Below are 42,828 nucleotides of genomic sequence, written 5' to 3' on the forward strand. Positions count from 1 at the left end.
CCGCCGCGCCGGCCACCCCGCGCGCGAAAGCGGCCGTCGCGCCCGCGTCTGCCCGCCCAAACGCCGGCCCCGGTCGCCCGCGCCGCGTACAATGGTGGACTTTTGCACGTCCTCACCCGCCTTATGTCCTCGCCCACCCTGTACGAATTCTTCGCCCCCTGCCCGCGCGGCCTCGAAGCGGCGCTTGCCGCCGAGCTGGCCGAAATCGCCGGCCGCCACCTGAACGGCGCGCCGTTCACCGCGGGCGCGCAGGTGCCGGGCGGCGTCCATTTCAGCGGCGGCTGGGCCGCCGGCATGGCCGCGAACCTCCATTCGCGGATCGCGAGCCGGATCCTGCTGAAGATCGCGCACCGCGCGTACCGCAACGAGCAGGATGTCTATGCGCTCGCGCTCGAGCAGCCGTGGGAGCGCTGGTTCGCGGCGACCCAGACGCTGCGCGTCGACATCACCGCGATCAAGTCGCCGCTGAAAAGCCTCGAATTCGCGACGTTGCGCGTGAAGGACGCGATCTGCGACCGGATGCGCGACAAGACCGGCGCCCGCCCGAGCATCGACACGGGTGCGCCGGACGTGCGCGTATTCGCGTTCCTGACGGCCAACGAGTGCACGCTGTACCTCGACACGTCGGGCGAACCGCTGTTCAAGCGCGGCTGGCGTCTCGACAAGGGCGCGGCGCCGCTGCGCGAGAACCTCGCGGCCGGCATCCTGCGCCTGACGGGCTGGACGCCCGGCACGGCGCTGTACGACCCGATGTGCGGCAGCGGCACGTTCCTCGCGGAAGCCGCGCAGATTGCGCTCGGCGTGGCGCCCGGCGTCGAACGCCGGTTCGGCTTCGAAAAGCTCAAGCAGTACGACATCACCGCGTGGCAGGGCCTGAAGGTCCCGGCGCTGGATGCGAAGCGCGCGGCGCGCGGCAAGCGCGGCGACGCACTCGGCGTGTACGGCAGCGACATTTCCGGCGACATGCTCGAGAAGGCGCGCGCGAACCTCGAGCGCGCTGGCGTGCCGTCGGTGTGGCTCAAGCAGGTCGACGCCCGCGGGATGACGCCGCCGTGCGACGGGCCGGGCATCATTCTCGCGAACCCGCCGTACGGCGAGCGGATCGAAGTGCGCGGCCGCAGCGCGCGCGGCGAGGTGCGCGAGACGGGCCGCAACCGCGGCAACGACGATGCGTTCCGCCGCACGCACACCGACGCGCCGGACAGCGAGTTCTTCAACGCGCTCGGCGATGCGCTGAAGCAGCGCTTCACGGGCTGGCAGGCGTTCCTGCTGACGTCCGACCGTTCGCTGCCGGGCCAGTTGCGGCTGCGCGAATCGGCGAAGACGCCGCTGTTCAACGGCGCGCTCGAATGCCGGCTGTTCCGCTTCGACCTGATCGCCGGCAGCATCAAGGCGCGCCCGGCCGCACCGGAAGGCGACGCGTAAGCGACACCGTCGCGCGGGGCCGACATCGCGGCGCCCGCGCGCTCCTCCCGCCGGCGCGAGTCAGTGCTTCGACTTCGACCAGCGCCCCATCGTGAACGGCAGTGCGTGCCCCGTCTCGAGCAGCGTCTTCAGGCTCGACAGCACGACCGGCCACCCGCCGCGGATCCCGCGATCCATCTCCGAACCGGCCACGAGCCCGTCGTGCGTGACGGTCAGCTTCACGACGCCCTCGTGCGGCTCGACGAGATAGGTCACGCGCGACTCCTCGCCGTCTCCCGACGGCGTACGCCACGTGACGACCAGCCGGTGCGGCGGATCGTTCTCGACCACTTCGCCGACGATGTCGACACGCGATGGATCGTCGTAGTCCTGATGTTCCCATCTCGAGCCCGGCCGCCAGTCGGGCGACGCGTTGCGATGCCGTACCCAGTAGTCCTTCGTCAGCTCGGCGTTGGTCAGTGCGTCGAACACGCGCTCGGGCGTCGCCGCGATGAAGGTCACGTACACAAAGGCGGGATTACCCATCGTCGTCTCCTGTGCCGCGGGCCGCTTCCAGCCCGCGCTTGAGATCCGCCAGCGCCTGCAGGCGCTGACGCTCGAACTTGCCGATCCAGCGTTCCGCGATGTCGTGGATCGGCACCGGATTCAGGTAATGCAGCTTCTCCCTGCCGCGCCATGCGGTCGCGACGAGGTTCGCGGCCTCGAGCAGCGCGAGATGCTTGCTCACGGCCTGCCGGCTCATCGCCAGTCCGTCGCACAGCCCGGACAGGGTCTGGCCGCTTTTCGCATGCAGCAGGTCGAGCAACTGACGGCGCGTGGCATCGGCCAGCGCCTTGAAAACGAGGTCCATGCCGCTCCCGGGTCGATGGTCTTATTATGCAACCAAATAGTTGCATGTCAAGGATGACAACTCTACTGACAATACGGTGTCAGCAGGCCGCGATCACACTGCAATCCCGGCGCAATGCAACGCTGGTTTCCACACAGAACCCGAATAACAACGCAACAAGGAGTTCGTCATGACGTCCGCAACTGCCACCGCAACCCTGGAACGCGCAATCGCATGGTTCGACATTCCATCCCTCGATTTCGACCGCGCGATCCGCTTTTACGAAACCGTGCTGCAAACCACGCTGCAGCGCGAAGTCATCGGCGGCGTGCCGATGGCGATGTTCGATCACGAGGCGTCGAGCACGGGCGGCAGCATCGTGTTCGATCCGCAGCAGATGAAGCCCAGCGCGAACGGCGTGCTCGTCTACCTGAACGCCGGCGACTCGGTCGTCGCGGCGCTCGAGCGCGCGAAGCGCGCGGGCGGCGTCGTGCAGGGCTCGGTCGTCGAGCTGCCGAACAACTACGGCTACATCGGCTACCTGATCGATACCGAAGGCAACCGCGTCGGCCTGCACGCGCCGAAATGCCATTGAGCGCATCGGCCATCGGGGCGGTGCGGCGCTATCATCGCGAAGTCCCCTTAGCCGTTGGAATCGAGGTGCTGCCATGACACGCCGTGCCGACCGCCTGTTCCAGATCGCCGAGCTGTTGCGCGGGCGCCGTCTCACGACCGCGCAGCAGTTGGCCGACTGGCTGTCGGTGTCGCCGCGCACGGTCTATCGCGACGTGCGCGACCTGCAACTGTCAGGGGTGCCGATCGAAGGCGAAGCCGGCATCGGCTACCGGCTGAACCGCAACGCAAGCCTGCCGCCGCTCACGTTCACGGCCGAGGAGCTCGCGGCGCTTGCCACCGGCGCGCGCATGCTCGAGACCTGGGGCGGTGCGCGCTTCGCGAGCGGCGCCCGCTCGGCGCTTGCGAAGATCGCGTCGGCGATGCCGGCCGACAAGCGCACGGCGCTCGACCGCCTGCCCGTGTTCGCGCCGTCGTTCCACATCGACGAGACGTTTTGCGCGAAGGTCGACGCGATCCACCAGGCCATCGACACGCGCCACATCGTCAGCTTCGGCTACCGCGACCGGCTCGGCGCGCATTCGCAACGCCGCGTGTGGCCGCTCGGGCTCGTCTACTGGGGCGGGCGCTGGACGATCGGCGCGTGGTGCGAGCTGCGCGACGATTTCCGCACCTTCGACATCGCGCGGATGGGCGACATCACCGTGCACGAGCAGTTTCCGGACATGGAAGGGCGGCGGATCGCCGACTACATGCGGATCGCGGAAGCGCCGATGCGCTGATGCGATCCGGCGATCGTGCGCGACGCGATCGCCGCGCGCATCGCGAACCTCGTCGCGCCATGAAAAAGGCCCGGCCGGCTTGCGCCGGTCGGGCCCGTCCGGGCGGGCCGCCCGCGCATTGAAGCAGGCGCCCGCATTGCCGGTGCGTGCGTTACTCGACGGCCTTCACCATGTCCTCGATGACCTTCTTCGCATCGCCGAAGACCATCATCGTCTTGTCCATGTAGAAGAGATCGTTGTCGAGGCCCGCGTAGCCGGCCGCCATCGAACGCTTGTTGACGATCACCGTGCGCGCCTTGTACGCCTCGATGATCGGCATCCCCGCGATCGGCGATTTCGGATCGTTCTTCGCGGCCGGGTTCACCACGTCGTTCGCGCCGAGCACCAGCACCACGTCGGCCTGGCCCAACTCGCCGTTGATGTCCTCCATCTCGAACACGATGTCGTACGGCACTTCCGCTTCCGCGAGCAGCACGTTCATGTGCCCCGGCATCCGCCCGGCAACCGGATGGATCGCATAGCGCACGTCGACGCCGTTCTCGATCAGCTTGTCGGTCAGTTCCTTCAGCGCGTGCTGCGCACGGGCGACGGCCAGCCCGTAGCCCGGCACGATCACGACCGATTCCGCGTTGCCGAGCGTGAACGCCGCGTCGTCGGCCGACCCCGACTTCACCGGGCGCTGTTCCTGCGCGCCCGCCGCGCCGCCGGCCGCCGCCTCGCCGCCGAAGCCGCCGAGGATCACGTTGAAGAACGAGCGGTTCATCGCGTGGCACATGATGTACGACAGGATCGCACCCGACGAACCGACCAGCGAGCCGGCGATGATCAGCATCGCGTTGTTCAGCGAGAAGCCGATGCCGGCCGCAGCCCACCCTGAGTACGAGTTCAGCATCGACACGACCACCGGCATGTCCGCGCCGCCGATCGGGATGATGATCAGCACGCCGAGCACGAACGCGATCGCCGTCATGATGATGAACGGCAGCCACGCCTGCGTGATGACGAACAGGATGCCGAAGCCGAGCATCGCGATCGCAAGCATCAGGTTGATCAGGTGCTGGCCCGCATACACGACCGGCGCGCCCTGGAACAGCCGGAACTTGTACTTGCCCGACAGCTTGCCGAACGCGATCACCGACCCGGAGAACGTGATCGCGCCGACGAACGTGCCGATGAACAGCTCGACGCGGTTGCCGTACGGGATGAAGTTCGACGCGACGGCGTCCTGCGGCACGAGCCCGAACGCTTCCGGCTCCGACACCACCGCATATGCGATGCACACGGCCGCGAGACCGATCAGCGAGTGCATCGCCGCGACGAGCTCCGGCATCTTCGTCATCTCGACGCGCGCGGCGACGAACGCACCGACACCGCCGCCGACGACCAGCGCGCCGAGCACCAGCGCGATGCCGAGCGGCAGGTTCGCGCCGAGCCAGGCCGCCTGCTTGACGATCAGCGCGACCGTCGTGAGGATCGCGATGGCCATCCCGACCATCCCGAACAGGTTGCCGCGCCGCGCGCTTTTCGGGTTCGACAGGCCCTTCAGCGCCTGGATGAAGCACACCGATGCGACGAGGTACAGCAGGGTAACGACGTTCATGCTCATCGCGCGCCCTCCTTGCCGCCCTCGACACGCTTGGGCTCCTTCTTGCGGAACATCTCGAGCATTCGCCTCGTCACGAGAAAACCGCCGAATACGTTGACGGCCGCGAGCGCGACCGCGAGCGTGCCGAAGAACTTGCCGGTCACGCCGACGGTGAGCGCCGCCGCGAGCATCGCGCCGACGATCACGATCGCCGAGATCGCGTTGGTCACGGCCATCAGCGGCGTATGCAGCGCCGGCGTGACGTTCCAGACGACGTGGTAGCCGACGTACACCGCCAGCACGAAGATGATCACGTTGATCACCGTGTGATTGATGACTTCCATGGTCTCCCCCGTTATTTGCGCGTGACTTCACCGTCGCGGCACAACAGCGTCGCGGCGACGATGTCGTCGGTCAGGTCGATGTTCAGCGTGCCTTCCTTCGTGACGATCAGCTTCATGAAGTCGAGCAGGTTGCGTGCGTACAGCGCCGACGCGTCCGACGCGACCATCGATGCGAGGTTCGTGTAGCCGGCGATCGTCACGCCGTTGTGCACGATCACCTGGTCGGCGACCGTCAGCGGGCAGTTGCCGCTCTTCCTGCCGTCGAATTCCGGGCCGCGACCGGCCGCGAGATCGACGAGCACCGAGCCCGGCTTCATCGACTGCGCGGTTTCGACCGAGATCAGCGTCGGCGCCGGGCGCCCGGGAATCAGCGCGGTGGTGATCACGATGTCGGCCTGCTTCGCGCGCTCGTGCACGAGCGCGGCCTGGCGGCCGAGCCACGATGGCGGCATCGGGCGCGCATAACCGCCGACACCCTGCGCGGCCTCGCGCTCTTCGTCGGTTTCGAACGGGACGTCGAGGAATTTCGCGCCGAGCGACTCGATCTGCTCCTTCACGGCCGGCCGCACGTCGGAAGCCTCGATCACGGCGCCCAGCCGCTTCGCGGTCGCGATCGCCTGCAGGCCCGCGACGCCCGCGCCGAGAATCAGCACGCGCGCGGCCTTCACGGTGCCCGCGGCCGTCATCAGCATCGGGAAGAAGCGCGGATACAGCGCCGCGGCGACGAGCACGGCCTTGTAGCCCGCGATGTTCGCCTGCGACGACAGCACGTCGAGACTCTGCGCACGCGTCGTGCGCGGTGCGGCTTCGAGCGCGAAGCCCGTCACGCCGGCCGCGGCCAGTTTCGCCGCCTGCTCGCCGTTGAACGGCTCGAGCATGCCGACCAGCACGGAGCCGCGCTTCAGCGATGGCAGTTCCGCGTCGGTGGGCGCCTGGACCTTCAACACGATGTCGGCATCAAAAGCAGCCGACTGGTCGGTCAATTCGGCACCGGCGGCCGCATAGGCTTGGTCGGGATAACTGGCTGCGACGCCGGCCCCTTTCGCGATACTGACGCGATGGCCGGCAGCCGCGTATTTCTTCACGGTTTCCGGCGTCGCGGCCACACGCGCCTCGTTCGCCCGCGTTTCAGCAGGCACTCCAATATGCATCGTCAGTTCCTCCAGTCATTGTCAGTATTTCTTTTCTTGCGATTTTTACTGCACAACGAGCCGGACAGGCTGACTTACCGGCTCACGGGCAACGGCATTCACGCTGCACTTTAACCGAAAGCGACGGTCGCGCCAGCACATTCCGCACGATCGTGCTCGAATGCGACATTAACTCGGCTCGTAGCGCCACGCATCGGCAGGACGGCCGATTTGCGAGGGTCGGATTCGCCTATCCTCAGATCAGACGCCGGGCAGCGTTCGGGCGCAACCGGTAAAATGCCGAACCATGAAACCCGAAATCTGGACCCCGCATGTGACGGTCGCCGCGCTCGTCGAGCACGCCGGCCGCTTTCTCGTGATCGAGGAAGAAACCTCGACGGGCCTGCGCATCAACCAGCCGGCCGGCCATCTCGAAGCAGGCGAAACGCTGGCCGACGCCGTGATCCGCGAGACGCTCGAGGAAACCGCGCACCCGTTCACGCCCGACGCGCTCGTCGGCGTCTATCTCGCGCACTACGACCGCCCCGGCACCGCCGGCGCGACCTACCTGCGCTTCACGTTCTGCGGCACGGCCCGCGAGCCGGTCGCGGGCCACGTGCTCGACGACGGCATCGTCCGCACGCTGTGGATGACGGCCGACGAACTGCGCGCGTGCAGCGTGCGCCACCGCTCGCCCGCGGTGATGCGCTGCGTCGACGACTATCTCGCCGGGCGGCGCATTCCGCTCGATTTCGTGCACACGCATTCGGTCGCACCGCGCCCCGAAGCATTCGAACGTCAGGCGGTCAACAAATGAGCAAGCGCCGTGTAGTGGTGGGCATGTCGGGCGGCGTCGATTCGTCGGTGACCGCGTGGCTGCTGAAGGAACAGGGCTACGACGTGGTCGGCCTGTTCATGAAGAACTGGGAAGACGACGACGACGGCGAATACTGCTCGACGCGCCAGGACTGGATCGACGTCGTGTCGGTGGCCGACCTGATCGGCATCGACGTGGAAGCCGTCAACTTCGCGGCGGAATACAAGGACCGCGTGTTCGCCGAGTTCCTGCGCGAATACTCGGCCGGCCGCACGCCGAACCCCGACGTGCTGTGCAACGCCGAGATCAAGTTCAAGGCGTTCCTCGATCACGCGATGTCGCTCGACGCCGAAATGATCGCGACCGGCCACTATGCACGCGTGCGCGAGCGCGACGGGCGTTTCGAACTGCTGAAGGCGTTCGATCATACGAAAGACCAGTCGTACTTCCTGCACCGGCTGAACCAGGCGCAACTGTCGAAGACGATGTTCCCGCTCGGCGAGATCCCGAAGACCAAGGTGCGCGAGATCGCCGCGCAGATCGGGCTGCCGAACGCGAAGAAGAAGGATTCGACCGGCATCTGCTTCATCGGCGAACGGCCGTTCCGTGATTTCCTGAACCGCTACCTGCCGACGAAACCGGGCCCGATGAAGACGCCCGACGGCAAGGTCGTCGGCGAGCACATCGGCCTCGCGTTCTACACGTTCGGCCAGCGCAAGGGCATCGGCCTCGGCGGCAGCAAGAGCGGCAGCGGCGAGCCGTGGTTCGTCGCCGCGAAGGACATCGCGTCGAACACGCTGTATGTCGTGCAGGGCCACGATCATCCGTGGCTGCTGTCGCGGCAGCTCGTCGCCGGCAACGTGAGCTGGGTCGCCGGCGAGCCGCCGGCGGAAGGCTTCGCGTGCGGCGCGAAGACGCGCTACCGGCAGGCCGATGCCGCGTGCACGTTCGCGCATGCCGGCGGCGAGCGCTTCTCGCTCGCGTTCGACGACGCGCAATGGGCCGTCACGCCCGGCCAGTCGGCCGTGCTGTACGACGGCGAGATCTGTCTCGGCGGCGGCATCATCGAGTTCGCGGCAACCGGCCAGCCCGGCCAGGCAGCGCCCGCGGAAGGCCACGCACCGGCGCTCGCCGAAGCACGCTGACACCTATTCGGTTTAGACTTGCGGCACGCCGCGCCCGGCGGAACACGATTCCACCGCGGCCGGCGTGCCGCCGCGCAGCGTACGCATGGCGGCATTTCAAGATTCTTACGGAGTCCCCATGCTTTCACGACGCTATCTGGCGATGTGGTGTGCCGTCCTGCTGCTCGCCGCGACGGCCGCGCTCGCGTCGATCCACGCACTCTCCTGGCTGTGGATCCTGATCCCCGCCGCCCTCGTCGCGCTCGGCCTGTACGACCTGAAGCAGGACCGTCACGCGATCCTGCGCAACTACCCGCTCTGGGGCCACTTCCGCTTCCTGTTCGAGTTCATCCGCCCCGAGATCCGCCAGTACTTCGTCGAGGACGACACCGACGAGAAACCGTTCTCGCGCGCGCAGCGCAGCCTCGTCTACCAGCGCGCGAAGAACGTCGCCGACAATCGCCCGTACGGCACCGAGCTGAACGTGAAGGCCGTCGCGCACGAATGGATCAGCCACTCGCTCGCGCCGACCAAGCTGCCGAACCACGATTTCCGCATCCGCGTCGGCGCGAATCGCGCGCAACCGTACGACATCTCGATCTTCAACATCTCGGCAATGAGCTTCGGCTCGCTGTCCGCGAACGCGATCCGCTCGCTGAACCTCGGCGCGAAGAAAGGCGGGTTCGCACACGACACCGGCGAAGGCTCGCTGTCGAAGTACCACCGCGAGAACGGCGGCGACATCATCTGGGAAATCGCGTCGGGCTACTTCGGCTGCCGCAACGACGACGGCACGTTCAACCCCGACAAGTTCGCGAAGCAGGCCGCCGATCCGCAGGTCAAGATGATCGAGGTGAAGCTGTCGCAGGGCGCGAAGCCCGGCCACGGTGGCGTGCTGCCGGCCGCGAAGATCACGCCGGAGATCGCCGAGACGCGCGGCGTGCCGATGGGCAAGGACTGCATCTCGCCCGCGACGCACTCCGAATTCTCGACGCCGCGCGGGCTGCTCGAATTCGTCGAACGGCTGCGCACGCTGTCGGGCGGCAAGCCGACCGGCTTCAAGCTGTGCGTCGGCCATCCGTGGGAGTTCTTCGGGATCGCGAAGGCGATGGTCGAGACCGGCATCGTGCCAGACTTCATCGTCGTCGACGGCGCGGAAGGCGGCACGGGCGCGGCGCCGCTCGAATTCACCGACCACGTCGGCGTACCGCTGCAGGAAGGGCTGCTGCTCGTGCACAACACGCTCGTCGGGATCGGCGTGCGCGACCGCGTGAAGATCGGCGCGAGCGGCAAGATCATCACCGCGTTCGACGTCGCGCGCACGCTCGCGATCGGCGCGGACTGGGTGAACTCCGCGCGCGGCTTCATGTTCGCGGTCGGCTGCATCCAGGCGCAGACCTGCCACACGGGCCGCTGCCCGACCGGCGTCGCGACGCAGGACCCGGTGCGCCAGCGCGCGCTCGTCGTGCCCGACAAGGCCGACCGCGTGTACAACTTCCACCGCAATACGCTGCACGCGCTGCAGGAACTGGTGCAGGCGGCCGGCCTCGCGCATCCGTCCGAGCTGCGCGCGCATCACATCGTGCAGCGCATCGCGCCGCACGAGGTCCGGCTGATGTCGCAGTTGCTGAAGTACCTGAAGCCCGGCGCGCTGCTCGACGGCAACCATTGCGGCTTCTCGCTGTACGACAAGTGGTGGCCGATTGCGCGCAGCGATTCGTTCACGCTCGGCGAGGCCGTGTACGCGTCGATCGAATGAGGCTCGCGACCGCCCCGCTGCCGGGCGGCCCGGCAAAAAGAAAAGCGCCCTGCGGGGCGCTTTTCTTTCGTCTGCCGAATGTGTGGCTGCGTGGCGTGACTGCGTGACCGGCAGCAGCTCAGTTCTGCGGCAGCGTGTCGGCGAACGACTGCCGCTGCAGCAGCTTCACGAAGTGCTTGTCGAGGTTCGGGTGGCGATCGCGCCAGTTGACCTCGGGCATCCGGAAGTCGAGATAGCCGAGCGCGCAGCCGAGCGCGATGTCGGCCAGCGAGTAATGATTACCGACGCACCACGTCTTGCCGCCGAGACCCTGCGACATCGCGACGAGACCGTCGTCGATCTTGCGCTGCTGGCGCGCGATCCAGCTCGCGCTGCGCTGCACCTCGTCGCGCATCGTGTGTTCGAGACGAATCGCGACCGCCGCGTCGAGCACGCCGTCGCCCAGTGCTTCCCAGCAGCGCACTTCGACGCGCTCGCGGCCCGACTGCGGAATCAGCTTGCCGACCGGCGACAGCGTATCGACGTATTCGCAGATCACGCGGGAATCGAACACCGCGGCACCATCTTCCATCACGAGGCACGGGACCTTGCCGAGCGGATTCGATGCATGAATATCCGTCTCCGGCGCCCACACGTTCTCGAGCTCCAGCTTGTAGTCGATCTTCTTTTCAGCGAGCACGATCCGCGCCTTTCGGACGTACGGGCTGCTGAGCGAACCGATTAATTTCATCATCTGCCTTTTTAAGGGAACCGCCGAGAGTATACGTTGTCGCCGATCATAACCGGCCAGCGTCGCGCGGTAGAAAATCGCCCGGCCGGCCTGTGGATGGTTTGCAACAGCCGCCGCCGCGGCCCTTCCGGCGCGGCTTCCCGCCCCTCTCTCACGCGCCGCGTCCCGCGGCGCTACAATCGCACGATGAATGCGCCCCACGATACCGCCATCGCCGTCGACGTCTACCGCCAGCGCCGTGAACGCGTGCTTGCCGCACTGCGCGCCGCCGGCGGCGGCGTCGCCATCGTCCCCACCGCGCCGGAACTGCTGCGCAACCGCGATACGGCCTACCCGTACCGGTACGACAGCTACTTCCACTACCTGACGGGCTTCACCGAACCGGATGCCGTGCTCGTGCTGAACGCGGCCGCGCCGCACGGCGCGCCGGAGTCGATCCTGTTCTGCCGCGGCAAGAACGTCGATCGCGAGATCTGGGAAGGCTTCCACTACGGGCCCGAAGCCGCGCGCGATGCGTTCGGCTTCGACGCGGCGTTCGCGGTCGACGTGATCGACACCGAGATGCCGCGCCTGCTCGCCGATGCGGGCACCGTGCACTACCGGTTCGGCGCGTCGGCCGATTTCGACCGGCAGCTCGCGGGCTGGCTCGACGCGGTGCGCGCGCTCGCGCGCTCGGGCGTCGCCGCGCCGGACGCGATGCTCGACCTCACGCCGCTCGTCGACGACATGCGGCTCGTGAAGGACGAGCACGAACTCGCGATCATGATGCGCGCCGCGCACATCTCCGCGCTCGCGCACCGCCGCGCGATGCAGGCGTGCCGCCCCGGCATCCGCGAATACGAACTCGAGGCCGAGCTGCTGTATACGTTCCGCAAGCACGGCGCGCAGGCGCCCGCATATGGCTCGATCGTCGCGGCCGGCGCGAACGCGTGCGTGCTGCACTACCCGGCCGGCAACGCGGCCGCGCAGGACGGCGACCTGATCCTGATCGACGCCGCGTGCGAACTCGACGGCTACGCATCGGACATCACGCGCACGTTCCCGGCCAACGGGCGCTTCTCGCCCGCGCAGCGCGCGCTGTACGACATCGTGCTCGCCGCGCAGCAGGCCGCGATCGATGCGACGCGCGCGGGCGTGCCGTTCGAGGCGCCGCACGATGCGGCCGTGCGCGTGCTCGCGCAGGGGCTGCTCGATACCGGCATCATCCCGAAAGCGCGCTTCTCGAACGTCGACGACGTGATCGCCGAGCGCGCGTACACGCGCTTCTACATGCACCGCACGGGCCACTGGATCGGCATGGACGTGCATGACTGCGGCGACTACCGCGAGCGGCTCGCCGAGCGCGACGGCAACGGCGCGCTGCCGTGGCGCACGCTGAAGCCCGGCATGACGCTGACGGTCGAGCCCGGCCTGTATGTGCGCGCAGCCGACGACGTGCCGCCCGAGTACTGGAACATCGGCATCCGCATCGAGGACGACGCAATCGTGCGCGAGCACGGCTGCGAGCTGATCACGCGCGGCGTGCCTGTCGACGCCGCCGAGATCGAAGCGCTGATGCGCGCGGGCGCATGACCGGCCGCTGCCGACCGTTACCTCCGTTTCACGAATCAAGATGACGACCGCTTCCTCCCCGGCCACACCGGATTACGACCTCGCCATCGTCGGCGCGGGCCCCGTCGGGCTCGCGCTCGCCGGCTGGCTCGCGCGCCGCAGCGCAACGCAGCACGCGTCGATCGCGCTGATCGATGCGCGCGAACCGGCCGCGAGCGCGAACGACCCGCGCGCGATCGCTGTCTCGCACGGCAGCCGCGTGCTGCTCGACACGCTCGCGTGGCCTGCCGACGCAACGCCGATCGAACATATCCATGTATCGCAACGCGGCCATTTCGGCCGCACGCTGATCGATCGCGACGAGCACGACCTCGCCGCACTCGGTTATGTCGCGCGCTACGGCTCGCTCGTGCAGGCGCTCGCGGACGCCGTGCGCGGCACACGCGTCGACTGGCTCACGTCGACCACCGCGCGCGCGCCGCAGCAGGACGCCGACGGCGTCACGCTGACGCTCGACGGCCCGCAGGGCGAGCGCACGCTGCGCGCGCGCATCGTCATCAACGCCGAAGGCGGGCTGTTCCACGAACAGCACGCCGACGCCGGCAAGCATCGCCGCGACTACGGGCAGACCGCGCTCGTCGGCACGGTCACGGTATCGGCGCCGCGCCCGAACGTCGCATGGGAACGCTTCACGCACGAAGGCCCGCTCGCGCTGCTGCCGCTCGGCGGGCCGCGCCAGGCCGACTACGCGCTCGTCTGGTGCTGCACGCCCGACGAAGCGGCACGCCGCGCGGCGCTGCCCGATGACGCGTTCCTGCGCGAGCTCGGCAGCGCGTTCGGCGAACGCATGGGCCAGTTCGTCGCGATCGCGGGCCGCACATCGTTCCCGCTCGGGCTGAACGCCGCGCAGACACTCGTCAGCGGCCGCGTCGCGATCGTCGGCAATGCCGCGCAAACCCTGCACCCCGTCGCGGGCCAGGGGCTCAACCTCGGGCTGCGCGATGCGCATACGCTCGTCGACGCGCTGTCCGCACAAGGCTTCGATGCGACCGCACTTGCGACCTTCAACGCACGCCGCGCGCTCGACCGGCGCTTCACGATCGGCGCGACCGACACGTTGGCGCGCCTGTTTACAATCGACGCGGGCCCGCTCCCGCTGCTGCGCGGCGCCGCGCTCACCGCGCTCGAATTCGTGCCGCCGCTCAAGAAGGCGATCGCGCGCCAGATGATGTTCGGCCAGCGCAACTGACGGGCGGGCGTACCGTGCGGCGCGCCCGGCCGGTCCGCACAAACCGGGTCAAATCGGCGGGGCATGGGAATACGGTAAAATGCGCGTTTTCCCTCCGCCCTTTTCATGCCCGCGCCGGTCGCGGGCGGTGCCATTGCGATGCCCGTTATCGGCTCTCACGTATTGCGTAACAACCTGTTCGTCGCCCCGATGGCCGGGGTGACGGATCGTCCGTTCCGCCAGCTGTGCAAGCGGCTGGGGGCCGGTTACGCCGTGTCCGAGATGGTCGCGTCCAACGCGCAGCTGTGGAAAAGCGCGAAGACGATGCGGCGCGCGAACCACGAAGGCGAAGTGGAGCCGATCGCGGTTCAGATCGCCGGCGCCGATCCGGCGATGATGGCCGAAGCGGCCCGCTACAACGTCGACAACGGCGCGCAGATCATCGACATCAACATGGGCTGCCCGGCGAAGAAGGTCTGCAACGTCGCGGCCGGTTCCGCGCTGCTGCAGAACGAGCCGCTCGTGCAGCGGATCGTCGAGGCCGTCGTCGCGGCGGTCGGCACGGGGCCCGATGCGGTGCCCGTCACGCTGAAGATCCGCACCGGCTGGGATCGCGAGCACAAGAACGCGATCACGGTCGCGCGCCTGGCCGAAGCAGCCGGCATCTCGATGCTCACCGTGCATGGCCGCACGCGCGCCGACCTGTACCGCGGCGACGCGGAATACGACACCATCGCGGCCGTGAAGGCGGCCGTGCGGATTCCGGTCGTCGCGAACGGCGACATCACGTCGCCCGCAAAAGCGAAGGCCGTGCTCGATGCAACGGGCGCCGACGCATTGATGATCGGTCGTGCCGCGCAAGGACGGCCGTGGCTGTTCCGCGAAATCGATCATTTCCTGCAAACCGGCGAGCTGCTGCCCCCGCCGTTGATCGACGAGATCCAGCACGTGATGAACGAACACCTGGAAGACCACTACGCTTTCTATGGTGAATTCACGGGAGTCCGTACTGCGCGCAAGCACATCGGCTGGTACACTCGCGGCCTTTCCGGTGCCAACGGGTTCCGGCACAGGATGAACACGCTCGATTCCTCCCGCGAGCAGCTCGCCGCCGTCAATGCATTCTTCGAGGCGCAAAAAGCGCTGTCGGACCATCTCGTCTACGTCGATGACGAAGAGGAAAACGGCCAGGGCGAGTCGGACGACCATAACCAGTTAGCAGCATGAGCAAGCACAACATCGAACAATGTGTCCGCGAGAGCCTGGACGTGTATTTCCGGGATCTAGACGGCTCCAATCCGCACGACGTCTATGAAATGGTGATGTCCTGCGTCGAAAAGCCGATGCTCGAGGTCGTGCTCGTACAGGCAGGCGGCAACCAGTCGCTCGCCGCCGAGTACCTCGGCATCAATCGCAATACGCTGCGCAAGAAGCTGCAGCAGCACGGCCTACTGTAGTCGGCCGTCCCGTCCCCGTTTCCCTGGCTATTGGTGGTTCCATCATGATCAAGCAAGCGCTCATTTCCGTTTCCGACAAGACCGGCATCGTCGACTTCGCGAAGTCGCTGTCCGACCTCGGCGTCAAGCTGCTGTCGACGGGCGGCACCGCGAAACTGCTCGCCGACGCGGGCCTGCCCGTTACCGAAGTGGCCGACTACACGGGCTTTCCGGAAATGCTCGATGGGCGCGTGAAGACGCTGCACCCGAAGGTGCACGGCGGCATCCTCGCGCGCCGCGACCTGCCCGAGCACATGCAGGCGCTGGAACAGCACGGCATCCCGACGATCGACCTGCTCGTCGTGAACCTGTATCCGTTCGTCGCGACGATCGCGAAGGACGACTGCACGCTCGCCGACGCGATCGAGAACATCGACATCGGCGGCCCGACGATGCTGCGCTCCGCCGCGAAGAACCACCGCGACGTGACGGTCGTCGTCGATCCGGCCGATTACGCGGTCGTGCTCGATGAAATGAAGGCGAACGGCAACACGGTCGGCTACCCGACCAACTTCCGCCTCGCGACGAAGGTGTTCGCGCACACCGCGCAATACGACGGCGCGATCACGAACTACCTGACGAGCCTGACCGACGAGCTGAAGCACGCGTCGCGCAATGCGTACCCGGCGACGCTGAACATGGCGTTCGACAAGGTGCAGGACCTGCGCTACGGCGAAAACCCGCACCAGAGCGCGGCGTTCTACCGCGATATCTCGACGCCGGCCGGCGCGCTCGCGAACTACCGCCAGCTGCAGGGCAAGGAACTGTCGTACAACAACATCGCGGATTCGGACGCGGCGTGGGAATGCGTGAAGACGTTCGACGCGCCGGCCTGCGTGATCATCAAGCATGCGAACCCGTGCGGCGTCGCGGTCGGCAACGACTCGGCCGACGCGTACGCGAAGGCGTTCCAGACCGACCCGACCTCCGCGTTCGGCGGCATCATCGCGTTCAACCGCGAAGTCGACGAAGCGGCCGCGCAGGCTGTTGCGAAGCAGTTCGTCGAAGTGCTGATCGCGCCGTCGTTCTCCGACGCCGCGAAGCAGGTGTTCGCCGCGAAGCAGAACGTGCGCCTGCTCGAAATCGCACTCGGCGACGGTCATAACGCATTCGACCTGAAGCGCGTGGGCGGCGGCCTGCTCGTGCAGTCGCTCGATTCGAAGAACGTGCAGCCGCACGAGCTGCGCGTGGTCACGAAGCGCCACCCGACGCCGAAGGAAATGGACGACCTGCTGTTCGCGTGGCGCGTCGCGAAGTACGTGAAGTCGAACGCGATCGTGTTCTGCGGCAACGGCATGACGCTCGGCGTCGGCGCAGGCCAGATGAGCCGCGTCGATTCCGCGCGCATCGCGAGCATCAAGGCGCAGAACGCGGGCCTGACGCTGGCCGGTTCGGCCGTCGCGTCGGATGCGTTCTTCCCGTTCCGCGACGGCCTCGACGTCGTCGTGGCGGCCGGCGCGACCTGCGTGATCCAGCCGGGCGGCTCGGTGCGCGACGACGAAGTGATCGCGGCAGCCGACGAGCACAACATCGCGATGATCCTGACGGGCGTGCGCCACTTCCGTCACTGATCGCACGCGGCCCGCGCGGCCGTAGTACGGAAACCCGGCGGCGTCGCACCCGCCGGGTTTTTTATTGCGCGGCGCCGTCGCGCGACTGTGCGACCGGCTCGCCGCACCATTCGTTGTAGTATCGCTGCATCACGCCTCTCTCCTCACTCATGCGAATTCTCGGCATCGACCCCGGCCTGCGCGTCACCGGCTTCGGCGTCATCGACGTCAGCGGCCACCGGCTCGCCTATGTCACGAGCGGCGTGATCCGCACGCCGACGGCCGATCTGGCCACCCGGCTCGGCACGATCTTCCAGGGCGTGTCGACGATCGTGCGCGAACATGCGCCCGACCAGGCCGCAATCGAAAAGGTGTTCGTCAACGTGAACCCGCAGTCGACGCTGCTGCTCGGCCAGGCACGCGGCGCCGCGATCTGCGGCCTCGTCGCGGGCGGGCTGCCGGTCGCCGAATACACGGCGCTGCAGCTCAAGCAAGCCGTGGTGGGCTACGGCCGCGCGACCAAGACGCAGATGCAGGAAATGGTCACGCGGCTGCTCAACCTCTCCGGACAACCGGGCTCCGATGCGGCCGACGCGCTCGGCATGGCGATCTGCCATGCGCACGGCGGCAACACGCTCAGCACGCTCGGCGGCCTTGCGCCGGCGCTCGCGAAGAAAGGGCTGCGCGTGCGGCGCGGGCGGCTGGTCGGCTGATGCCGGCGCGCGCCATCGCCCGGCACACCGGACCGACTGTCTTGCCCGTGCGCGGCGCACACGCGACACGCACCGCATCGGCCTGACGGCCAAGCCCATCGGCATTGCGCCGCGCGTGCGATACACTCGCGCTTTCTTCCTCGCATCCCGCCATCCATGATCGGTCGCATCGCCGGCATCCTGCTCGAAAAGAACCCGCCTCACCTGCTCGTCGACTGCAACGGCGTCGGCTACGAAATCGACGTGCCGATGAGCACCTTCTACAACCTGCCGCAGACGGGCGAGCGCGTCGTGCTGCTCACGCAGCAGATCGTCCGCGAGGACGCGCACCTGCTGTACGGCTTCCTGACACCGCAGGAGCGCACGACCTTCCGCGAGCTGCTGAAGATCACCGGCATCGGCGCGCGCATGGCGCTCGCCGTGCTGTCCGGCATGAGCGTGCAGGAGCTCGCGCAGGCCGTGACGATGCAGGACGCCGCACGCCTCACGCGCCTGCCCGGCATCGGCAAGAAGACGGCCGAGCGCCTGCTGCTCGAGCTGAAGGGCAAGCTCGGCGCCGACCTCGGCGCGCTCGCCGGCGCCGCGTCGGCATCCGACCATGCGACCGACATCCTCAACGCGCTGCTCGCGCTCGGCTACTCCGAAAAGGAGGGCCTCGCCGCGATCAAGAACGTGCCGGCCGGCACCGGCGTGTCCGAAGGCATCAAGCTCGCGCTGAAGGCGCTGTCGAAGGCGTAACGCCCGCGAGAACCGACTGTCGGACGCAGTGTCGCGCCGCCGCGCGGCGCGCGCCAGTCGGCCGTCCGGCCAGTTCGGACCGCGAGCGGCGCGCGGTACAATGGCCGCATGATTGAAACCGACAAACTCGCCACCGAGCAGCGGATCATCGCCGCCACGCCCACCTCGTCGCACGAGGAGGTGTTCGAACGCGCGCTGCGGCCGCGCCAGCTCGACGACTACGTCGGCCAGGAAAAGGTGCGCGGCCAGCTCGAGATCTTCATCGAAGCCGCCAAGCGCCGCTCCGAGCCGCTCGACCACGTGCTGCTGTTCGGGCCGCCGGGTCTCGGCAAGACCACGCTCGCGCACATCATCGCGCGCGAGATGGGCGTGAACCTGCGGCAGACGTCGGGCCCCGTGCTCGAGCGCGCGGGCGATCTCGCCGCACTGCTGACGAACCTCGAAGCGAACGACGTGCTGTTCATCGACGAGATCCACCGGCTGTCGCCGGTCGTCGAGGAAATCCTGTATCCGGCACTCGAGGATTACCAGATCGACATCATGATCGGCGAAGGTCCGGCCGCGCGCAGCGTGAAGCTCGACCTGCAGCCGTTCACGCTGGTCGGTGCGACCACCCGCGCGGGGATGCTGACCAACCCGCTGCGCGACCGTTTCGGGATCGTCTCGCGCCTCGAGTTCTACGACGCCGATCAACTGTCGCGCATCGTGCGGCGCTCGGCGTCGCTGCTGAACGCGCAGATCGATCCGAACGGCGCACTGGAAATCGCGAAGCGCTCGCGCGGCACGCCGCGGATCGCGAACCGGCTGCTGCGCCGCGTGCGCGACTTCGCGGAAGTGAAGGCCGACGGCCAGATCACCGCGGCGGTGGCCGATGCCGCGCTCGCGATGCTCGACGTCGATCCGGTCGGCTTCGACCTGATGGACCGCAAGCTGCTCGAAGCGATCCTGTACAAGTTCGACGGCGGCCCGGTCGGCATCGACAACCTGGCAGCCGCGATCGGCGAGGAACGCGACACGATCGAGGACGTGCTCGAGCCGTACCTGATCCAGCAGGGCTTCCTGCAGCGCACGCCGCGCGGGCGTGTCGCGACGCTGCTCACATATCGCCACTTCGGGCTCTCCGCGCCCGACGCCGGCAGCACCGAACGCGGCATGTGGGATACGCCCGCCGGGAAGTAACCGGCCGCCCGAGCCACGCCAGCCATGACGACGCCGCCTAGCCGCCACCCCGCCGCACCCGCACCGGGCCCGCGCTGGGCCGAGCCGATCCGCAAGCGCCTCGTGGCCGGCATCACGCACCTGACCGCGGGCGGCGGCGGCCCGACGCTCGATCTCTCTTCGCCGCCCGGCGATCCCGGGCTGTTTGGCCCCGACGCCGTCTGCTGGCGCGTGCATGCCGACTTCACGTCGATGATGACGGGCGGCATCGCCGCGCTGCTGCTGCAGGCGCTCCATCCGCTCGCGCTCGCGGGCGTCTGGGATCACTCGTCGTTTCGCACCGACATCCTCGGCCGCTTGCGGCGCACCGCCACGTTCATCACCGGCACGACGTTCGGCAGTCGCGCGGACGCGCTCGCACTGATCGAGCGCGTGAAAACGATCCACTCGCGCGTATCGGGTACCGCGCCCGACGGTCGGCCGTACCGCGCCGACGATCCTGCGTTGCTGACCTGGGTGCATATCGCGGAAGTATCGAGCTTCCTCGCCGCGCATCTGTGCTACGTGAATCCGGCGCTGTCGGGAGAATTGCAGGACCGCTATTACGCCGAAACGGCGTTGGTCGCCGAACTGCTCGGCGCGCACGAGGTGCCCCGTTCGCGCGCCGAGGTCGCCGCGTATCTCGCGCGCATGCAGCCCGAACTCGAGGCCGGGCCGCATACCTTCGACGTGATGGCCATCCTGCTGAATGTCCCGGTCGCGAAGCCCGCGCTGCGGCCGGCCGCGTCGCTGATGATGCATGCCGGGATCGACCTGCTGCCGCCGTGGGCGCAGCGCATGCTCCGCGTGTCGACGTTCGCGCCGTTGCGGCGCGCGGTGGTCCGGCCCGGCGTACGGGCCGTCGCACCCGTGCTGCGCTGGGCGCTCGTCAACGGCGCGTCGAAGCGTGCGCGCCGTCGCGCGACCGCGCCCCCGCCCGACGGCGCACCTTCCGCCTGACGATTCGCCTCTTCAGATCATTTCAATTTACCGTCGAATATCTGTGCAAGCTGACGGGCTTGCACCGGCGCACGGTCGCACGTGCTGCCCGTTCCGCCCTTCAGGGGAATCCCGGCCGGCCATGCCGGGCGACCCCGCGTGCTCAGAGCACCTTGCGATAGCCGTCGTCGTCGCTGCCGGCGTCCAGGTGCGACACGTCGGCCCACTGCACGACCTGCGCGCGGCCATCCACGTAATCGACGACGTTGATGCTCGTATTGAGCAGTTGGTAATTGCGCGGCGCCGACAGCTCGAGACCGTTCGCAAAACGGTACACGCAATCGAGCACGCCGCCATGCGCGACGCATGCGATCCGGCCTCCCGGATGCGCGGCGACGATCGGCTCGAGCGCATGCAGCACGCGGTGATAGAACGCGCGCTGCGACTCGCCGCCCTCCGGCGCGAAGCCCGGATCGCGCGTCTGCCAGGCCGCATACGCGTCCGGAAACAGCGCCTCGATCTCGGTGCTGTCGTGCCCCTGGAATGCGCCGTACGAACGCTCGCGCAACCCGTCCCGCAACTGCAGCGGCAGCCCGAGCGAATCGGCAAAGGGTTGCGCGGTCTGCTGCGCGCGCATCAGGTCGCTCGAATAAACCGCGTCGAGCCGCGCACCCTCGCGCGCCTCTCGCTCGAGCCGCGCGGCCAGTCGCTGCGCCTGCGCGAGCCCCGAATCGGCCAGCGGGATGTCGATATGCCCCTGGATGCGCTTGATGCGGTTCCAGGCCGTCTCGCCATGGCGGATGAAAAGAATCTGCGTGGCGGCCATCGCGGCGCGTCTCCGGGGAAGAATCAGGGCCGCACTTGCAGCCAGAACGTCACGGGGCCGTCGTTGACGAGCGACACCTGCATGTCGGCGCCGAACTCGCCCGTCTCGACGACGGGATGGCGCGCCCGCGCGGCCGCGACGAAATAGTCGAACAGCCGCGCGCCTTCATCGGGCGGCGCGGCCGGCGTGAAGCTCGGGCGCAACCCGCTGTTGGTATCGGCCGCCAGCGTGAACTGCGACACGAGCAGCAGGCCGCCTGCACGACCCGCGCCGTCGATATTCGACACCGGGAGATTCATCTTGCCGGCCGCGTCGCTGAACACGCGGTAGCCGAGCATCTTCGCCAGCAGCTTGTCGGCCGCCGCGTCGGTGTCGCCTCGCTCCGCGCAGACCAGCGCGAGCAGGCCCGCGCCGATCTCGCCCGTCGTGCGGTCGCCGACGCGCACGTCGGCGCGCTTCACGCGCTGGATCAGCGCGATCATGCAGTCAACGTGACGCGTGCGAAGCGGCGCTTGCCGACCTGCACGACAAACTCGCCGGCCTCGACCTTCAGGCCCTTGTCCGACACGGTCGCGCCATCGATCTTCACGCCGCCCTGCTCGATGTTGCGCAGCGCTTCGCTCGTCGACGGCACGAGGCCGGCCTGCTTCAGCAACTGGCCGATCGCGAGCGGTGCACCGGCGAGCGTGACCGACGGAATGTCGTCCGGCACGCCGCCCTTCGCGCGGTGGTTGAAGTCTTCGAGCGCACGCTCGGCGTCGGCCTGCGAATGGAAGCGCGCGACGATTTCCTGCGCGAGCAGCACCTTGAAGTCGCGCGGGTTACGGCCGCCCTCGGCTTCGCGCTTGAAGCCGACGATCTCGTCCATGCTGCGGAACGACAGCAGTTCGAAGTAACGCCACATCAGCGTGTCCGAGATGCTCATCAGCTTGCCGAACATGTCGGTCGGCTTCTCGCTGATGCCGACGTAGTTGCCCTTCGACTTCGACATCTTCTCGACGCCGTCGAGGCCTTCGAGCAGCGGCATCGTCAGGATGCACTGCTGTTCCTGGCCGTACTGCTTCTGCAGTTCGCGGCCGACCAGCAGGTTGAACTTCTGGTCGGTGCCGCCGAGTTCGAGATCGGCGTTCAGCGCGACCGAATCGTAGCCCTGCATCAGCGGGTACAGGAATTCATGGATCGAGATCGGCACGCCGCTCTGGAAGCGCTTCGTGAAGTCCTCGCGCTCGAGGATCCGCGCGACCGTGTAGCGCGACGCGAGCTTGATCATCCCGTCCGCGCCGAGCGGCATCGACCATTCGCTGTTGTAGCGGATCTCGGTCTTTTCGCGATCGAGCACGAGTGCGGCCTGCTCGAAGTAGGTCTTCGCGTTCGACTCGATCTGCTCGCGCGTGAGCGGCGGGCGCGTCGCGTTGCGGCCCGACGGATCGCCGATCAGCGACGTGAAATCGCCGATCAGGAAGATCACCGTGTGGCCGAGGTCCTGCAGCTGACGCATCTTGTTCAGCACGACCGTGTGGCCGATGTGGATGTCGGGCGCGGTCGGGTCGAGGCCGAGCTTGATGCGAAGCGGCGTGCCGGTGGCCGCGCTGCGCGCGAGCTTCTGCGCGAACTCTTCCTCGATCAGCAGCTCGTCGACGCCGCGCTTCGTGACGGCGAGCGCATGCCGGACTTCGTCGGTGATCGGGAAAACGGGCTTGGAACTGGGTTCGGTGCTCATCGGTGCCAGGAAGAATGTCGCAAAAACAGGGATTTTCCCATAACTTGCGCGCGCATCGCTTAACGGCGCGTCACGTTGCGCGGATAATCGGGCGCAAGGTGCGCGGCACGGGCCCGCGCCGTACGATCCAGGAGAACCCAACGTGCCGCAACGACAGCCGCAAAACGTCCATCCGGCCGACGGCATCTACTTCGGGCTGATGTCGGGAACCAGCATGGACGGCGTCGACGGCGTCGCCGTGCGTTTCGAGGCCGGCAAGGCGCCGGCCGTGCTCGCGGAAGCGTTCGTCGGCTTCGCGCAATCGCTGCGCGACGCGCTGTTCGCGCTGCAGCAACCCGGCGACAACGAGATCGACCGCGAATCGCTCGCGGCGAACGCGCTCGTCACGCGCTACGCGGTGTGCTGCCACGAATTGCAGCGCACCGCAGGGCTGTCGCGCGACGATATCCGCGCGATCGGCGTGCACGGCCAGACGGTGCGCCATCGCCCCGAGCGTGGCTATACGCGGCAACTCAACAACCCGGCGCTGCTCGCCGAGCTGACCCATGTCGATGTGATCGCCGACTTCCGCAGCCGCGACGTGGCCGCCGGCGGCCACGGCGCGCCGCTCGCGCCGGCGTTCCATGCGACGGTGTTCGGTGCGCCGGGCGAGACGCGCGTCGTCTGCAATCTGGGCGGGATCAGCAACATCACGATCCTGCCCGGCGAAGGTGGCGACGTGCGCGGCTTCGACTGCGGTCCCGCGAATGCGCTGATCGACGCGTGGGCGACCCGCCATCTGGGCAAGCCTTACGACGACGGCGGCAAGTTCGCCGCGCGCGGCACCGTGCACGTGCCGCTGCTCGATGCGCTGCTCGACGAACCGTATTTCGCCGCGCCGCCGCCGAAAAGCACCGGACGCGACCTGTTCAATCCCGCGTGGCTCGACGCGAAGCTCGCCGCGTTCGCGCAGGTCGCGCCGGAGGACGTGCAGGCGACCCTCACGGCACTCACCGCGGTCTCGGTCGCACGCGAGATCGCGCAGCACGCACCCGGCTGCAAGGCGGTCTTCGTGTGCGGCGGCGGTGCGCGCAATCCGGTGCTGCTCGACGCGCTCCGGCACGCGCTGCGCGAGGCCGGCGTGCCGGCCACGGTCGATACGACGGCCGCGCTCGGCGTGCCGCCGCAACAGGTCGAGGCGCTCGCGTTCGCGTGGCTCGCGTACCGCTTCACGGCGCGCCAGCCCGGCAATCTCGCGACGGTCACCGGCGCGGCCGGCAACCGCGTGCTCGGCGCGCTCTATCCGGGCTGACGCAAAGCCTGCCCCCGGCAGGCGCCGCGCACGGGCATAAAAAAACGGGGCATGAAGCCCCGTTTTTCATTCCGGCGAACCGGCGCTGATCTGTCGTGCGCTCAGACCGAGAACGACGAACCGCACCCGCAGGTGGTGGTCGCGTTCGGGTTCTTGATCACGAACTGGGCGCCGTTGATGTCGTCCTTGTAGTCGATCTCGGCGCCAACCAGATACTGGTAGCTCATCGAGTCGATCAGGAGCTGGACACCGTTCTTGTTCATCACGGTGTCGTCCTCGTTGACTTCCTCGTCGAACGTGAAGCCGTACTGGAAGCCGGAGCAGCCGCCGCCCTGCACGAACACGCGCAACTTCAGGTCGGGATTGCCCTCTTCGTCGATCAGTTGCTTGACCTTGTCGGCCGCTGCGTCGGTGAAGACGAACGGAAGCGGCATTTCGGTCGTCGTTGCTGCGGATTCGGTAACAGCGTTCATTGCGAACTCTCCAAGAAGCTTTAGCCGCTATTGTAGGGCCGATCAGAAGATCGTGCTGAAGTCCATGAAATCAATAGGTTCTTGTCGATTTCATCAAACCTGCCCGTGCGAGCCGCCGCAGCACGAGCCTGGAAGCGGACATAAAAAACCGCCAGCGCGAAAGCTGGCGGTTTTTCCGGCGGACGCCGCCCGGAAGCGGCGCGGCCATGAAGCGGAATTAACGCTTCGAGAACTGCTTGGCGCGGCGTGCCTTGCGCAGACCGACCTTCTTACGCTCGACTTCACGCGCATCGCGCGTCACGAAGCCTGCGCTCGACAGCGACGGCTTCAGCGTCGCATCGTAGTCGATCAGTGCACGGGTGATGCCGTGGCGCACTGCACCTGCCTGACCCGTTTCGCCGCCACCATTCACGTTCACCTTGATGTCGAACGTCTGGCCGTGGTTCGTGAGTTCCAGCGGTTGACGCACGATCATCAGCGACGTTTCGCGCGAGAAGTAGTCAGCGATGGGCTTGCCGTTGACGATGATGTCGCCCTTGCCAGCCTTGATGAAGACACGTGCGACTGCGCTCTTGCGGCGGCCCGTACCGTAGTTCCAGTTACCGATCATGTGGGTCCCCTTAGATCTCGAGCGCCTTCGGCTGTTGAGCCGAATGCGGATGCGTCGCTTCTGCGTAGACCTTCAGCTTCTTGATCATCGCGTAGCCGAGCGGGCCCTTCGGCAGCATGCCCTTGACCGCCTTCTCGAGCGCGCGGCCCGGGAAGCGTTCCTGCATCTTGCCGAACGTCGTTTCATAGATACCGCCCGGGTAGCCCGAGTGACGGTAGTACTTCTTGTCCAGCGTCTTGTTGCCCGTGACCTTCAACTTGCTCGCGTTGATGATGATGATGAAATCACCAGTGTCGACGTGCGGGGTGAACTCAGGCTTGTGCTTGCCGCGCAGACGGCGTGCCACTTCGCTGGCAACACGGCCGAGAACCTTATCCGTCGCGTCAATCACGTACCATTCGCGCGTCACCTCATGGGCTTTTGCGGAAAACGTCTTCATGATCGATCCAAAAAAAATGCTTTGCCCGATGTGTTCTTCCTGCTTGTCTGTGTGCGCTTCGAGGCGCGGTGCAGGCTCTCCCTGTTCTTTTTCCGTGGGCATGAATGCGGAAAAGCCCTGAATTATAAAGGAAATACCGGAACGCGGTCAAAGGGAATCCTCGCCCCGTGTCCGCAGCGCCCGAAATGGGCGAAAATTCGGTCGTGCCCCGACAAGCCAGGCGATCCGAGCGCCCGGGGAGGCACCCATCGACGCGCGGCACATGACCTTGCCGCGCCAGACCGGCCGAACACGGAAAACAACAAACAAGCATGATGAAACAACGACTTACGCCCTTCTTCGCGGCCGCGCTGCTGGCCGCCGCGGCGCCTGCCGTCGCCGCCCAGGTCGGCTGCGAAGCCAAGCTCGACGCGCTCGATGCGCGCATTGCCGAAGCCCGGACCGCCCATGCCGAGGATCGCGTCGCCCGCCTGCGTGCGGTGCGCGAACGCGTCCGCCACTTCTGCGCACGCGGCCACGGCCATGCGTCGGCCGTGACCGCGCCGGCACCCGACGCACGCTTGCGCGGCACGCTGCCCGACGCGACATCGCAGCCGGCCGCACGGCAGCCCGCGTAACGGATGCCGGGGCGCGCAAGCCGCGCGCCGATATTTGCATGGGACGAAAAAAAGCCCGAACGGCTGGTTCGGGCTTAATCCACCTTAGGAGGAGGGTGGAGGAGACATTCGGAGGTTGCCGCAGCGCGACAACCAATGAGGCTCATTATACGAACGCGCCGCCGGCTTCACAAGAAAATTTGCATTACGAAATCAAACACCATAATGCGGAATTTCAGACGATCGACGGTGAAATTCAATTTCCCATTTAAAATCAACTACATAGCATCGACCAGAGCGAGCGAAAATAGCCCGCACCTAGAGTAAAACCCCTAAAATCAGCAGGGAAATCGCCGTTCGGCACGCTGTTGCGCGCCGCTCGCGCGGCTCCGGTACTGCACGTCGTGCACCGCATCAGCCGACCGAAGCGCTGCGGGCTACAATGCCGGATCGAATCCGAATCAGGCAACGCTGGAGTGCAAGCATGGAATGCAAAGTAAGCTGGATGGGTCAGGACGGCATGGCGTTTTCCGCCCAGACCGGAAGCGGGCATCTCGTCACGATGGACGGCGCGCCCGAAGGCGGCGGCCACAACCTCGCGCCGCGCCCGATGGAAATGGTGCTGCTCGGCACCGGCGGCTGCACGGCCTATGACGTCGTGCTGATCCTGAAGAAAAGCCGCCAGGAAGTCACCGGCTGCTCGGTCACGCTGAAGGCCGAGCGCGCGAGCGAAGACCCGAAGGTGTTCACGAAGGTGCACTTCCACTTCACCGTCACCGGCCGCAACCTGAACCCGGCCACGGTCGAACGCGCGATCAACCTGTCGCACGACAAGTACTGCTCCGCGTCGATCATGATCGCGAAGACGGCCGAACTCACGCATTCGTTCGACATCGTCGCCGCCTGAACGCACGGCGCGCGCGCATGAAAAAAGGGCCGGCGCTCCGCCAGGAGACGCCGGCCCTTTCGCATTCGAACGGCAAAGCAGGCCGATAAGCCGGATTCTGTGCACGCTGCGCGCCGAAGCGCACAGCGCGTGGCAGCCATTCCTCTAGGCGCGCCATTGCTGACGCGCTCAAGCTTCCTACCCGCAGACGAGACGGGGGCCCCGTCCTGCATCCGAAGATGCGCGCCTGCCTACTTGGAATTGCTCCGGGTGGAGGTTACCGTGCCGGCGAACGTCGCCGTCGCCGCGGTGCGCTCTTACCGCACCGTTTCACCCTTACCTGATCCCGGCTTGCGCCGGGCCATCGGCGGTTTGCTTTCTGTTGCCCTGTTCCGCGTGTCGCCACGGATGGCCGTTAGCCATCACCCTGCCCTGTGGAGTCCGGACTTTCCTCGCCCCCGCGCGCCCGAAGGCGGCGAGGCCGCGACTGCCTGGCCTGCTTTGCGACGCGCATTCTAGCACTGCGCGCCGCCGCCGGCTGCGCGCGTGCGGCGGCCGCTGCGGAATACGGCCGGATCGTCGTAGAACACGGCGTCGGCATTCGCGTCGCACCAGCCCGGTACGCCGAGCACCGGCAGCGGCGAGAAATCGCGGCTCGTGAACTCGCGCGTCGCGAGTTCGGCGGCGACACGCGCATCGACATGCGCAGTGCGCTGCGCGTCGGGCCACGAAAAATAGTCGGCGCTCACTTCGACGATCCACGTGTGCGCGGTGCAGGACTTGTAAGGCGCGACGAGTTTCTCGAGCAGCGCATGGCCGACGAGCCGCGCTTCGCAGCGCGTGCCCCAAGCGTCGCGTGCGGCGACCAGCAGCCGCGGCCAGTCGAAGCCGCGCAGCGCATCGGCGAGCGCGCGGTCGGCCGTCACGAACAGCGCGGCATTCTCGTCGAACAGCGTGAGCGCATCGCGCAGCGTGCCGCGCACCGGCCCGACGCCGCCCGCCGCGTCGATCGCGGCGGACTGGCGCGCGTTCAACGCGGCCTTGATGTGCGGATACGCGAACCAGACGAGCGCATTGAAGAAGTCGTGGAGATTGTGGCGGGTCGGCACGCCGCTGGTATCCGCGATATGGGTCTCGTACGCGACACCGGGCGGCAGTTCGGCCTGCGGCACGAACCGCAGCGGCCTGCCGCGACCGCTGACGCGCCCGCCGTCGCGCAAAACGCCGTTCAGCGCGTCGAGAAGCGCGGCATCGCCCGCCCGTGCGGCCGCCTGTGCGGCGCGGCCGGGCTCCGCGTACTGCGCAAGCCACGGCGCGGACCAGTCGATCCGCGCGAAATCCGCCGCCCCGCTGCCGGCCGTGTGGCCGGCTTCGCGCGGCGGCGCGCCGGTCACGCGAGTTTCCAGCCGATCGTCTCGCCGCCGCGCAGCGGCACGACCGGCGTGTCGCCCGCGAAGATCTCGCGCGGCAGTTCCCACGCCTCGCGGCGCAGCGTCACCGTCTCGGCGCTGCGCGGCAGCCCGTAGAAATCGGCGCCGAAGAAGCTCGCAAAGCCTTCCAGCTTGTCGAGCGCGCCGGCGTGGTCGAACGCTTCCGCATACAGTTCGAGCGCGTGCAGCGCCGTGTAGCAGCCTGCGCAACCGCACGCGGTTTCCTTCGCGCCGCGCGCATGCGGTGCGCTGTCGGTACCGAGGAAGAAGCGCGGGTTGCCCGACGTCGCGGCCTCGACCAGCGCGACGCGATGCGTCTCGCGCTTCAGCACGGGCAGGCAGTAGTAATGCGGGCGAATCCCGCCGACGAACAGCGCGTTGCGGTTGTACAGCAGGTGATGCGCGGTGATCGTCGCGCCAAGCAGGCCGGGCGCCGCGTCGGCGTCGCGCACGTAGTCGGCCGCGTCCTTCGTCGTGATGTGCTCGAACACGACCTTCAGGCCCGGGAAATCGCGGCGCAGCGGCGTCATCACGCGGTCGATGAAGACCTTCTCGCGGTCGAACAGGTCGATCGACGCATCGGTCACCTCGCCGTGCACGAGCAGCGGCATGCCCGCTTCCTGCATCGCCTCGAGCGTCTTCGCGCATTTCGCGAGATCGGTGACGCCGTGGTCGGAGTTCGTCGTAGCGCCTGCCGGATACAGCTTCACGCCGTGCACGAAGCCGCTTTCGCGCGCGCGGCGAATTTCGTCGGGCGGCGTGTTGTCGGTCAGGTACAGCGTCATCAGCGGTTCGAACGTCATCCCGGCCGGCAGCGCGGCGAGGATGCGCTCGCGATAGGCCTGCGCCTGTGCGGTGGTCGTCACCGGCGGCTTCAGGTTCGGCATGACGATCGCGCGGCCGAACTGGCGCGCGGTGTGCGGCAGCACGGCGGCCAGCATGTCGCCGTCTCGCAGGTGCAGGTGCCAGTCATCGGGACGGGCGAGCGAAAGCGTCGCCGGGGAGGAAGCGTTCGAGGCAGTCATAGGAGGCGTCGTGAGGAACGGACTGGCCATCAGCGGGGCCGGAACGCGCGTGCGCGGGCCGACTGACGGCAAACCGCAACACGAGGCCTTTGGCCAGCGGAATCCGCTTTTTACCGCTCAGGGCTCGGTGATATGCTAGAAGCCGCATTGTACCGGGGTTCGCCCGGTTCGTTACCCCCCGCTTCTGCCTGCCGCCCCAAGTAAAATGTGCCAACTCCTAGGAATGAACTGCGCCGCGCCGACGGACGTCACATTCTCCTTCACAGGTTTCGCGGCCCGGGGCGGGCTCACCGATCACCATGCCGACGGCTGGGGCATCGCGTTCTTCGAAGACAAGGCCTGCCGCCTGTTCATCGATCACCAGGCATCGGCCACGTCGCCGATCGCCGAGATGGTGAAGCGCTACCCGATCAAGTCCAAGAACACGATCGCGCACATCCGCAAGGCGACGCAAGGGCACATCCTGCTCGAGAACAGCCATCCGTTCATGCGCGAGCTGTGGGGGCGGCACTGGATCTTCGCGCATAACGGCGACCTGCAGGACTACGCGCCGAACATGGACGGCAGCGTCTACCACCCGGTCGGCACGACCGACAGCGAACAGGCTTTCTGCGTGCTGATGCAGGGGCTGCGCGAGGCATTTCCCGGCGCGCAGCCGCCGCTGCCCGAATTGTTCGAGCGCGTCGGCGAGCTCACGCGCGGCATCACCGATCACGGCGTGTTCAACTTCCTGATGTCGAACGGCCAGGCGCTGTTCGCGCACTGCTCGACGCGGCTGCACTACCTCGTGCGGCGCTGGCCGTTCTCGACCGCGCATCTCGTCGACGAAGACCTGTCGATCGACTTCGCGAAATACACGACGCCCGAGGATCGCGTCGCGGTGATCGCGACGCAGCCGCTGACCGACAACGAGGTCTGGACCGCGTTCGAGCCGGGCGAGCTGATCATGTTCCAGTGCGGCGACGTCGCCGCGCGGATGCAGATCCCGGTGCCCGAACGCGTGCTCGAGAAGCTGCGCAATCCGGCGCTCGACGCGTCGGCCTCGGCACCGCGCGAAGCGCTCGCAACCGCCGCCGACGGCGATTCCGACGACGCGATCGACTTCTGAGCGCCGCGCCGGCGCCCTTCCCGCTTTCCAATTCCCGCACGGCAAGACCGTCGTCCGCAACGTTCGGGCGTGGCGGACGATTTCGTGCGCACGCAATGCGTACGGCTTTCACCGTCGGGGAAAATCGCCTGCCGCGTGCCGGTTTCGTTTCATCCCGGCTACATTCCGGCATATCGAATCAACGCCACACGACATTCGCTTGATTTTATTAATTTCCAAGCGAAAATAACCAAAAACCGAAATAAGTAAATCCTGAAATCCGGATCACATATAATCCGGAAACCGCATTCTAACGCACCACCCCGATGCGAACCGTGCGCCACCCCACCGATCCCGCAATCACGCTTCCACGCCGACAAAATCACCCAAACCCTTACCCACAAAGGCTTTCAGTTCGATTCATCACACAATCAAAAAATACCTAATGAAATCGGCATTATTGCCACATTCATTATTTTTTTGACAATCGGCCGCCCTTCCGATCATTAGACTTCCTCCATCCTCGGTGTAACGAATCACGATTGGCGCAGAAACGGCCACGGCCGCCGCACGTCCATTCAGGCCATTACTCCACCGCGGATTGCGATTTCACTGCACCGCGGTGAATACCACTTCAAAAAAAGAGAGAGGGGCTTGTCGTGAATCACTCATTTCGATCGATATGGAGCGAAACCGCCGGCTGCTGGGTCGCGGTGGCGGAAACGGCACGGGCGCGCGGCAAGCGCTCGGGCGACGAATCCGGCGCAAGCCGCGGCGCTGCACACACGGCAACACGCCGGTCGCCGCTTCGCGTCGCCGCGCTCGGCGCCGCGCTGGCCGCGCTGTCGGCCGGCTCCGCGTACGCATCGACCTGCGGCAGCGGCGCGGCCGTCGCGAGCGGCGGCACCTGCGCGCTCGGCAGTTTCAGCCCGACCGTCAACGACAACCTGGCCGGCGCAACCACCGTGTCGGGAGGCGACACGGTCGGCGTGACGGGTGCCTGGACCGGCGTCGGCGGCGACCCCGGCTACACCCTCACGCCGATCGGCAGCGCGACCGTCGTCTCGGGCAACCCGAACCAGCCGCTGCTGTCGCTCGGCGGCAAGACGCAGAGCATCAGCACGCCCGACTCGATCACGGGCACCCGGACGTCGGTCGCCACCTACAACTCGTCCGCGCTTTCCGCGTCGACGGCCGGCTCGACCAACGTGCCCGTCTACCATGACGTGAACGGCAACCAGTACGTCAACACGAGGATCGGCACCGTCGACAACTCCGGCGGCACGCTGAACGTGTCGATCGGCAATCCGGCGAACGCGCCCGACGCAGCCGGCAACGCGATCTCGATCGCGCCGAAGCAGACCGACCTGACCTTCGCGGACGGCACGGGCTCGGCGAAAAGCGTCGTCAACTGGAATTCGCGCAACCAGATCTGGCTCGGCACCGGCGACTATCTCGCGAGCGGCGGCCCGGTCGGCAGCATCCGGCTCGACGTGCCGGCCTACGCGGGCAAGTTCACCGCGTTCGACGGCAGCGCCTGGAGCGTCACCGATGCCGCGTCGCTGGCCGCCTACAACGACTTTCTCGTGCGCTCGGTGCAAAGCGGCGCGCTCGACTCGCAAGCAGCCTACGACAGCGCGTTCGGCCAGGCCGTCACGTTCTCGCAGCAGACCTTCCAGTACGCGAACAACGTATCCGCGGGCGACAAGAACACGCTGCCGATCGATCACCTGTCGGTGATGCACGGCACCGGCGCGAATGCGGCGCTGCACATCGGCAAGGACGGCCAGATCGACTTCCGCGGCACCGATACGATCGACTCCAGCTCGGCGGTCCTCGCGGAAAACGGCGCGCGCTTCGTCAACGACGGCCGCCTGTCGGGCGACTTCACGCTCGTGCGCCTGCTGACCGGCGCGAGCGGTGTCAACAACGGCGCGATCTCGTCCGGGTACGCGTCCGGCGACAACTTCAACACGGGCGGCAGCGCGCAGCCGGGCAATTTCGGCTTCAACGCGTACACGGAAGGAAACGGCGTATACGCGAATGGCGCGGGCACGACGTTCGTCAACAACGGCGTGATGAACGTCGGCGCGTGGAACCTCGTCGGCAATCGCCCCGACCTGCAGAACTACGCGGTGGCCGCGACGGACGGCGCGAGCGGGTCGAACACGGGCACGATCAACGTCGGCGTCAACGCGACGACGCTCGACAGCCAGGTGATCGGCGGCCTCGTCGCCGGCGGCAGCTTCACGAACGAAGCCGGCGGCACGATCTATCTCGGCCGCGCGGCCCAGTACGATGCCGCGTCGCCCGAGGCCGCGGCCGACGTCGCGCTGTCCGCGCACGCGTACGGCATCCTGCTCGGCGCATCGGGCACCGCGAGCAACCTCGGCACGATCGTGATCGGCTCGCAGACGCAGAACGGCGCCGCGCTGGCGAGCATCGGCTCGTCGTCCGGCACGCTGACCAACGCGGGCTCCATCGTCGTCAACGGCGCGGCGCCCGGCACGCCGCTCGCGAACGTCGGCATGCTTGCGGTCGATAGCGCCGCGACCGTGACCAACACGGGCACGATCACGCTGAACGGCGTGAACGGCATCGGCATCATGGTCGTCGGGACCGGCACGAAAGCGACGGTCGTGACGTCGACCGGCACGATCGACGTGGCCGGCGGCCTCGATCCGGCATCGGCCACACGCAACTACGGCGTCTGGGCCGAGGGGCCGCTCGCGAAGGCCACGCTCGACGGCGCGCTCAACCTGACGGGCACCGGCGCGATCGGCGTGCACGCGCGCTCGGGCGCGACGATCGACGTCGGCGCCAACGCGGTGCCGGCCTTCATGTCCGGCACGAACCAGATCGGCTTCTACGCGTATGGCGCCGGCTCGAAGATCAACGTCGCCGCGCGGCACCTCAGCGTCGACACCGACGACTCGACGCTGTTCCGTGTCGCGGGCGGCGCGACCTACACGGGCAGGTCGGCGGCCGGCACGCTGACGACCGACGTCAACGGCCAGCGTGCGCACGGCGTGCTCGCGACCGACGCCGGCACCACGCTGTCGACGGGCAACGCGATCTACAACGTCAACGGCGCGAACGGCATCGCGATCGCGGTCGAAGGCGGCGCGAAGGGCACGATCGATGCGGGCGCGACGATCAACCTGAACGCGGCCGGTGCGATCGCGGGCGTCGTCGACGGCCAGGCGCACGACCTCGCCGGCGCGAATGCCGGCGCGCCGGTCGCGACGACGCTGATCAACGACGCCGCCGTCGCGTCGTCGACCGCCGGTGTGACGGGCTTCGTCGCGCAAAACCTCGGCACGCTCGAGAACCGCGACACGGTGCTGCTGACGGGCGCCGGCTCGACGGGCGTCGTGGCCGGCACGCTCGGCACGGTGAACAACGCGTCGACGATCCGCGTAGCCGACGGCACCGGCGCGCTCGTGCAGGGTGCGTCGGCGACGCTCGCCAACACGGGTTCGATCGAAGCCGACGACGGCATTGCAGGCGTGCGCCTGACGGGTGCCGGCGCATCGGTCGCGCTGTCGGGCGCGGGCACCGTCGTCGCGAACGGCAGCGCCGACGGCGTGCTGATCGACTCGACCGTATCGGGCGGCGGGCTCGCGGCCGGCGCGACGTCGATCGCGGTCGGCGGCTCGGGAAGCGGGATCCACAACCTCGGCGCGAACACGGTGATCGCGTTGTCCGGCACGCAGGTCGCGACCACCGGCAACGGTGCCGACGGCCTCGCATCGACCGGCGCGGGCGCGCGCATCGCAACCGATGCGGCAACGGTCGTCCGCACCGCCGGCATCAGCGCGCGCGGCCTGTTCGTATCGGGCGCGGATTCGACGCTCACGGCCAACGGCACGACCGTCGCGACGACGGGCGCCGGCGCGCATGCGGTCGTCATGGACGGCGGCGCGACGACGCTGCTGTCGGGCGCGAAAGTCACCGCATCGGGTGCCGCGGCCGACGGCGTCGTCGCGCGCAACGGCGGCCGCATCGGCGATACGGGATCGTCGATCGCCAGCGCGGCCGGCAACGGCGCGACCGCGGACAGCGGCGGTGTGCTCGCGTTGACCGGCACGACGCTCAAGGGCGCGACGGCCGGGGTGCTGACATCCGACACGCTCGCGAACGGCGCGACGAGCTCGGTGCTCGTCGACGGCGGCAGCGTGACGTCCGCCGCCGGGCCGGCATTCGCCGCGCGCGGCGGCACGGCCGACATCGCAGTGCGCAACGGCACGGTCGTGACGGCCGGCAACGGCACGCTGCTGAGCCTCGCGAACGGCAGCAACGTGACGTTCAGCGCATCGGCGGTGAACCTCGCGGGCGACATCGTCTCCGACGCGTCGAGCACCGGCAACGTGTTCCTCGCGAACGGCACGACGCTGAGCGGCACGATCGACCCGGTCGCGCTGACGATCGACGGCACGAGCACGTGGCGCATGACGGGCAGCTCGGTGCTGAGCAGCCTGAACAACGCGGGCCTGGTCGCGTTCGCCGCGCCGGCCGGCTCGCCGACGCTCACGGGCAGCTACAAGACGCTGACGACCGGCAGCTACGTCGGCAACGGCGGCACGATCGCGCTCAACACGTATCTCGGCACCAATGCATCGCCGACCGACCGGCTGATCGTGAACGGCGGCGCCGCGAGCGGCACGACCGGCCTGAAGATCGCCAACACGGCCGGCACCGGCGCGCAGACGACCGGCGACGGGATTCCCGTGGTCGTCACGGCCAACGACGGCACGACCACCGCGTCGGCGTTCCATCTCGCGGGCCCGGTACAGGCCGGCGCATACGAATACCGGCTCTATCGCGGCGGCCAGGGCGACGCGAATGGCTGGTACCTGCGCTCGCAGCTAGATCCGACGGACCCCGGCGACCCGACGATCCATCCGTCCGGCGACGGCAACGGGAATGGCAGCGGCGGCACGCTCGCGTACCGTCCGGGCGTCGCCGGTTATGCGCTGACGCCGCTGCTGAACGCCGACTACGGCTTCTCGACGCTCGGCAAGCTGCACGAGCGCGTCGGCGACATCTACAACCTCGGCAAGCAGCAGCCCGGCAACCGCGATGGCGTGTGGGGGCGCATCGGCGGCCAGAGCCTCGATGCGGACGCGGGCCGCTTCGCGGCCGACGAGCGCACGTTCTTCGCGCAGTTCGGCAAGGACTGGACGCTCGCTCAGGCGCCCGGCGGCGGCAGCACGCATGCGGGCGTGACGGCCAGCATCGGCGTGTCGAACGCGAGCTTCAGCGACATGGCGCGCGCCGGCTCGCCGAACCTGTCGACGTCGACGGGCTCGGTCGAGATGCATGCGCAGAGCGTCGGCGGCTACTGGACGCGCTACCTGACGGACGGCACGTACTTCGACAGCGTCGGGCAGGTCACGCACTACGGCAACCGCTATCGCGACAGCTACGGCAACGAGGCGTCGCAGAACGGCTTCGGCATCGCGCTGTCGCAGGAGGTCGGCAAGCCGTTCGGCATCGGCGGCACGCCGATCGCGATCGAGCCGCAGGCGCAACTGATGTACCAGTACCTGAAGCTCAACGGGTTCAACGACAACGTGTCGGCCGTGTCGGGCACGACGACGCATGCGCTGCGCGGCCGCGTCGGCGTGCGCATCTTCCGGCCGAACCTCGAGGCGGGCTCGGGCGGCGGCGCCGCGACGCCGTACTTCACGGCCGACGTGCTGCACGACTTCCTGTCGCCCGGCCAGACCGTGGTCGGCGGCACGCCGTTCGCGACGCATCTCGGCCGCACGTGGTACGAGCTCGGCGTCGGCGTGACCGCGGGCTTCGGCAAGTCGGGCGAGCTGTACGCGAACGCGAAGATCGCGCGCAACATCGGCGGCGCGTACCGGCGCGGCATCGTCGGGCAGGTCGGCTACCGGTATAGCTGGTAACGGCGGACGAAAAAAAACCGCCCGGCGCTGGGCCGGGCGGTTTCGCATTGGCACGCGTGAAACGCTCAGTGCAGGATCTTCGCGAGGAAGTCCTTCGCGCGTTCCGATTTCGGATTCGAGAAGAAATCGTCCTTGCGGTCGTCCTCGACGATCGCGCCCTTGTCCATGAAGATCACGCGATGCGCGACCTTCTTCGCGAAGCCCATCTCGTGCGTGACGACCATCATCGTCATCCCTTCCTGCGCGAGTTCGACCATCACGTCGAGCACTTCGTTGATCATCTCGGGATCGAGCGCGGACGTCGGTTCGTCGAACAGCATCGCGATCGGGTCCATCGACAGCGCGCGCGCGATCGCGACACGCTGCTGCTGGCCGCCCGACAGCTGGCCCGGATACTTGTGCGCATGCGCCTTCAGGCCGACGCGATCGAGCAGCTTCATGCCTTTATCGGCCGCTTCGTCCTTGCCGCGGCCGAGCACCTTGATCTGCGCGAGCGTCAGGTTCTCGGTGATCGACAGGTGCGGGAACAGCTCGAAATGCTGGAACACCATCCCGACCTTCGAGCGCAGCTTCGACAGGTTCGTCTTCTTGTCGCCGACCGACTGGCCGTTCACGAGGATCTCGCCCTGCTGGAACGGCTCGAGGCCGTTGACGGTCTTGATCAGCGTCGACTTGCCTGAGCCCGACGGGCCGCACACGACGACCACTTCGCCCTTCTTGACCTCGGTCGTACAGTCGGTGAGAACCTGAAACTGGCCGTACCACTTGGAAACGTTCTTGATGGAAATCATCGTGTGACCTTTTTCTGGAGACTCTTGACGAGAACAGACGCCAACGAGCAAATCACGAAATAGCATGCGCCGGCGAACAGGACCATCTCGACGGTCGTGCCGTCGCGATCGCCGACGTTGGCGGCCGTGCGGAAGAAGTCCGCGAGACTGATCACGTACACGAGCGACGTATCCTGGAACAGGACGATCGCCTGCGTGAGCAGCAGCGGCACCATCGCGCGGAACGCCTGCGGCAGGATCACGAGGCGCATTGCGTGCGAGTAGTTCATGCCAAGCGCGAACGCGGCGTTCACCTGCCCGCGCGGCACCGACTGGATGCCGGCGCGGATGATCTCGGAATAATACGCGGCTTCGAACAGCGAGAACGCGACCATCGCCGACGCGAGGCGGATGTCAATCGTCGGCGACAACCCGAGCACGCCCTGCAGCAGCTGCGGCACGATCAGGAAGAACCACAGCAGCACCATCACGAGCGGGATCGAGCGGAACACCGTCACGTAGCCCTGCGCGAACCACGCGAGCGGCTTGACGCCCGACAGCCGCATCAGCGCAAGCAGCGTGCCCCAGACGATCCCGACCACGATCGCGATCAGTGTGATCTGGAACGTGACGACCGCCCCCGTCCACAGCGTCGGCAGCGCGCCGGGAATACTACTCCAGTCGAACTGATGCATCACTTGCCTCCGATATAGCCGGGCAGCCGCGTACGGCCTTCGATCCAGCGCATGAGCGACATCACGACGAGGTTGATCAGCACGTACGCGAGCGTGACCGCGATGAACGACTCATAGGTCTGCGCGGTGTAGTCGACGAGCTGGCGCGCCTGCGCGGACAGGTCGAGCAGGCCGATCGTCGACGCGACGGCGGAGTTCTTGAAGATGTTCAGGAATTCCGACGTGAGCGGCGGCACGATGATCCGGTACGCAACGGGCAGCAGCACGTAGCGGTACGTCTGCCATTGCGTGAAGCCCATCGCGAGGCCGGCGGCGCGCTGGCCCTTCGGCAGCGCGTTGATCCCCGAGCGCACCTGTTCGCACACGCGCGCGCCCGTGAACAGGCCGAGACAGACGATCGACGCGGTAAAGAACTGCGTGCCGGGCGGCAACTGCTTGATCCAGGTGCCGATCGATGCGGGCAGCAGTTCGGGTATCACGAGATACCAGATGAAGAACTGCACGATCAGCGGAATGTTCCGGAAGATCGACACGTACGCGGTACCGATCGCGGACAGCCATTTGTTCGGTACCGTGCGCAGCACGCCGAACAGCGAGCCGACGATCAGCGCGATGACCCAGGCGGCGAGCGACACTTCGATCGTCACCCGGAAGCCGGACATCAGCCATCCGAAATAAGTCGTCGGCTCGCCGGTCGACACGGGGCTCAGGAAGATGCCCCAGTTCCAGTGGTAAGACATGGGCAAGACTCCAGCAAAAAGAAACGGAAGAAGCGTGGCCTCTTCCGTCTCATTAGCGTCATTTCTGCATCAACGGCCGTGCGGTCAGTCGAGTGCCTTGTCGTTCGGGTTCGCGTACAGCTTCTTCATCGAATCGGACAGCGGGAAGTTCAGGTTCAGCCCCTTCGGCGGGATCGGGTTCTCGAACCACTTCGCGTAGATCTTCGCGGCTTCGCCCGACTTCTCGACTTGCGAGATCGCGTCGTCGACGACCTTCTTGAAGTCCGCGTCGCCCTTGCGCATCATGCAGCCGTACGCTTCTTCCGATTGCGGCGTGCCGACGATCACCCACTCGCCCGGCTGCTTCGCCTTTGCGCGCTCGCCCGCGAGCAGCGCGTCATCCATCATGAACGCAACCGCGCGGCCCGATTCCAGCGTGTTGAACGAGTCGCCGTGATCCTTCGCGCTGATGATGTTCATGCCGAGCTGCTTGTCGTTGTTCATCTTGCGCAGCAGGCGCTCCGACGTCGTGCCGGCGGTGGTCACGACCGTCTTGCCCTTCAGGTCCGCGAAATCCTTGACGCCCGAATCCTTCTTCGTCATCAGGCGCGTGCCGATCACGAAGATCGTGTCGGAGAACGCGGCCTGCTGCTGACGCTCGGTATTGTTGGTCGTCGAGCCGCACTCGATATCGACCGTGCCGTTCTGCACCAGCGGAATGCGGTTCTGCGACGTGACCGGGATGTTCTTCACCTGCAGGTTCGGCAGGTTCAGCTTCTTCTTCACCGCGTCGACCACCTTCAGTTGGAATTCGCGCGAATAGCCGACCACCTGCTGGCTCTGGTCGTAGTAGGAGAAAGGGATCGACGATTCGCGGTGGCCCAGCGCGATCACGCCCGTGTCCTTGATCTTCTTCAGCGTGCCCGTCTCCTGAGCATGCGCGCCGCTTGCGAACGCGCAGAGCGCCGCGACCATCAGGACTGCCTTGTGGTATTTCATTTTGGTCATCTCCTTGGCTAAAACCCGCGCCAGTGTATCAAAGTAATATTTTTGAAAGTACTGGTTGTTAACCGAACTACGAATCGCGCTGCCCGGCGCCTTCCTCCCGGCTCCGGGCACCCTTTCCGCGCCCCAATGCGCGCGCGGGCGGCACCGGATTCGGCACCGCCCGCGAGGGTTCATGCACGCAACCGGATGGATTGCGTCATGGCTAGATCATAGTCAATGATCAGGGGTAGAGGCCGCGCATTTCGCGCGCCATCAGGATGCGCGTGCACGCGACGATGAACGCCGCCGTACGCACCGTCACCTTGTGCTCTTCCGCGACCGCCCACACGCCGGCGAACGCTTCGCGCATCACGCGCTCGAGACGGTGGTTGATCTCGTCTTCCGTCCAGAAGAAGCTCGAGAAATCCTGCACCCACTCGAAGTACGACACGGTCACGCCGCCCGCGTTCGCGATCACGTCGGGGATCACGAGCACGCCGTTCGCGCTCAGGATGTCGTCCGCCGCCGTCGTCGTCGGGCCGTTCGCGCCTTCGACGACGATCTTCGTGCGGATCTTCGCCGCGTTCTTCTCGGTGATCTGGTTTTCCAGTGCCGCCGGGATCAGGATGTCGGTCTCGACCGTCCAGAACTCGTCGTTCGGCATCGGCTCCGCGCCTTCGAAGCCCGCGACGCCGCCCGTGCGTGCGACGTGGTCGAGCAGCTTGTTCGAATCGAGGCCGGCCGGCCGGTAGATCGTGCCCGTGTGATCCTGCACCGCGATCACCTTCGCGCCCGCTTCCTGGAACAGCTTCGCCGCGATGCCGCCGACGTTGCCGAAGCCCTGCACCGCGATGCGCGCGCCTTCGATCTCGAGGCCCTTCTTCTTCGCCGCTTCGCAGCCGACGACGAACACGCCGCGGCCCGTCGCTTCCTTGCGGCCGAGCGAACCGCCGAGCGCGATCGGCTTGCCGGTCACGACGCCGGTCGACGTCTGGCCCTGGTTCATCGAGAAGGTGTCCATCATCCACGCCATCACCTGTTCGTTGGTGTTGACGTCCGGCGCCGGAATGTCGGTGTTCGGGCCGATGATGATGCCGATTTCGCTGGTGTAGCGGCGCGTCACGCGCTCGAGCTCACCGCGCGACAGCTTGCGCGGGTCGACGCGGATGCCGCCCTTCGCACCGCCGTACGGCACGTTCACGGCCGCGTTCTTCACCGACATCCATGCGGACAGCGCCATCACTTCCGACAACGTCACGTCCTGGTGGTAGCGCACGCCGCCCTTGCCCGGGCCGCGCGACACGTTGTGCTGCACGCGATAGCCTTCGAAGTGCGCGACGGTACCGTTGTCGAGCTCGATCGGCACATCGACGATCAGGATGCGCTTCGGGCGCTTCAGCGTTTCGAGCCAGCGCGACAGCGAGCCGAGATACGGCGCGACGCGATCGACTTGCTGAAGATAGTTGCCCCACGGGCCGAGATCGTCGGCGTGCAGGTAGGACGGGATGGACTGCAATTGCGAAGACATGGATGCTCCAACGGTCAACAGGTGCGCACATTGTCGAAAAACCCGTTTTTTTTATCCAATGCCGTTTGCTTATTCGATTATGCGTTTCTTGCATGATCGCGATTTTTCGCAAATCTGCGGTCGATTTGCGCAAGAACGCACGCGATCGGCCGTGCATCGCATCCGCGAACAATCGCGTTGCCCGCGCGCGGGCCGGCCGCCGGACAGCCGTCCGACAGGCGCGGCAAGCCCGCCGTCAGCCGGTCGCGGTCGATCGTGCGCAGTCGCCGGCTGCTGGCCAGTTGCTAACCGGCGGTCTCGCGCAGTTCGTCGCGCACGACCTCCCACAGCGCGCGCACGAGCTTCTGCCGCGGATCGTCGCCCTGCAGCGCGAGCTTGTCGCAGTACAGCCGGATCTCCATCGTCAGCGTGAACGGATGCGCGCCGCCGCGCGCCGCACGGTCGAGCCGGATCAGCCGGCCGCTCGCGACCGCGTCCTCGACCGCGCTGTGTGGCAGGAACGCGACGCCGTGCCCCGCGAGCGCCATCGCCTTCAGCCCTTCGGCCATGTCGGTTTCGTAGACGCGATCGAGGAACAGCCGCGTCGGCGCGTTCGCGATGATGACTTCCGTCATCCGGCCGAGATACGCATTCGGTGTATACGACAGGTACGGCACGCGCGCGTCGGCCGTGCCGGGCAGCGTATGGCGCGGCCGGCCCGCGCGGCCGGGCGCCGAGAACGGGCTGATCGGCTCGCTGCCGAGGATCAGCATGTCGTAGCGCGCCGGATCGAGCGCGACCGGGTGGCTCGGGTGGTGGTAGCCCATCACGAGATCGCAGCCGCCCTCGACGAGCGACAGCACGGCGTCGTGCACGTTCAGCGCGCGCAGCCGCGTGTGGACCTGGCCCATCTTCGCCTCGATCCGCTGCAGCCAGCGCGGGAAATACGTGAGCGACAGCGTGTGCGGCACCGCGAACTCGATCGTCGGCACCGGCGCGCCGACGTGGCCGCGCAACAGCGTCCTCGCCTCGTGCGCCTGCGACAGCATCGTCAGCGCCTGCTCGTAGAAGATCTGCCCGGCCTGCGTGAGCCGCGTCGGATAGACCGAACGGTCGATCAGTTCGGTCGCGAGCCACGCTTCGAGCGCCTGGATGCGCCGCGAAAACGCCGGCTGCGATACGTGCCGCAGTTCGGCGGACCGGCTAAAGCTGCGCGTTTCCGCGAGCGAAACGAAGTCTTCGAGCCATTTCAGTTCCATGCAGGCGGGCGCGGCGGGCGGCGGTCGGGAAGAAGCCTGCATTCTACCGGCGGGCGGGCCCGGCCGGCGGCGGCGCGCCCGGC

40 protein-coding genes and 1 other RNA gene are annotated in these 42,828 nt (G+C 67.2%); 20 read left to right on the plus strand and 21 right to left on the minus strand.

Features of this window, described 5'->3' with window-relative positions:
- Positions 1-123: 123 nt before the first annotated feature.
- The gene (locus ACNQQL_RS30795; protein WP_347067961.1) at positions 124-1,425 is read left to right on the plus strand and encodes a class I SAM-dependent RNA methyltransferase; all 1,302 of its coding nucleotides are present in this window, start codon (positions 124-126) and stop codon (positions 1,423-1,425) included.
- Between the two features lie 60 nt (positions 1,426-1,485).
- Here the strand turns inward: ACNQQL_RS30795 and ACNQQL_RS30800 are convergent, their stop codons facing one another.
- Together ACNQQL_RS30800 and ACNQQL_RS30805 are read right to left on the minus strand one after the other, a co-directional pair.
- Positions 1,486-1,950 (minus strand): SRPBCC family protein, encoded by a 465-nt coding sequence (locus ACNQQL_RS30800; protein ID WP_347067963.1) that lies wholly within the window; start codon positions 1,948-1,950, stop codon positions 1,486-1,488.
- A complete protein-coding gene (locus tag ACNQQL_RS30805; protein ID WP_072436302.1) occupies positions 1,943-2,275 on the minus strand; it encodes an ArsR/SmtB family transcription factor in 333 nt (110 codons plus the stop codon). Before ACNQQL_RS30805 ends, ACNQQL_RS30800 begins: the two co-directional genes overlap by 8 nt.
- A gap of 169 nt (positions 2,276-2,444) precedes the next feature.
- Here ACNQQL_RS30805 and ACNQQL_RS30810 point away from each other — a divergent pair, with 169 nt between their 5' ends.
- Together ACNQQL_RS30810 and ACNQQL_RS30815 are read left to right on the plus strand one after the other, a co-directional pair.
- The gene (locus ACNQQL_RS30810) at positions 2,445-2,849 is read left to right on the plus strand and encodes a VOC family protein (protein WP_072436303.1); all 405 of its coding nucleotides are present in this window, start codon (positions 2,445-2,447) and stop codon (positions 2,847-2,849) included.
- Positions 2,850-2,922: 73 nt separating this feature from the next.
- Positions 2,923-3,609, plus strand: a complete 687-nt coding sequence (locus tag ACNQQL_RS30815) for a helix-turn-helix transcriptional regulator (RefSeq protein ID WP_034182756.1) — start codon at positions 2,923-2,925, stop codon at positions 3,607-3,609.
- 151 nt (positions 3,610-3,760) lie between these two features.
- Here the strand turns inward: ACNQQL_RS30815 and ACNQQL_RS30820 are convergent, their stop codons facing one another.
- Genes ACNQQL_RS30820 through ACNQQL_RS30830 form a run of 3 tightly spaced genes read right to left on the minus strand, consistent with a single transcriptional unit; the run spans position 3,761 to position 6,689 of the window.
- Entirely contained in the window at positions 3,761-5,215 is a 1,455-nt protein-coding gene (locus ACNQQL_RS30820; RefSeq protein WP_347067967.1) for an NAD(P)(+) transhydrogenase (Re/Si-specific) subunit beta, read from the minus strand.
- A complete protein-coding gene (locus ACNQQL_RS30825; protein WP_034182754.1) occupies positions 5,212-5,538 on the minus strand; it encodes an NAD(P) transhydrogenase subunit alpha in 327 nt (108 codons plus the stop codon). Before ACNQQL_RS30825 ends, ACNQQL_RS30820 begins: the two co-directional genes overlap by 4 nt.
- Positions 5,539-5,549: 11 nt before the next feature.
- Positions 5,550-6,689 carry a Re/Si-specific NAD(P)(+) transhydrogenase subunit alpha gene (locus tag ACNQQL_RS30830; protein WP_034182753.1) on the minus strand — a complete coding sequence of 380 codons (1,140 nt, stop codon included), beginning with the start codon at positions 6,687-6,689 and terminating at the stop codon, positions 5,550-5,552.
- 286 nt (positions 6,690-6,975) lie between these two features.
- Here ACNQQL_RS30830 and ACNQQL_RS30835 point away from each other — a divergent pair, with 286 nt between their 5' ends.
- The 3 genes from ACNQQL_RS30835 (at position 6,976) to ACNQQL_RS30845 (ending at position 10,368) form a co-directional block, all read left to right on the plus strand.
- Positions 6,976-7,485, plus strand: coding sequence for an NUDIX hydrolase (locus ACNQQL_RS30835; protein WP_347067972.1), 510 nt, complete (start codon positions 6,976-6,978; stop codon positions 7,483-7,485).
- Positions 7,482-8,630, plus strand: coding sequence for a tRNA 2-thiouridine(34) synthase MnmA (gene mnmA / locus ACNQQL_RS30840; protein ID WP_072436306.1), 1,149 nt, complete (start codon positions 7,482-7,484; stop codon positions 8,628-8,630). The genes ACNQQL_RS30835 and mnmA overlap by 4 nt, the downstream gene beginning before the upstream one ends.
- A 118-nt stretch (positions 8,631-8,748) precedes the next feature.
- Positions 8,749-10,368, plus strand: a complete 1,620-nt coding sequence (locus tag ACNQQL_RS30845; RefSeq protein ID WP_347067974.1) for an FMN-binding glutamate synthase family protein — start codon at positions 8,749-8,751, stop codon at positions 10,366-10,368.
- 118 nt (positions 10,369-10,486) lie between these two features.
- On the opposite strand, the gene ACNQQL_RS30850 is transcribed toward ACNQQL_RS30845, so the two are convergent.
- Positions 10,487-11,101 (minus strand): glutathione S-transferase family protein, encoded by a 615-nt coding sequence (locus tag ACNQQL_RS30850; protein WP_347067976.1) that lies wholly within the window; start codon positions 11,099-11,101, stop codon positions 10,487-10,489.
- A gap of 183 nt (positions 11,102-11,284) precedes the next feature.
- On the opposite strand from ACNQQL_RS30850, the gene ACNQQL_RS30855 reads away from it, so the two are divergent.
- The 9 genes from ACNQQL_RS30855 (at position 11,285) to ACNQQL_RS30895 (ending at position 20,531) form a co-directional block, all read left to right on the plus strand.
- Positions 11,285-12,670 (plus strand): aminopeptidase P N-terminal domain-containing protein, encoded by a 1,386-nt coding sequence (locus ACNQQL_RS30855; RefSeq protein ID WP_072436309.1) that lies wholly within the window; start codon positions 11,285-11,287, stop codon positions 12,668-12,670.
- Positions 12,671-12,710: 40 nt separating this feature from the next.
- On the plus strand, positions 12,711-13,898 hold the full coding sequence (locus ACNQQL_RS30860) for a UbiH/UbiF/VisC/COQ6 family ubiquinone biosynthesis hydroxylase (RefSeq protein WP_347067978.1): 1,188 nt from the start codon (positions 12,711-12,713) through the stop codon (positions 13,896-13,898).
- 138 nt (positions 13,899-14,036) lie between these two features.
- Complete coding sequence (gene dusB, locus ACNQQL_RS30865) at positions 14,037-15,104, plus strand: tRNA dihydrouridine synthase DusB (protein ID WP_174421738.1); 1,068 nt, start codon at positions 14,037-14,039, stop codon at positions 15,102-15,104.
- Positions 15,101-15,334, plus strand: coding sequence for a Fis family transcriptional regulator (locus ACNQQL_RS30870; protein ID WP_006476892.1), 234 nt, complete (start codon positions 15,101-15,103; stop codon positions 15,332-15,334). Before dusB ends, ACNQQL_RS30870 begins: the two co-directional genes overlap by 4 nt.
- 44 nt (positions 15,335-15,378) lie before the next feature.
- Positions 15,379-16,944 (plus strand): bifunctional phosphoribosylaminoimidazolecarboxamide formyltransferase/IMP cyclohydrolase, encoded by a 1,566-nt coding sequence (purH, locus tag ACNQQL_RS30875; RefSeq protein ID WP_034182747.1) that lies wholly within the window; start codon positions 15,379-15,381, stop codon positions 16,942-16,944.
- Positions 16,945-17,093: 149 nt separating this feature from the next.
- Entirely contained in the window at positions 17,094-17,636 is a 543-nt protein-coding gene (gene ruvC, locus ACNQQL_RS30880; RefSeq protein WP_034182746.1) for a crossover junction endodeoxyribonuclease RuvC, read from the plus strand.
- Between the two features lie 156 nt (positions 17,637-17,792).
- Positions 17,793-18,374, plus strand: a complete 582-nt coding sequence (gene ruvA / locus ACNQQL_RS30885) for a Holliday junction branch migration protein RuvA (RefSeq protein WP_006401679.1) — start codon at positions 17,793-17,795, stop codon at positions 18,372-18,374.
- Between the two features lie 108 nt (positions 18,375-18,482).
- A complete protein-coding gene (gene ruvB / locus ACNQQL_RS30890; protein WP_034182744.1) occupies positions 18,483-19,553 on the plus strand; it encodes a Holliday junction branch migration DNA helicase RuvB in 1,071 nt (356 codons plus the stop codon).
- Positions 19,554-19,577: 24 nt separating this feature from the next.
- Entirely contained in the window at positions 19,578-20,531 is a 954-nt protein-coding gene (locus ACNQQL_RS30895; RefSeq protein WP_072436311.1) for an oxygenase MpaB family protein, read from the plus strand.
- Between the two features lie 142 nt (positions 20,532-20,673).
- Here ACNQQL_RS30895 and ACNQQL_RS30900 read toward each other — a convergent pair whose 3' ends face one another.
- Genes ACNQQL_RS30900 through tyrS form a run of 3 tightly spaced genes read right to left on the minus strand, consistent with a single transcriptional unit; the run spans position 20,674 to position 23,056 of the window.
- Complete coding sequence (locus ACNQQL_RS30900) at positions 20,674-21,336, minus strand: histidine phosphatase family protein (protein WP_347067984.1); 663 nt, start codon at positions 21,334-21,336, stop codon at positions 20,674-20,676.
- A 23-nt stretch (positions 21,337-21,359) separates the two neighbouring features.
- Positions 21,360-21,818 carry a D-aminoacyl-tRNA deacylase gene (gene dtd / locus ACNQQL_RS30905; protein WP_034182741.1) on the minus strand — a complete coding sequence of 153 codons (459 nt, stop codon included), beginning with the start codon at positions 21,816-21,818 and terminating at the stop codon, positions 21,360-21,362.
- The gene (gene tyrS, locus ACNQQL_RS30910; RefSeq protein WP_204425793.1) at positions 21,815-23,056 is read right to left on the minus strand and encodes a tyrosine--tRNA ligase; all 1,242 of its coding nucleotides are present in this window, start codon (positions 23,054-23,056) and stop codon (positions 21,815-21,817) included. Before tyrS ends, dtd begins: the two co-directional genes overlap by 4 nt.
- Before the next feature lie 142 nt (positions 23,057-23,198).
- Between tyrS and ACNQQL_RS30915 the strand changes: the two genes are divergently transcribed.
- Entirely contained in the window at positions 23,199-24,347 is a 1,149-nt protein-coding gene (locus ACNQQL_RS30915) for an anhydro-N-acetylmuramic acid kinase (RefSeq protein ID WP_347067987.1), read from the plus strand.
- 101 nt (positions 24,348-24,448) lie between these two features.
- Here the strand turns inward: ACNQQL_RS30915 and erpA are convergent, their stop codons facing one another.
- The 3 genes from erpA to rplM all read right to left on the minus strand — a co-directional run bounded on the left by erpA (position 24,449) and on the right by rplM (position 25,869).
- Positions 24,449-24,820, minus strand: coding sequence for an iron-sulfur cluster insertion protein ErpA (erpA, locus tag ACNQQL_RS30920; protein WP_034182738.1), 372 nt, complete (start codon positions 24,818-24,820; stop codon positions 24,449-24,451).
- A gap of 217 nt (positions 24,821-25,037) precedes the next feature.
- Positions 25,038-25,430: a 30S ribosomal protein S9 gene (gene rpsI, locus ACNQQL_RS30925; RefSeq protein WP_006476904.1), complete on the minus strand. Its 393-nt coding sequence runs from the start codon at positions 25,428-25,430 to the stop codon at positions 25,038-25,040.
- A 10-nt stretch (positions 25,431-25,440) separates the two neighbouring features.
- Positions 25,441-25,869 (minus strand): 50S ribosomal protein L13, encoded by a 429-nt coding sequence (gene rplM, locus ACNQQL_RS30930; protein WP_009687896.1) that lies wholly within the window; start codon positions 25,867-25,869, stop codon positions 25,441-25,443.
- Between the two features lie 311 nt (positions 25,870-26,180).
- Between rplM and ACNQQL_RS30935 the strand changes: the two genes are divergently transcribed.
- The gene (locus tag ACNQQL_RS30935; RefSeq protein WP_034182737.1) at positions 26,181-26,486 is read left to right on the plus strand and encodes a DUF1090 family protein; all 306 of its coding nucleotides are present in this window, start codon (positions 26,181-26,183) and stop codon (positions 26,484-26,486) included.
- Between the two features lie 421 nt (positions 26,487-26,907).
- Positions 26,908-27,372, plus strand: a complete 465-nt coding sequence (locus ACNQQL_RS30940; protein ID WP_072436316.1) for an OsmC family protein — start codon at positions 26,908-26,910, stop codon at positions 27,370-27,372.
- A gap of 70 nt (positions 27,373-27,442) precedes the next feature.
- Here ACNQQL_RS30940 and rnpB read toward each other — a convergent pair.
- The 3 genes from rnpB to pyrC form a co-directional block, all read right to left on the minus strand.
- Positions 27,443-27,854, minus strand: an RNA gene (gene rnpB, locus ACNQQL_RS30945) — RNase P RNA component class A.
- Between the two features lie 12 nt (positions 27,855-27,866).
- Positions 27,867-28,745: a DUF3025 domain-containing protein gene (locus tag ACNQQL_RS30950; RefSeq protein ID WP_347067990.1), complete on the minus strand. Its 879-nt coding sequence runs from the start codon at positions 28,743-28,745 to the stop codon at positions 27,867-27,869.
- The gene (pyrC, locus tag ACNQQL_RS30955) at positions 28,742-29,806 is read right to left on the minus strand and encodes a dihydroorotase (protein ID WP_347067992.1); all 1,065 of its coding nucleotides are present in this window, start codon (positions 29,804-29,806) and stop codon (positions 28,742-28,744) included. The genes ACNQQL_RS30950 and pyrC overlap by 4 nt, the downstream gene beginning before the upstream one ends.
- A 205-nt stretch (positions 29,807-30,011) precedes the next feature.
- On the opposite strand from pyrC, the gene ACNQQL_RS30960 reads away from it, so the two are divergent.
- Both ACNQQL_RS30960 and ACNQQL_RS30965 read left to right on the plus strand, forming a co-directional pair.
- The gene (locus ACNQQL_RS30960) at positions 30,012-30,914 is read left to right on the plus strand and encodes a class II glutamine amidotransferase (RefSeq protein WP_072436319.1); all 903 of its coding nucleotides are present in this window, start codon (positions 30,012-30,014) and stop codon (positions 30,912-30,914) included.
- A 638-nt stretch (positions 30,915-31,552) separates the two neighbouring features.
- Entirely contained in the window at positions 31,553-36,808 is a 5,256-nt protein-coding gene (locus tag ACNQQL_RS30965) for an autotransporter outer membrane beta-barrel domain-containing protein (RefSeq protein ID WP_347067994.1), read from the plus strand.
- Between the two features lie 65 nt (positions 36,809-36,873).
- Here the strand turns inward: ACNQQL_RS30965 and ACNQQL_RS30970 are convergent, their stop codons facing one another.
- From ACNQQL_RS30970 to ACNQQL_RS30995, 6 genes are all read right to left on the minus strand, one after another.
- Positions 36,874-37,599, minus strand: coding sequence for an amino acid ABC transporter ATP-binding protein (locus ACNQQL_RS30970; protein ID WP_034182731.1), 726 nt, complete (start codon positions 37,597-37,599; stop codon positions 36,874-36,876).
- Positions 37,596-38,273: a glutamate/aspartate ABC transporter permease GltK gene (gene gltK, locus ACNQQL_RS30975; RefSeq protein ID WP_347067997.1), complete on the minus strand. Its 678-nt coding sequence runs from the start codon at positions 38,271-38,273 to the stop codon at positions 37,596-37,598. Before gltK ends, ACNQQL_RS30970 begins: the two co-directional genes overlap by 4 nt.
- On the minus strand, positions 38,273-39,013 hold the full coding sequence (locus ACNQQL_RS30980; protein ID WP_034182729.1) for an amino acid ABC transporter permease: 741 nt from the start codon (positions 39,011-39,013) through the stop codon (positions 38,273-38,275). Before ACNQQL_RS30980 ends, gltK begins: the two co-directional genes overlap by 1 nt.
- A gap of 84 nt (positions 39,014-39,097) precedes the next feature.
- On the minus strand, positions 39,098-39,991 hold the full coding sequence (locus ACNQQL_RS30985; RefSeq protein WP_047901132.1) for a glutamate/aspartate ABC transporter substrate-binding protein: 894 nt from the start codon (positions 39,989-39,991) through the stop codon (positions 39,098-39,100).
- A 229-nt stretch (positions 39,992-40,220) separates the two neighbouring features.
- Entirely contained in the window at positions 40,221-41,507 is a 1,287-nt protein-coding gene (locus ACNQQL_RS30990; protein WP_034182728.1) for a Glu/Leu/Phe/Val family dehydrogenase, read from the minus strand.
- A 284-nt stretch (positions 41,508-41,791) separates the two neighbouring features.
- Positions 41,792-42,745: a LysR substrate-binding domain-containing protein gene (locus ACNQQL_RS30995; RefSeq protein ID WP_175963080.1), complete on the minus strand. Its 954-nt coding sequence runs from the start codon at positions 42,743-42,745 to the stop codon at positions 41,792-41,794.
- Positions 42,746-42,828 lie beyond the last annotated feature (83 nt).

It is taken from the genome of Burkholderia sp. LFS061, from assembly GCF_047978125.1.
Classification (GTDB): domain Bacteria; phylum Pseudomonadota; class Gammaproteobacteria; order Burkholderiales; family Burkholderiaceae; genus Burkholderia; species Burkholderia pyrrocinia_C.

What these genes read in the sequence shown, in the direction of transcription:
- ACNQQL_RS30795 (WP_347067961.1), top strand. Translation starts at nt 124, where the DNA reads ATGTCCTCGCCCACCCTGTACGAATTCTTCGCCCCCTGCCCGCGCGGC.
- ACNQQL_RS30800 (WP_347067963.1), bottom strand. Translation starts at nt 1,950, where the DNA reads ATGGGTAATCCCGCCTTTGTGTACGTGACCTTCATCGCGGCGACGCCC.
- ACNQQL_RS30805 (WP_072436302.1), bottom strand. Translation starts at nt 2,275, where the DNA reads ATGGACCTCGTTTTCAAGGCGCTGGCCGATGCCACGCGCCGTCAGTTG.
- ACNQQL_RS30810 (WP_072436303.1), top strand. Translation starts at nt 2,445, where the DNA reads ATGACGTCCGCAACTGCCACCGCAACCCTGGAACGCGCAATCGCATGG.
- ACNQQL_RS30815 (WP_034182756.1), top strand. Translation starts at nt 2,923, where the DNA reads ATGACACGCCGTGCCGACCGCCTGTTCCAGATCGCCGAGCTGTTGCGC.
- ACNQQL_RS30820 (WP_347067967.1), bottom strand. Translation starts at nt 5,215, where the DNA reads ATGAGCATGAACGTCGTTACCCTGCTGTACCTCGTCGCATCGGTGTGC.
- ACNQQL_RS30825 (WP_034182754.1), bottom strand. Translation starts at nt 5,538, where the DNA reads ATGGAAGTCATCAATCACACGGTGATCAACGTGATCATCTTCGTGCTG.
- ACNQQL_RS30830 (WP_034182753.1), bottom strand. Translation starts at nt 6,689, where the DNA reads ATGCATATTGGAGTGCCTGCTGAAACGCGGGCGAACGAGGCGCGTGTG.
- ACNQQL_RS30835 (WP_347067972.1), top strand. Translation starts at nt 6,976, where the DNA reads ATGAAACCCGAAATCTGGACCCCGCATGTGACGGTCGCCGCGCTCGTC.
- mnmA (WP_072436306.1), top strand. Translation starts at nt 7,482, where the DNA reads ATGAGCAAGCGCCGTGTAGTGGTGGGCATGTCGGGCGGCGTCGATTCG.
- ACNQQL_RS30845 (WP_347067974.1), top strand. Translation starts at nt 8,749, where the DNA reads ATGCTTTCACGACGCTATCTGGCGATGTGGTGTGCCGTCCTGCTGCTC.
- ACNQQL_RS30850 (WP_347067976.1), bottom strand. Translation starts at nt 11,101, where the DNA reads ATGATGAAATTAATCGGTTCGCTCAGCAGCCCGTACGTCCGAAAGGCG.
- ACNQQL_RS30855 (WP_072436309.1), top strand. Translation starts at nt 11,285, where the DNA reads ATGAATGCGCCCCACGATACCGCCATCGCCGTCGACGTCTACCGCCAG.
- ACNQQL_RS30860 (WP_347067978.1), top strand. Translation starts at nt 12,711, where the DNA reads ATGACGACCGCTTCCTCCCCGGCCACACCGGATTACGACCTCGCCATC.
- dusB (WP_174421738.1), top strand. Translation starts at nt 14,037, where the DNA reads ATGCCCGTTATCGGCTCTCACGTATTGCGTAACAACCTGTTCGTCGCC.
- ACNQQL_RS30870 (WP_006476892.1), top strand. Translation starts at nt 15,101, where the DNA reads ATGAGCAAGCACAACATCGAACAATGTGTCCGCGAGAGCCTGGACGTG.
- purH (WP_034182747.1), top strand. Translation starts at nt 15,379, where the DNA reads ATGATCAAGCAAGCGCTCATTTCCGTTTCCGACAAGACCGGCATCGTC.
- ruvC (WP_034182746.1), top strand. Translation starts at nt 17,094, where the DNA reads ATGCGAATTCTCGGCATCGACCCCGGCCTGCGCGTCACCGGCTTCGGC.
- ruvA (WP_006401679.1), top strand. Translation starts at nt 17,793, where the DNA reads ATGATCGGTCGCATCGCCGGCATCCTGCTCGAAAAGAACCCGCCTCAC.
- ruvB (WP_034182744.1), top strand. Translation starts at nt 18,483, where the DNA reads ATGATTGAAACCGACAAACTCGCCACCGAGCAGCGGATCATCGCCGCC.
- ACNQQL_RS30895 (WP_072436311.1), top strand. Translation starts at nt 19,578, where the DNA reads ATGACGACGCCGCCTAGCCGCCACCCCGCCGCACCCGCACCGGGCCCG.
- ACNQQL_RS30900 (WP_347067984.1), bottom strand. Translation starts at nt 21,336, where the DNA reads ATGGCCGCCACGCAGATTCTTTTCATCCGCCATGGCGAGACGGCCTGG.
- dtd (WP_034182741.1), bottom strand. Translation starts at nt 21,818, where the DNA reads ATGATCGCGCTGATCCAGCGCGTGAAGCGCGCCGACGTGCGCGTCGGC.
- tyrS (WP_204425793.1), bottom strand. Translation starts at nt 23,056, where the DNA reads ATGAGCACCGAACCCAGTTCCAAGCCCGTTTTCCCGATCACCGACGAA.
- erpA (WP_034182738.1), bottom strand. Translation starts at nt 24,820, where the DNA reads ATGAACGCTGTTACCGAATCCGCAGCAACGACGACCGAAATGCCGCTT.
- rpsI (WP_006476904.1), bottom strand. Translation starts at nt 25,430, where the DNA reads ATGATCGGTAACTGGAACTACGGTACGGGCCGCCGCAAGAGCGCAGTC.
- rplM (WP_009687896.1), bottom strand. Translation starts at nt 25,869, where the DNA reads ATGAAGACGTTTTCCGCAAAAGCCCATGAGGTGACGCGCGAATGGTAC.
- ACNQQL_RS30935 (WP_034182737.1), top strand. Translation starts at nt 26,181, where the DNA reads ATGATGAAACAACGACTTACGCCCTTCTTCGCGGCCGCGCTGCTGGCC.
- ACNQQL_RS30940 (WP_072436316.1), top strand. Translation starts at nt 26,908, where the DNA reads ATGCCGGATCGAATCCGAATCAGGCAACGCTGGAGTGCAAGCATGGAA.
- pyrC (WP_347067992.1), bottom strand. Translation starts at nt 29,806, where the DNA reads ATGACTGCCTCGAACGCTTCCTCCCCGGCGACGCTTTCGCTCGCCCGT.
- ACNQQL_RS30960 (WP_072436319.1), top strand. Translation starts at nt 30,012, where the DNA reads ATGTGCCAACTCCTAGGAATGAACTGCGCCGCGCCGACGGACGTCACA.
- ACNQQL_RS30970 (WP_034182731.1), bottom strand. Translation starts at nt 37,599, where the DNA reads ATGATTTCCATCAAGAACGTTTCCAAGTGGTACGGCCAGTTTCAGGTT.
- gltK (WP_347067997.1), bottom strand. Translation starts at nt 38,273, where the DNA reads ATGCATCAGTTCGACTGGAGTAGTATTCCCGGCGCGCTGCCGACGCTG.
- ACNQQL_RS30980 (WP_034182729.1), bottom strand. Translation starts at nt 39,013, where the DNA reads ATGTCTTACCACTGGAACTGGGGCATCTTCCTGAGCCCCGTGTCGACC.
- ACNQQL_RS30985 (WP_047901132.1), bottom strand. Translation starts at nt 39,991, where the DNA reads ATGAAATACCACAAGGCAGTCCTGATGGTCGCGGCGCTCTGCGCGTTC.
- ACNQQL_RS30990 (WP_034182728.1), bottom strand. Translation starts at nt 41,507, where the DNA reads ATGTCTTCGCAATTGCAGTCCATCCCGTCCTACCTGCACGCCGACGAT.
- ACNQQL_RS30995 (WP_175963080.1), bottom strand. Translation starts at nt 42,745, where the DNA reads ATGGAACTGAAATGGCTCGAAGACTTCGTTTCGCTCGCGGAAACGCGC.